The sequence below is a fragment of the Pontibacter saemangeumensis genome (assembly GCF_039541895.1).
GTDB lineage: Bacteria > Bacteroidota > Bacteroidia > Cytophagales > Hymenobacteraceae > Pontibacter > Pontibacter saemangeumensis.
The window spans coordinates 115,344-173,014 of sequence record NZ_BAABHC010000039.1 but is presented as its reverse complement, the minus strand read 5'-3'; the positions used below and the strand labels follow the sequence as shown (position 1 = coordinate 173,014).

At 55.7% G+C, this 57,671-nt stretch carries 53 protein-coding genes and 1 tRNA gene (1 of these 54 only partly in view); 22 read left to right on the top strand and 32 right to left on the bottom strand.

The window, feature by feature from the left end:
* Positions 1-312 precede the first annotated feature (312 nt).
* Positions 313-771: a peptidylprolyl isomerase gene (locus tag ABD920_RS23160; RefSeq protein ID WP_345162842.1), complete on the bottom strand. Its 459-nt coding sequence runs from the start codon at positions 769-771 to the stop codon at positions 313-315.
* A gap of 156 nt (positions 772-927) precedes the next feature.
* Between ABD920_RS23160 and ABD920_RS23155 the strand changes: the two genes are divergently transcribed.
* Positions 928-1,584: a fasciclin domain-containing protein gene (locus ABD920_RS23155; protein WP_345162840.1), complete on the top strand. Its 657-nt coding sequence runs from the start codon at positions 928-930 to the stop codon at positions 1,582-1,584.
* Between the two features lie 208 nt (positions 1,585-1,792).
* On the opposite strand, the gene ABD920_RS23150 is transcribed toward ABD920_RS23155, so the two are convergent.
* The 7 genes from ABD920_RS23150 to thpR form a co-directional block, all read right to left on the bottom strand.
* Positions 1,793-3,271 (bottom strand): sodium:solute symporter, encoded by a 1,479-nt coding sequence (locus ABD920_RS23150; RefSeq protein ID WP_345162838.1) that lies wholly within the window; start codon positions 3,269-3,271, stop codon positions 1,793-1,795.
* Positions 3,272-3,418: 147 nt separating this feature from the next.
* On the bottom strand, positions 3,419-4,438 hold the full coding sequence (locus tag ABD920_RS23145; protein WP_345162836.1) for an MBL fold metallo-hydrolase: 1,020 nt from the start codon (positions 4,436-4,438) through the stop codon (positions 3,419-3,421).
* A 340-nt stretch (positions 4,439-4,778) separates the two neighbouring features.
* Entirely contained in the window at positions 4,779-5,441 is a 663-nt protein-coding gene (locus ABD920_RS23140; RefSeq protein ID WP_345162834.1) for a hypothetical protein, read from the bottom strand.
* A gap of 112 nt (positions 5,442-5,553) precedes the next feature.
* Positions 5,554-7,380 carry a M61 family metallopeptidase gene (locus ABD920_RS23135; protein ID WP_345162832.1) on the bottom strand — a complete coding sequence of 609 codons (1,827 nt, stop codon included), beginning with the start codon at positions 7,378-7,380 and terminating at the stop codon, positions 5,554-5,556.
* 90 nt (positions 7,381-7,470) lie between these two features.
* Complete coding sequence (locus ABD920_RS23130) at positions 7,471-8,178, bottom strand: class I SAM-dependent methyltransferase (protein WP_345162830.1); 708 nt, start codon at positions 8,176-8,178, stop codon at positions 7,471-7,473.
* Positions 8,179-8,214: 36 nt separating this feature from the next.
* Positions 8,215-8,706, bottom strand: coding sequence for a CinA family protein (locus ABD920_RS23125; protein WP_345162828.1), 492 nt, complete (start codon positions 8,704-8,706; stop codon positions 8,215-8,217).
* Between the two features lie 62 nt (positions 8,707-8,768).
* Positions 8,769-9,314 (bottom strand): RNA 2',3'-cyclic phosphodiesterase, encoded by a 546-nt coding sequence (thpR, locus tag ABD920_RS23120; RefSeq protein ID WP_345162826.1) that lies wholly within the window; start codon positions 9,312-9,314, stop codon positions 8,769-8,771.
* A gap of 111 nt (positions 9,315-9,425) precedes the next feature.
* Between thpR and ABD920_RS23115 the strand changes: the two genes are divergently transcribed.
* Both ABD920_RS23115 and ABD920_RS23110 read left to right on the top strand, forming a co-directional pair.
* Positions 9,426-10,139 carry a phosphatase PAP2 family protein gene (locus ABD920_RS23115; RefSeq protein WP_345162824.1) on the top strand — a complete coding sequence of 238 codons (714 nt, stop codon included), beginning with the start codon at positions 9,426-9,428 and terminating at the stop codon, positions 10,137-10,139.
* Positions 10,140-10,261: 122 nt separating this feature from the next.
* Positions 10,262-10,343: transfer RNA gene (locus ABD920_RS23110), tRNA-Leu, on the top strand.
* A 214-nt stretch (positions 10,344-10,557) separates the two neighbouring features.
* On the opposite strand, the gene ABD920_RS23105 is transcribed toward ABD920_RS23110, so the two are convergent.
* The 5 genes from ABD920_RS23105 to ABD920_RS23085 form a co-directional block, all read right to left on the bottom strand.
* Positions 10,558-12,189: an ArnT family glycosyltransferase gene (locus tag ABD920_RS23105; RefSeq protein ID WP_345162822.1), complete on the bottom strand. Its 1,632-nt coding sequence runs from the start codon at positions 12,187-12,189 to the stop codon at positions 10,558-10,560.
* A gap of 3 nt (positions 12,190-12,192) precedes the next feature.
* Positions 12,193-12,840 carry a lipid-A-disaccharide synthase N-terminal domain-containing protein gene (locus ABD920_RS23100; protein ID WP_345162820.1) on the bottom strand — a complete coding sequence of 216 codons (648 nt, stop codon included), beginning with the start codon at positions 12,838-12,840 and terminating at the stop codon, positions 12,193-12,195.
* Entirely contained in the window at positions 12,827-13,579 is a 753-nt protein-coding gene (locus tag ABD920_RS23095; protein WP_345162818.1) for a glycosyltransferase, read from the bottom strand. Before ABD920_RS23095 ends, ABD920_RS23100 begins: the two co-directional genes overlap by 14 nt.
* 80 nt (positions 13,580-13,659) lie before the next feature.
* Positions 13,660-14,715 (bottom strand): NAD-dependent epimerase/dehydratase family protein, encoded by a 1,056-nt coding sequence (locus ABD920_RS23090; RefSeq protein ID WP_345162816.1) that lies wholly within the window; start codon positions 14,713-14,715, stop codon positions 13,660-13,662.
* Positions 14,716-14,983: 268 nt separating this feature from the next.
* Positions 14,984-15,256 carry a hypothetical protein gene (locus ABD920_RS23085; protein WP_345162814.1) on the bottom strand — a complete coding sequence of 91 codons (273 nt, stop codon included), beginning with the start codon at positions 15,254-15,256 and terminating at the stop codon, positions 14,984-14,986.
* Between the two features lie 403 nt (positions 15,257-15,659).
* On the opposite strand from ABD920_RS23085, the gene ABD920_RS23080 reads away from it, so the two are divergent.
* From ABD920_RS23080 to ABD920_RS23065, 4 genes are all read left to right on the top strand, one after another.
* Positions 15,660-16,355, top strand: a complete 696-nt coding sequence (locus ABD920_RS23080; RefSeq protein WP_345162812.1) for a phosphatase PAP2 family protein — start codon at positions 15,660-15,662, stop codon at positions 16,353-16,355.
* Positions 16,356-16,532: 177 nt separating this feature from the next.
* Complete coding sequence (locus tag ABD920_RS23075; RefSeq protein WP_345162811.1) at positions 16,533-19,418, top strand: tetratricopeptide repeat protein; 2,886 nt, start codon at positions 16,533-16,535, stop codon at positions 19,416-19,418.
* A gap of 69 nt (positions 19,419-19,487) precedes the next feature.
* Complete coding sequence (locus ABD920_RS23070) at positions 19,488-20,063, top strand: SixA phosphatase family protein (protein ID WP_345162809.1); 576 nt, start codon at positions 19,488-19,490, stop codon at positions 20,061-20,063.
* Positions 20,064-20,181: 118 nt separating this feature from the next.
* A complete protein-coding gene (locus tag ABD920_RS23065; protein WP_345162807.1) occupies positions 20,182-21,465 on the top strand; it encodes a DUF389 domain-containing protein in 1,284 nt (427 codons plus the stop codon).
* Here ABD920_RS23065 and ABD920_RS23060 read toward each other — a convergent pair.
* The 4 genes from ABD920_RS23060 to ABD920_RS23045 form a co-directional block, all read right to left on the bottom strand.
* Entirely contained in the window at positions 21,457-21,888 is a 432-nt protein-coding gene (locus ABD920_RS23060) for an RDD family protein (RefSeq protein WP_345162805.1), read from the bottom strand. The two genes, ABD920_RS23065 and ABD920_RS23060, sit on opposite strands and share 9 nt — an antisense overlap.
* A 152-nt stretch (positions 21,889-22,040) precedes the next feature.
* On the bottom strand, positions 22,041-22,535 hold the full coding sequence (locus tag ABD920_RS23055; RefSeq protein ID WP_345162804.1) for an RDD family protein: 495 nt from the start codon (positions 22,533-22,535) through the stop codon (positions 22,041-22,043).
* A gap of 73 nt (positions 22,536-22,608) precedes the next feature.
* The gene (locus tag ABD920_RS23050; protein ID WP_345162802.1) at positions 22,609-23,583 is read right to left on the bottom strand and encodes a cytochrome C; all 975 of its coding nucleotides are present in this window, start codon (positions 23,581-23,583) and stop codon (positions 22,609-22,611) included.
* Between the two features lie 617 nt (positions 23,584-24,200).
* Entirely contained in the window at positions 24,201-25,637 is a 1,437-nt protein-coding gene (locus ABD920_RS23045; protein ID WP_345162800.1) for a dicarboxylate/amino acid:cation symporter, read from the bottom strand.
* A 310-nt stretch (positions 25,638-25,947) separates the two neighbouring features.
* Between ABD920_RS23045 and ABD920_RS23040 the strand changes: the two genes are divergently transcribed.
* The 5 genes from ABD920_RS23040 to ABD920_RS23020 all read left to right on the top strand — a co-directional run bounded on the left by ABD920_RS23040 (position 25,948) and on the right by ABD920_RS23020 (position 30,264).
* Positions 25,948-26,937, top strand: a complete 990-nt coding sequence (locus tag ABD920_RS23040) for a dipeptide epimerase (RefSeq protein ID WP_345162798.1) — start codon at positions 25,948-25,950, stop codon at positions 26,935-26,937.
* Positions 26,938-27,109: 172 nt separating this feature from the next.
* On the top strand, positions 27,110-27,559 hold the full coding sequence (locus ABD920_RS23035; RefSeq protein WP_345162796.1) for a MarR family winged helix-turn-helix transcriptional regulator: 450 nt from the start codon (positions 27,110-27,112) through the stop codon (positions 27,557-27,559).
* 40 nt (positions 27,560-27,599) lie between these two features.
* Positions 27,600-28,277 carry a YceI family protein gene (locus tag ABD920_RS23030; protein WP_345162794.1) on the top strand — a complete coding sequence of 226 codons (678 nt, stop codon included), beginning with the start codon at positions 27,600-27,602 and terminating at the stop codon, positions 28,275-28,277.
* Positions 28,278-28,713: 436 nt separating this feature from the next.
* Positions 28,714-29,385 (top strand): YceI family protein, encoded by a 672-nt coding sequence (locus ABD920_RS23025; RefSeq protein ID WP_345162792.1) that lies wholly within the window; start codon positions 28,714-28,716, stop codon positions 29,383-29,385.
* A gap of 114 nt (positions 29,386-29,499) precedes the next feature.
* Complete coding sequence (locus ABD920_RS23020; RefSeq protein WP_345162790.1) at positions 29,500-30,264, top strand: DUF6503 family protein; 765 nt, start codon at positions 29,500-29,502, stop codon at positions 30,262-30,264.
* Positions 30,265-30,399: 135 nt separating this feature from the next.
* Here ABD920_RS23020 and ABD920_RS23015 read toward each other — a convergent pair whose 3' ends face one another.
* Positions 30,400-30,942: a hypothetical protein gene (locus ABD920_RS23015; protein WP_345162788.1), complete on the bottom strand. Its 543-nt coding sequence runs from the start codon at positions 30,940-30,942 to the stop codon at positions 30,400-30,402.
* Between the two features lie 490 nt (positions 30,943-31,432).
* On the opposite strand from ABD920_RS23015, the gene ABD920_RS23010 reads away from it, so the two are divergent.
* The 7 genes from ABD920_RS23010 (at position 31,433) to ABD920_RS22980 (ending at position 40,205) form a co-directional block, all read left to right on the top strand.
* Entirely contained in the window at positions 31,433-31,720 is a 288-nt protein-coding gene (locus ABD920_RS23010; RefSeq protein ID WP_345162786.1) for an ATP-dependent Clp protease adaptor ClpS, read from the top strand.
* 13 nt (positions 31,721-31,733) lie between these two features.
* Positions 31,734-32,342: a recombination mediator RecR gene (recR, locus tag ABD920_RS23005; RefSeq protein ID WP_345162784.1), complete on the top strand. Its 609-nt coding sequence runs from the start codon at positions 31,734-31,736 to the stop codon at positions 32,340-32,342.
* Between the two features lie 247 nt (positions 32,343-32,589).
* On the top strand, positions 32,590-34,551 hold the full coding sequence (locus tag ABD920_RS23000; protein ID WP_345162782.1) for a lectin-like domain-containing protein: 1,962 nt from the start codon (positions 32,590-32,592) through the stop codon (positions 34,549-34,551).
* A gap of 10 nt (positions 34,552-34,561) precedes the next feature.
* Complete coding sequence (locus tag ABD920_RS22995) at positions 34,562-35,563, top strand: PorP/SprF family type IX secretion system membrane protein (RefSeq protein WP_345162780.1); 1,002 nt, start codon at positions 34,562-34,564, stop codon at positions 35,561-35,563.
* Between the two features lie 268 nt (positions 35,564-35,831).
* Entirely contained in the window at positions 35,832-37,046 is a 1,215-nt protein-coding gene (locus ABD920_RS22990) for a pyridoxal phosphate-dependent aminotransferase (protein ID WP_345162777.1), read from the top strand.
* Positions 37,046-38,065, top strand: coding sequence for a bifunctional heptose 7-phosphate kinase/heptose 1-phosphate adenyltransferase (locus tag ABD920_RS22985; protein ID WP_345162775.1), 1,020 nt, complete (start codon positions 37,046-37,048; stop codon positions 38,063-38,065). Before ABD920_RS22990 ends, ABD920_RS22985 begins: the two co-directional genes overlap by 1 nt.
* 340 nt (positions 38,066-38,405) lie before the next feature.
* Positions 38,406-40,205, top strand: coding sequence for a TrkH family potassium uptake protein (locus tag ABD920_RS22980; protein WP_345162773.1), 1,800 nt, complete (start codon positions 38,406-38,408; stop codon positions 40,203-40,205).
* A 186-nt stretch (positions 40,206-40,391) separates the two neighbouring features.
* Here the strand turns inward: ABD920_RS22980 and hemE are convergent, their stop codons facing one another.
* The 3 genes from hemE to ABD920_RS22965 all read right to left on the bottom strand — a co-directional run bounded on the left by hemE (position 40,392) and on the right by ABD920_RS22965 (position 42,498).
* Positions 40,392-41,438 carry a uroporphyrinogen decarboxylase gene (gene hemE, locus ABD920_RS22975; protein ID WP_345162771.1) on the bottom strand — a complete coding sequence of 349 codons (1,047 nt, stop codon included), beginning with the start codon at positions 41,436-41,438 and terminating at the stop codon, positions 40,392-40,394.
* Positions 41,439-41,584: 146 nt separating this feature from the next.
* The gene (locus ABD920_RS22970) at positions 41,585-42,208 is read right to left on the bottom strand and encodes a MarC family NAAT transporter (protein ID WP_345162769.1); all 624 of its coding nucleotides are present in this window, start codon (positions 42,206-42,208) and stop codon (positions 41,585-41,587) included.
* Positions 42,209-42,249: 41 nt separating this feature from the next.
* Positions 42,250-42,498: a hypothetical protein gene (locus ABD920_RS22965; RefSeq protein ID WP_345162768.1), complete on the bottom strand. Its 249-nt coding sequence runs from the start codon at positions 42,496-42,498 to the stop codon at positions 42,250-42,252.
* Between the two features lie 148 nt (positions 42,499-42,646).
* Here ABD920_RS22965 and ABD920_RS22960 point away from each other — a divergent pair, with 148 nt between their 5' ends.
* On the top strand, positions 42,647-43,777 hold the full coding sequence (locus ABD920_RS22960; protein WP_345162766.1) for a 5-(carboxyamino)imidazole ribonucleotide synthase: 1,131 nt from the start codon (positions 42,647-42,649) through the stop codon (positions 43,775-43,777).
* A gap of 10 nt (positions 43,778-43,787) precedes the next feature.
* Positions 43,788-44,315: a 5-(carboxyamino)imidazole ribonucleotide mutase gene (gene purE / locus ABD920_RS22955; RefSeq protein ID WP_345162764.1), complete on the top strand. Its 528-nt coding sequence runs from the start codon at positions 43,788-43,790 to the stop codon at positions 44,313-44,315.
* A gap of 86 nt (positions 44,316-44,401) precedes the next feature.
* On the opposite strand, the gene ABD920_RS22950 is transcribed toward purE, so the two are convergent.
* From ABD920_RS22950 to ABD920_RS22905, 10 genes are all read right to left on the bottom strand, one after another.
* Positions 44,402-44,683: a hypothetical protein gene (locus ABD920_RS22950; protein WP_345162762.1), complete on the bottom strand. Its 282-nt coding sequence runs from the start codon at positions 44,681-44,683 to the stop codon at positions 44,402-44,404.
* Between the two features lie 268 nt (positions 44,684-44,951).
* Positions 44,952-46,022, bottom strand: a complete 1,071-nt coding sequence (locus tag ABD920_RS22945) for a glycosyltransferase (RefSeq protein ID WP_345162760.1) — start codon at positions 46,020-46,022, stop codon at positions 44,952-44,954.
* Entirely contained in the window at positions 46,013-46,924 is a 912-nt protein-coding gene (locus ABD920_RS22940) for a glycosyltransferase family 2 protein (RefSeq protein WP_345163313.1), read from the bottom strand. The genes ABD920_RS22945 and ABD920_RS22940 overlap by 10 nt, the downstream gene beginning before the upstream one ends.
* 165 nt (positions 46,925-47,089) lie before the next feature.
* A complete protein-coding gene (locus tag ABD920_RS22935; protein ID WP_345162757.1) occupies positions 47,090-48,100 on the bottom strand; it encodes a glycosyltransferase family 2 protein in 1,011 nt (336 codons plus the stop codon).
* 10 nt (positions 48,101-48,110) lie between these two features.
* Complete coding sequence (locus tag ABD920_RS22930) at positions 48,111-49,025, bottom strand: glycosyltransferase family 2 protein (protein ID WP_345162755.1); 915 nt, start codon at positions 49,023-49,025, stop codon at positions 48,111-48,113.
* Positions 49,026-49,033: 8 nt separating this feature from the next.
* Positions 49,034-50,053 (bottom strand): polysaccharide deacetylase family protein, encoded by a 1,020-nt coding sequence (locus tag ABD920_RS22925; protein WP_345162753.1) that lies wholly within the window; start codon positions 50,051-50,053, stop codon positions 49,034-49,036.
* Positions 50,050-51,675, bottom strand: a complete 1,626-nt coding sequence (locus ABD920_RS22920) for a glycosyltransferase (RefSeq protein WP_345162751.1) — start codon at positions 51,673-51,675, stop codon at positions 50,050-50,052. The genes ABD920_RS22925 and ABD920_RS22920 overlap by 4 nt, the downstream gene beginning before the upstream one ends.
* Positions 51,672-52,952 carry a glycosyltransferase family 2 protein gene (locus ABD920_RS22915; protein ID WP_345162749.1) on the bottom strand — a complete coding sequence of 427 codons (1,281 nt, stop codon included), beginning with the start codon at positions 52,950-52,952 and terminating at the stop codon, positions 51,672-51,674. Before ABD920_RS22915 ends, ABD920_RS22920 begins: the two co-directional genes overlap by 4 nt.
* A 24-nt stretch (positions 52,953-52,976) precedes the next feature.
* A complete protein-coding gene (locus ABD920_RS22910) occupies positions 52,977-54,260 on the bottom strand; it encodes an ABC transporter ATP-binding protein (RefSeq protein ID WP_345162747.1) in 1,284 nt (427 codons plus the stop codon).
* 7 nt (positions 54,261-54,267) lie between these two features.
* Complete coding sequence (locus ABD920_RS22905) at positions 54,268-55,125, bottom strand: ABC transporter permease (protein ID WP_345162745.1); 858 nt, start codon at positions 55,123-55,125, stop codon at positions 54,268-54,270.
* A 325-nt stretch (positions 55,126-55,450) separates the two neighbouring features.
* On the opposite strand from ABD920_RS22905, the gene ABD920_RS22900 reads away from it, so the two are divergent.
* Positions 55,451-56,347, top strand: a complete 897-nt coding sequence (locus ABD920_RS22900; protein WP_345162743.1) for a beta-1,6-N-acetylglucosaminyltransferase — start codon at positions 55,451-55,453, stop codon at positions 56,345-56,347.
* 142 nt (positions 56,348-56,489) lie between these two features.
* On the opposite strand, the gene dnaK is transcribed toward ABD920_RS22900, so the two are convergent.
* Positions 56,490-57,671 carry the 3' portion of a molecular chaperone DnaK gene (gene dnaK, locus ABD920_RS22895; RefSeq protein WP_345162741.1) on the bottom strand. Its footprint extends 753 nt past the window's final position, so the window shows 1,182 of its 1,935 coding nt (coding positions 754-1,935); the start codon falls outside the window, past its right edge; its stop codon occupies positions 56,490-56,492.

Genomic DNA, 57,671 nt, shown 5'->3' with positions numbered 1-57,671 from the left:
CGGTTCAGGAATCCGGCACGTCTACAAGGCAGGGCAGCCAAGGCTATAGTTCCCTGTTGCAAGTGCCGAACAGTTGTTAGCTAAATTTAGTCAAAATTAGGAGCCGAAAGCAGGTTTAGCAGCAAAGATTCAATTTAAAAGTACAAAAATCATATATGACTGAGGATTTGCACCTGGTCCTCTACGGATGCGCCCGTGTGCCGCCACAATTGCCAATGCCTTATTTACGCAGCGCCTGAAAATAACAGCAGCCGGCCTCTGTTCAGAGGTCGGCTGCTGTGGAACTGTAAGCTGCTTCAAAGGAGATAGGGTCTATTCCTCGTTCACAACGATCTTTTCGATTCTGTCATTCGCCTTGATCTGGTCAATCACCTCATCGCCTTCTATCACTTTGCCGAACACGGTATGGTTGCGGTCTAAGTGGGCGGTGTTCTTGCGGCTATGGCAGATAAAGAACTGGGACCCTCCGGTGTTGCGGCCGGCATGCGCCATGCTCAGTACACCGCGGTCGTGGTACTGGTTCTCACCTGTCAGTTCACAGTCAATCTTGTAGCCCGGACCACCGGTTCCCGGCACTCCTTTGGCGCCTTCACGCGAGTTCGGGCAGCCGCCTTGTATCACGAAGTCCGGGAGCACGCGGTGGAAGGTAAGGCCATCGTAAAAGCCTTTCTTGGCGAGGTCAATAAAGTTTTGCACAGTTTTAGGGGCATCTTTCTCGTAGAATTCTACTTTCATGACGCCTTTGCCCGTATGGATTTCTGCAGTTTTCATGGATTACGCTTTAATTCGATAAATAAGTAAAGTTGATAACAAAAGTACGGAAATTTAAGTTTAAGAGAGCAAAAGGCGGTGTTCCTTCTGCAGGTAAGCTGCGCCGGCAAGCTGCCGGGATTTAAAATATTTACAAGCACAACCTATATATACGCTATGAAGAAAACGAAAACAATGGCCTTCGCCTTCCTGATGAGTTTCAGCCTGCTGGGCTGCAACACAGGCGAAGAAAGAATGGAAAACCCGATGCAGGAAGACAGCACGGAGCCAACCGGGCGCCGGGAGGCAGACAGCCGCGGCGTTGAGCCGGGCACACACCTTGATCCGCTTTCGCCTGGGGAAGAAGGGGCTGAACTAAGCGATACAGACCCGAATATTGGCGGCCGCGAAATGATGCCTTCCCAAAATCTCGTGGAGAACATCACTTCCAATGCTGAACTGACCACGTTTGCCTCGGTTATCCGGAAGGCAGAACTTATAAACTCCCTGAACGGGACTGGGCCTTACACGGTCTTTGCGCCTACTGACGAGGCTTTCGAAAGCTTGCCTGAGAACTCGCTGGAAGACCTGATGAAAACGGAAAACAGGAAGCAACTGGTGGCCCTGCTCAACAACCACGTGGTGGCCGGGCAATTAAAAGCAGAACAGCTGCAGGACGGGTCATCCCTGAAGACCTTGGGCGGAACAGAGCTCAAAGTGACGAAGGAGGGCGACCGCCTTACCGTGAACGGCGCCGAGGTGATGGAACCAAACGCCATGAGCCAGAACGGCGTAATCCATGTCATCAACAAGGTCATGGCCGTGAAAGAATAAGCGCGCCATGCTTCAAAAGCACAAAAGGCAGGAGATAACTCTCCTGCCTTTTGTGCTTTCGGCTGTGAACGAAGTGTTCTGGCAAGTCTCCTAAACCTTCTGCCATATATGGCTTTTTCCTTTTGCTTGATAGGGGAGCGGCATTATTACTGTGGCTATGGAAGGGTGTATATGTGGTCAGGTACTGCTATATGCTTCCAGCCGCGCTTTAAGACGCCTGCTGTTCCTGTGCCAGTTCCAGCTCATCGATTTTCCCCGACGAAACCGCCATCAGCCCGGTGAAGGTCAGGAAGCCGTTTAAAATAAGCACCTCGAACCCGAACTCATATCCCCAGAACCAATCGACGGAGTTGTAGCTGATGATGTAGGTGAGGAGCGGGGCCACGACACATATAAGCGGCACAAACCGGTCGCGCACGGCGCGCCGGGTATATAAGCCAAAGCTGTACAACCCCAGCAGCGGCCCGTAGGTATAGCCGGCCACCTTGAAAACGGCCGTCACCACATTCTCACTGTTCAGCACGTCAAACGCCAGGATCACCAGCACCATCAGCACCGAAAACCCCACGTGTACGATATAGCGCAGGCGCACCCGCTCGTGCTCGCTTCGCTCCTTAAAGTTGAGGAAATCCACGCAGAAGGAGGTGGTGAGGGCGGTGAGGGCTGAGTCGGCGGAAGCGTAGGTGATGGCGATGATGCCCAGGATGAACACGAGGCCCACGATCTGGGGGAAGTAGCCCAGCGCCAGGAACGGGAACACGTCGTCGCCTTTGGCCGGCAGGTCGATGCCCTTGGTATTGGCGTATATATAAAGTAGCGCTCCCAGCGAGAGGAACAGGATGTTGACGAACACAAGGATGATACTGAACCAGAACATGTTTTTCTGGGCTTCGCCGATGTTTTTGCAGCTCAGGTTCTTCTGCATCATATCCTGGTCAAGCCCCGTCATCACGATGGCGATAAAGGCGCCGGAGAAAAACTGCTTCAGGAAGTACCTGCTGTCTTTCACGTCCCAGAAAAACACTTGCGAGTAGTCGCTTGCCTCGATGGTGCTCACCAGCCCCTGAAAGCCCATGTTCAGCTCATCGGAGATCAGCCAGATGCTGATGCCGACGGCCAGCAGCATGGCCGTGGTCTGGAAGGTGTCCGTCCAGATGATGGTTTTCATGCCGCCCCGGAAAGTATATACCCAGATCAGCGCGATGGTGATGACAACGGAAACCGCAAACGGCACGCCCAGCCCATCGAACACCGCCAGTTGCAAAACCCCGGCCACCAGGAACAACCGGATGGCGGCCCCCAGGGTGCGTGAAAGCAGGAAAAAACCCGCCCCGGTTTTGTAGGACCAGTACCCGAAGCGCTGCTCCAAGTAGGTATAGATGGAAACGAGGTTCAGGCGGTAGTAGAGCGGCATCAGCACCGTGGCGATGACGAAGTAGCCCAGCAGGTAGCCCAGCACCAGCTGCAGGTACGAGAACTGCGCCTTCTGCACCATCCCCGGAATAGAGACGAAGGTAACGCCCGAAAGCGAGGTGCCGATCATTCCGAACGCCACCACATACCACGGCGACTTCCGGTTGGCCAGGAAGAAGGTCTCGGAGTCGGTGTTCTTGCTGGTGAGGTAAGAGATGAAGATGAGAATGAAGAAGTAGGCTACAATCAGGCTAATGATAAGGGTTGGAGACATAGCTATTGCTGTTGTTCGTTAGGGCTGTTCAGCGGTTTCTAAACTTGGTGCGCCTGAGCCGCGAAAGGTCTCCCTCCAAGGCAAAATTTAAAAAGCGCCAGGCTCAGGTACACAAATATAGCAAAAGTCTGCACCAAGCCGCAGCCTTTATTGCAGCTCCTGCAGCAGCACAGGCTCCCCTATGGCAGGAATCTTCAGGCCCTGAAGCATGCCCCCGGCGGCCACCTGCCGCAGCAGGCGCACCGGCTCGCCCGGCGGCTCATCCGACAGATCGTAGGTGCCGTAATGCATCGGGATGAAGGTGCCACCGTGCAGGAGGTTGTAGGCTTTCACGGCCTCGTGCGGGTTCATATGGCTCTTGCTCATCAGGAAGGTGGGTTTATAGGCGCCAACAGGCATCAGGCACACGTCCATCGGCCCCAGCAGGTCCTCTATCGCCTCAAAGTGCGGGCCGATGGCTGAGTCGCCGGCAAAGAAAATGCTGGTGGTGGGCGTGCGAAGCACAAAGCTGCCCCACAGCACCTTGTTGATATCCGACAAGCCCCGGCGGTGCCAGTGGGCGGCAGGCATAAAGTAGACTTCCACCTCGCCGGGCACCAGGTCAAACTTCTGGTACCAGCCCGCCTCCTGGTAGGGCAGTTGCGGGTCTATGCCGCGCAGGAGGTCGCCGGCACGCAGCGGAACCAGGGCTTTCAGCTGCGGGTTGTGCGCGAACGCAGTGCGTATCGTTTTTTTATCGAGGTGGTCGCGGTGCCCGTGGGAGAGCAGCAGGAAATTGATGTTGCGCAGGTGCTCCGGCGGGCAGGGCAGGCTTACTTTGCGCGGCACCATCGGCAGGTCAAAAAAAATGGGGTCTGTCAGGAACGTGACGCCCCCCAGCCGGATGAAAAAGCTGCAGTGCCCAAGCCAGACCACCATGTCCTTGTCAGATTCGATAAACGCACTGCCAGCCTGCACCGCCGGGACAAAGTTATCCTGCTTTTTCTCGTTGCGCTGCGGGTTCCGGCTCAGTTGCCAGCGCAATACATTGCTGAACTTTGGAATGTACAGATCGTCTCCGTTGGCAAAGCGGCCGTTAATGGTTTTATTGCCCCGGTAGTCTTTCTTGATTGTTAGGAGGCGCTCATTTCTGATATGGCGGATGGCGTTGTTGTTCGGCAAAATCATGTTCTGTTTATATTCCTGTTATATAACCCCGAAACGGCGCGTAAGGTTAGCGCAATGTGGCTGTCCGCTCTTCGTGATTGGTCTCTAAACACTGAGAGGCGGTCTGAGGGGGAGCTGCTGAAATTGCGTTAACCGACACAAGAGGTCCGGTGCACCGCTTGTAAGCTATATAATTTCCCTTGCGGTATATAGTACATGCCGCACTCCATCATCCGGAAAATTATCTTGTTAGGTGAAGCTGAGACGGCCGACGCCGCATACCCTGTTCTTTGGCTGCCGTGAAGCAAAAAGCGCTTCCCTGTTTACCAGGAAAGCGCTTTTTGCTGAAGATGCTACATCGCTAATATCCGAATCCGTTGCGGTTGTAGTTGCCGAAGCCCGGGTTATAGAACGGGCTTGCATAAGGCGAAGCGCCATTGGTATAGCGCACGCCGCCCGACACGGAAAAGTTATTCGTTATTTTGTAAGTGGCCTGGAAGTCAGCGCCCATGCGGCCCGGGCTGTACAAGCCACCGTAGTTCAGATGCTGCGTGGGCATGTTAGAGAAGTCTTTCCAGATGTTACCGCTCAGGATGAGCCTGTCGCTGGCAAGGTAATCTACGCCTGCGCTGGCTATATAATGGCTGCCGCCACTGTTGCGGTACATGATGGTCGTGCCTTCCGGCGTAACAGCCGGCATGTTATAGGACGATACGTTCATATATGTCAGGCCGGCCGTGACCCGGAAGCGGCTGCTTACCTGGTAGCGCACGGAGGGCGTAATGAAGTGCGAGTTGCCGTAGCCGTTGCTGAAGCTCATGCCGGTAGAGAGGCTGTAGCTCATGCGGGGGCCGGTCCAGGCTGGCTTCTCGTCTTCAGCAGCCACTGCCTCAGCTCTGCTCACGGGCATGTCTGTTGCAACAGGGGCAGGTGCGGCGTCTAAGCTGGGCTTCACCTCCTGGGCCATCGCGTGGCTGGTCCAGAGCAGGCATGCCGCCAGTATTGTATTTCTTATGTTTTTCACGTGAACGGGTTGAGTTCCTTCTATATACTAAGTTACGGGGAAAGTAGTTCAAATCAAAGCGCCCCCGGCCTTCGCTTCAGAACGCACCGTGCTTAAGTTTGTTGTAACGCCGCTATTTTGCTTTTGAACCCAGCCAGGCCTGCCGGTACTGCTCCATTTCCGGGGTCAGCTGCTTGCCGATGCTTTCATACAGCACCACCTCCAGCGTCGGCACCTCGTCCAGCACCAGCGTGGTGCTGCGGGGCTGGCCCAGGCGGCTGAAAGTCACCGGGACGCTGTCTCCCGGTTTATGCCTGGCCAGCACCTGCTGCAGGTCTTTCTCCTTGCGGATCTTCCGGCCGTCCAAAGTCAGGATAATGTCGCCTCTCTCAAGCCCGGCTTTATAAGCGCCTGAGTTTACGAACGTGCCGTCGGGTATAACAGCACCCGCGTCCGTATATTCAAACGACACCATCGCTACCGTGGCCTCACCGGGCTTTGCCTTTCGGAGTTCCATGCCCGCCTTCGCCAGCAGCGGCGTAAGGTCCGGCAGCTTACTGCCACGGACGCTGTTGCTGAAGAACAGGTTCGCCCAGGCCTTGTCGCCGGACACCTCCGCCAGCGTCTCTTCCAGATCAGCCAGGGTGTAAGGCTTCTCCGGCTGGCCGTACTTGCGCCAGAGCGCCTGCATATAGTCATCCAGGGTCTTGCTGTAGCGCTGGCGCAGGGTCATGTCCAGGGCGAGGCCCGTCATGCTGCCGTAGGTGTAGTAGGAGATGAAAGTGTTGTGGCGGTTCACCGGGTCAACGGAGCGGGCAGCGTCTACGAAAGGGGCCTGCATGCTCATCTCAGCCAGGCTATGGTACTGCCTGCCCGGATGCAGCAGCACGTAGTTCAGGTCGCCGGCCAGGTCTGCGGCGTATTTTTTGATGTCGAAGATGCCGCTGCGGGCCATGATCATATCGCCGTAGTAACTCGTGAAGCCCTCTGCCAGCCACAGCGCCTCCGACATGTTCGCCTCCTGGAAGTTAAACGGCTCCAGGCTTTTCGGGCGGATGCGCTCCACGTTCCACGCATGGAAGAACTCATGCGACACGGTGTTCAGCTGGCTGCTCATCGCTTCGGCCAGCGGGCGCGAGCTCGTCACGATGGTGGAATTGCGGTGCTCCATGCCGTCGCCCACGGCCTGCGGCATATAGCACCCGATAAAGGTGTAGCGCCCGAAATCATACGCCGGCAGCTGCCCATATACCGCACGTTGCTCTGCCACGATCGCCTTTGTTTTCGCCACATACTCCGCAAACTGCGCCGGCGTGCCCCGGTGATGCAGCGCCACCTGTATGGTTCTGGTCTTGCCATTCCCGCCCACGGCCCACTCTGCAAAGTCGAAATCACTGAGCTCGGTCGGGCTGTCCATCAGGTACTGAAAATTGGGGGCGGAGTAGGTGGTTCCCTGCTCGTGCTTCAGCTGCGTGGCCACTTTCCAGTTCCTGCCCTCCGGCATATGGAACGTGACGTACGCCGGCGACTGCTCAAACTGCTCGGCATACAGAAGCGTGGCGGGCATGTTCAGGTGCGCGTGCGTTTCGTCGACGCCGGCGTAGGTGCCATCGGCGTGGTCCGCGAACAGGGTGTAGCTGACGGTAACGGTGCCGGTATGGCGCGGCACGCCCCACTCGTTGGTGTCTGACCGGTAGAGTGGCAGCGGCTTGCCCTGTGCATCGGTCGCCTGCACGTTGTAAACATTCTTGGCAAACTCATGAATGGCATAGCGCCCCGGCGATGTCCGCGGCATCAGCACCTTCAGGGTGTCCGATTTTATGTCTGAGAACGTGGCCTGCACTTCCGCCTCGTGGTGCACCGCGTTCGGGAACGACAGGCTGTAGGTTACTTTTTGCTGCGCCACCGCGGGCTGCAGCAGCAACGCCAGCGCCAGCAGGGTAGAGAGTCTATGATTCATTTATCCTGATGTCCAGATATATTTAGGAGGATATAAAGATAGGGTTTGTGCGGATGAGGTGCAATTTCTTCCCTGGCACGGGTACCTGAATCAGGTCCTATATAGCACCGGGTCATATCCCTTTGTAACGCAACACGCTCCACTGGCACCTCTGACAAACACCTTCGCCTGCACCATGTCCTTAAAAAAGCCCCGGCTATATACCTCCCGGAAACTCAGTGCCTCAAAATGATGGACATAATCCGGGAGCTGCCGCGCTTTCACGCCGCTTATCAACCCGAAAAAAAGGTACATTCCGCGGAGCAGCAGCCTTTGCGAGCGCGGCGGGGGCTGTTGCAGCGGCCAGAAATCAGCGAAAAGCCAGCTGCCGGCTGGTGTGAGGGCAGCGGCTAGCGCATCCATGAGCCGCTGCAGGCGGCGCGGCGGGAAAAGGTCGAGCAGGAAAGGCGTGAAGATGGTATCGAACCGCTCCTGCGGCTGCAGGGCCTGCTCGGTGCCCAGCCGGAAAGAAACAGTGCACCGGTGCGGCTGCCGGAAACCTGTATAGCGGCGCCTGGCCCGTTGCAGCATTGCGGGGGCGGCATCGATATATAAAATCTCCAGCTGCTTGCCGGTTCGCAGCAGCCGCTCCAGGAGCCAGCCGCCGCCACCCCCGATCACCAGCACGCGCCCCCGCTGCGGCACAAAAGGCAGCAAAGCCTCCTGTGCCTCCTCCAGCGCGTGGCCGTATACAAGGCGCGCCAGCCGGTCGTAGAAGGCGGCCACGCGGTCAAAGCCGCTGTCGGGGAGCCGTGGCAAGGGGAGGGGCAGTAGGTTCGGTAGCGAAGGCAGGCATCAGCGGCTGTAGTGCTCGTCGAGGATGCCCTGTATTTTCTGGAAGGTGAACTCTACCTGCTTCTGGCGGATGGCTTCGGTGTTGCCTTTGAATACTTCCCGGAACTCCTCGGCCTTACCGTCATAAAGAATGGAGATGAAGGTGCTGCCAACCGGTTTTTCAGTGGTTTCGGAGCCGCCTTCCCCCATCAGGCCTGTAATCGCGACGCTGATGCTGGCGTTCAGCTGCTTTTTCAGGCCCATCACCATTTCGTTGGTCACCTGCTGCGACTCGGCGGTATATAGGCTCAGCGTGTCTTTGTTCACGCCCAGCAATTTTTGCTTTACCTCGGGCTGATAGACCACGAGGCTCCCGAGCAGCACATCGCTGCTGCCTTTGGCTTTCACAAATTCGGCGGCCAGCAAGCCGGCTGTGCAACTCTCCGCAAATGCTACTGTCAGGCCTTTGTCTTTCAGGTCCATCATCAGCTTCGTCAGGTCAGTCTGGTTCATAGGTGGTATATAAATTGGGTTGCGGGCGCAGTGCATACATACTGCTTTTGCAGGAGGCGGGTTTAGCCTAGCCTGAAAGTTTCGAGCACACGGTACACGGGGTGCGGCGATGCCAACTCCGACTGCCACAGCGACACCGCCCGCACCTCGAGTTGCAAGGGGGCTTCTGTTCTTACGGCAGGCAAATCCATCGGGGCGGGCATGTCTTTGCGGAACCGCGCCAGCGTGACATGCGGGATGGCCTTCCGCTGTTTGGGCGGCGCTGGCGCCAGCGCCGCCGTCAAGTCGCGGCTCAGCGAGGCGAAGGCCTCCTGCTCCGCAAACCTTGCCCACATCAGCCGCGGGTGCCTCGGCTTGGGGCCGGGCTCGGTGCAGGCAAAATCGAGTGTGAAGGGCTGGTGCCGCTGCGCCACCTCTCCGACCGCCTGCCTGATGGCCGGCAGCTGTTGCAGGGGCACATTGCCGATGAAGTAAAGCGTGAGGTGCAGGTTCTGCGGGGGCACAAACCGGAGGGCCGGGTGCCGGAAGGCCTCCAACTGGTGCTGCAGTCGCTGTTTCAAGTCCTCGGGCAAGGTGGCTGCCACAAATAAGCGGATGCTGTCTTTCATGGATAACAAGATTTGGTTGTAGGGGTATATGGCCTTAACTTCTCCTGATTACGTAGGAAAGGGGGGAGTCTGACATGCGCTGCGGCGTGATTTGGAACGAAAAGCAAGAGTATGATTCAACGTGTCTTTAAGAGAATAGTGGCAGGCACCGCCCTGTTTACCGTCGAGCTGATTTTTATATGGCTGCTGTTCGTGGTCTGCATCATCGGCTTCCTGTATATAGGCGCAGAGATACTGCAGGGCGACAAGCTGAGCATCGACGCGGCTGCCTTCGGCTTTGCCAAGGACATTTCCAACCCTGGCTTAGACCAGCTGATCAAGATTGTGACATTTTTCGCCTCGAGGCAGTTCCTGACGCCGGCGGCGCTGCTGCTGGTCGCCTACTTTGTGTTCATTCGCAAACACCGGTGGTATTCGCTGAAAGTGCCGGTGGTGGCCCTGGGGAGCATTACCCTCAACATCGTGCTCAAGTTTTTCTTTGACCGGCCACGGCCCATCATGCCCCTGGTGGAGGCCTCGGGCCTGAGCTTCCCGAGCGGGCACTCCATGGTGGCGGCTTCTTTTTACGGGCTGATCATCTACCTGGTCTGGCATAACGTGCGGCCAGTCCTGTGGCGCAACGTGCTGGTGGGTTTTCTGATAATTTTTGTTTTGCTGATCGGCTTCAGCCGCATCTACCTGCGGGTGCATTACGCTTCCGATGTGCTGGCTGGTTTCTCGGCTGGTTTCCTGTGGGTTATCATCGGGATATGGGCCTTGCGAAGGCTTGAGCGGCTATCCAAAAAAGAGCTTGACCCGGTGGTGGAGGAAGAAACCGTCGCCTGACGCACAATTTTTTTTCGGGGCAGGCATTGCATATATAAATCTACCTATTACCTTTGCAATCCCAATCAACAACAAGGGTTAAGGGTTTTTGGGACGTTAATAGTAAATTTAGAGTGAGTTTCGCGCACGTGGCGAAACTGGTAGACGTGCAGGTCTCAGAAGCCTGTGCCTTCGGGTGTGGGAGTTCGAATCTCCCCGTGCGCACATCAACTCATCAAAAGCCAGTCTTCGGACTGGCTTTTGTGTTTTCCGGCCAGTAGGTTTTTTGGTTAGCAGCCGTCGTAAGGAAACCTTGCGGGATGTGCAGCTCCCGCGAGCATTTGAACTACCAATCCACAGCCTTTGCACCCCCAGGCACTGCGGAGTTTTCTGCTGTAAACGGCGAAGTTTGATATATAAGCCTGCCGGCCCGTCGCAATCAATAGTAAACCGTCCATTTCCCTGCCTGCTGCTGCTGCTTGAAATACTGAAGCATCCATGCCCGTTCCGTGGGAAGTTTGTTGCGCACCACCAGCACCGGGCGCTGCTGCAGCAGCGTTCGCAGGCGCGCCAGATCGTCCGGCTGCCTCAGGCGAAGCAGCTGCGTGCGCCACTTCGCATCCCGCTCAAATTGCGTCTCGCGCTCCAGGCTGCTGCTTTCGTCGTGCAACGAGATTATCTGCCTGTCCAGCTCGAAGGCGAGCGAAGGCAGCAGTTTATCATATACCAGTATGTTTCGCCCCTGCAGTTGGTTTGCCTTGATGATAGCTGCGACAGGGCGGCTGCCGTTCGTCAGGCTGGGGTTGCTGCCCAGCAGGTGCGTGGCATAAGGCAAAAGGGGCAGCGTGAATACAAGGCTGCTGAGCAGGAGCCTGTTGAGGTCCGGCATGCCGGAGCGCCGGAGCAGGAAGAGGCCCAGTAGCGTGAGCGCCGGGAACAGCAAAGCGGCCCAGGGCAGGGCGATGCCGACCGGCAGCACCGGGGCCAGCAGCAGGGCCACTGTGAGCGCTGCAAAGAACAAGATACTGCCCTTCGCAGCCTTCCGGGTGGCATCAGCGGGAAGGTTTACCAGAAGCCAGGATACCAGCAGCGCCAGGCCTGCAAACAGCGGCAGGATATATAGAATAAGCTTAGAGCCAGAGAAGGAGAAAAAGACAAGCGGCACCAGGAGCCAAAGAATGAACAGGCGCTTCTGCGCCGGGAGCAGCATTTTCAGCCTCCTGTAATTCACGGCAAGGATAGCAGCCCAGGGCAGGCTCATGGCAGGGGCCAGCACGAGATAGAACCACCAGGGCTTTGACCGCCCGAAGGCCTCCGGGTTGGCGTAGCGCTGCACCGTGTGCTTCAGGAAGAAGTAGTCAAAAAAGCGCGCGTCCTCGATCATCAGGTACAGATACCAGGAAGCCCCGACCAGCAGAAAAAGCCCTGCGGCAGGTACATGGTGCCACGTGCTGGGCCGACGGTCCGGGGCCGGTTTTGGCCTGTAGCCGATGGCCACCAGCACCGGGAAGATCAATCCGACCGGGCCTTTGGTGAGGAAAGCGAGCGCCAGCAGCAGGTAGAAGAAGTAAAGCCAGCCCGCGTCAGACCTGTATTTGTACCGCAGCCAGGCATATATGGCCGCCAGCTCAAAGGTGGTCAGGAAGGAGTCGGTGGTGAGGTTGCGGGCGGAGATGAGAACGGCAGGCATCGTGCTATATATAACCACGGCGATCAGCGCCTGTTTGCTGTTCCGGAAGAGCAAATTCCCGATCAGATACACCAGCAGCGCCTGCAGCACCAGCGACACCTGCAGGAAGAACCTCGCACCGAACGCATCCACCCCGAACAGCGCCATCCCGGTGGCGGAAACCATATAGGTAACCGGCGGCTTATGGAAGTGCTGAATACCCAGCAGGCGCGGGTGCAGCCAGTCGCCGCCGCGCAGCATTTCGCGGCTGATCTCGGCATAGCGGGCCTCGCTGGTCTCTATCACGCCCCAGCCGCCTGCATTGTAGAGCAACAGCAGGAACAACACGGAAAGCAGGGCATACAGCAGTTGGCTGCTGCGCAGGGAGTTGGGTTGCAGCATGGCTTAGTTGGTGGTGGAGTGTTGCCGGTGCTCGCGCAGCCCGATGATCATGTTCCGGCTATAGGCCGCTATCCCGAAGATCTGCCCCAGGAACAGCACCGGGTCGAGGCGGAGAATGGCGTAGGAGATAATCATGAGGCTGCCCGCCAGGCTGATGACCCAAAAACCGTTCGGGATGACGGACTCCTGCAGGCGCTCGGAGTAGTACCACTGGTACACAAAGCGCAGCGTGAACACCGCCTGCCCGGCCCCGCCCCAGGCAATGAGCGCGCCCGAGATCTTGCTGTGCGCCATGATATAGCTGAAGCTGTACTGGTCGCTCCAGAGCAGCCAACTGACCGCCAGGAACGGGAACGCCACGGCGCCCCAGCGCACAGGAGCCGCCAGCCCGTCCCAGATGTTCTTCAGCTTGATGTTGCGCAGGTATATAAAGTAGGAGACGAGCTGCCCGCCCACAATCACGATGTCGTTGCGGAGCGCGCCGTAGGCCATCAGCAGGATAGAGGCAACGATGCTGGTCGTCCAGAAAGAAGCCGGCGACAACACCCTGCCCGCTTTCTCCGACTTTACCCACTGGATGAGGATACGCGCTGAGAAGAGCAGCTGCGCGAGCAGCCCGGTGCCATATATCAGCACCTCAGATACGTCCATTCGTGACAGGCTGGTTCTCAAACTGCTCGGCAATCTGGTAATTTATATAGCGCTTGCGCATCCACCGGAAGGCGAACGTGTCGTTGAGCGGGCCCCACAGGCGGTTGAACAGGTGGTACTTGGAGTAGCCGGCGAAGCGCTCGAAGTGCTGCACGGGCAGTTGCTTCACCTTGCCACCCTGCAGCTGTATAAGCGCGGGCAGGAAGCGGTGCATCCCGTCAAAAAACGGCACGCGCTTGGCATAGGCGGCATCCACGATTTTGAGCGGGCAGCCGGTGTCCTGGATGCCGTCGTTGATCATATACCGCCGGAAGCCGTTGGCGATTTTGGACGACAGCCTTTTCACGAAGGTGTCCTTGCGCCTTGCCCGGATGCCGTTCACCATCTGGTACTCGGGCAAAAATCCGAAGAACAGCAGGAAATCGAGTGGCGAGGTTTGCAGGTCGGAGTCGATGTAACCGATGTAGGTGCTTTGTATATGGTCGATGCCCGCTTTGATGGCGGTGCTGAGGCCCCGGTTGCGGTCGAGGGAGAGGAAGCTGTAGCCGGGCTTGCTGTAGCAGATCGCGCGTATCTGGGCCAGGCTGCTGTCCGTGGAGCCGTCGTTCACGAAAAGCACCTGCGTTGGCATGGGGGACTGCTGCAGAAAGGCGTCCATGGCGTCGCAGAAGCGCGCCAGGCAGCCTTCTTCGTTGTAAACGGGCACAATAACCGTAAGAGAGGGGGCAGTAGGTGCCATTTTATCCAATTATGATGGTTTATATATGATTAAGCGGGTGAGGGGCAGGGGCTACAGATAGCCTTCGTCTAAAAGAGCCGTCACGCTGACGCTGCCAGATGCTCCAGTTCCTGCTTTTCGTGGTAGGCCTTGTACCAGTTCACGAATTTGCGCAGCCCTTCCTCTAAAGGAGTGTCAGGGCGGTAATCCACGGCGGCCTGCAGGTCTGTTACATCGGCAAAGGTTGCGGGCACGTCGCCGGGCTGCATGGGTTGCAGGTCGAGCACCGCCTTCCGGCCCAGCAGCCGCTCGAGCGTAGCGATGAGTTGGAGCAGGTGCTCCGGTTTGCTGTTGCCAATGTTGTAGAGTTTGTAGGGCGCTGTGGGATCGGGCTTGGGCCTCACCTCCACCAGCCTGGCGATGCTCTGCACCACATCATCTATATAGGTGAAGTCGCGGTACATTTCCCCGTGGTTGAAAACCCTGATCGGGGTGCCTGCCGCAATGGCCTTGGTGAAGCTGTAGTAAGCCATGTCGGGCCTGCCCCAGGGGCCGTACACGGTGAAGAAGCGGAGCCCCGTGACCGGCAATTGATAGAGGTGCGCATAGCTGTAGGCCATCACTTCGTTCGCCTTCTTGGTGGCGGCGTAAAACGAGATCGGCTGGTCGGTCTTCATGCTGGTTTTGAAGGGCGTCTCCTGGTTCAGGCCATATACGGAGCTGGAGGAGGCAAACAGCAGGTGCTGTATGCCGTGCCGGCGGCAGCTCTCCAGCACGTTGGCAAAACCCACCAGGTTGCTGGACACATAGGACTGCGGATGGTCCATGCTGTAGCGCACGCCGGCCTGTGCCGCCAGGTTGACCACGACGTCAAACTGCTGCGCTTCAAAAAGATGGTTCAGGGCAAGCTCGTCGGTCAGGTCGAGGTGGATGAAGCTGAGCCCTTCCCTGGTCCTGCTTGCCAGCAGCTGGTTGTAGCGGATATCCTGCTGCTCAAACCCCTGCAGTGCCAGGCGCCCGTATTTTAAAAGAGGATCGTAGTAAGAGACAATGGCATCAAGGCCAACCACTGAGCAGCCCAGCTGCTGTAAAGCGAGTGCCAGGTGGTGGCCAATAAACCCAGCGCTACCTGTTACCAGAATTTGAAGCTTCTTCATTCCCCCTTTTGATAATGTACTAGCTATATAGCTCACACTACGTGTGCGCAAAGGCCTTCGTTCTAAATTATATATTACTTATACTTTGTATAGTATAAGTTCAGTATAGGATTTTAAGCTGCTAATTAGTGTATGATTCTGTAAGGATTCTGTAGTTAAAACAAGCGCTGTATACTTTGGTTTTAAAAAGATAGCGGGTAAGCTCACTGCGGACCGCCCGGGCGGTCCTGTAAACAGGGGAGGGGGTTCGCGCAGAAGGTGGTTTTCTTCAGGCAGCATGCTGTCTGTTACTTAGCAGGCTTAAGAGCTCGGACGGGTAGAGTTCCCGCATCTGGCGGAGCAAGAACCGGAACAGAAAGTAGTCCTCCCGAGCCTTTTCCTGAGGAGTTAACCGCATTCTGTAGTCCAGCATGTACAGAAAGCACTGCGTGTTGTTATACAAAATAAATGCGTAGATATTCGTGAACAGCCTTTTGGCCTGTTTAGCGTCTAATTCATATTCCATTTCTTCGAGGACAGCCTTTGCCTTGTTGTCTTCCATTATCTTGAGGATAATCATATATATAAAATATTTATATAGTCCTAATCTGTTTTTAAAGTAAGGATTTGTATCAGACACTTACAATGACATTGGTCATGTTTGGCTATCGGTCAGCTATATAGGGCGATACAGGAAGCTCTGGCCAATAAACAAAAGCATTCGATGTAGCCTTCTGGGAAAATAACACGTAGGCATTCTATTTATAATTTTATATATAGAAGGAGATGATTTTAAAAGGCAGTGCTGATAGGATAGCCAGCAGTGGCGGCAGTTTCTCATCCCGATCAGGGTCTTACGGTACCATGGTTGGTGTCTTTGAAGTGTGGGGGTAGCCCGCTGTCGCATGCCAGGCTAACATGCTCCCGGACCGCCGCGTAAGCTATTTTATATAGGCAGTATATATATGAAGCGCATCACGCAACGACTCCTTAGCCTGCTGGCCCTTCTTTCGGTGGAAGTGGTCGTGCTGTGGGCGGTGTTCTGGGGCTGCCTGCTGCTGTTCCTGTATATGGCCAACGAGGTTTTCAGGCAGGGCGACACCGGGCTCGACGACGCCCTTTTTCGCTTTGCCGAAAGCCACACCTCTCCCCCGGTTACCCGGATGATGATCTTTGTCTCCTTCTTTGCCTCCGCCGATTACCTGATGGTGGTGCCCCCGCTGGTGGTGCTGGTGTTTTCTTTCTACAAAGGCCTGCGCTGGCTGGCCCTGAAAGTGCTGCTCATCTCCATGTCCAGCGCCGTTCTGAACCAGGTGATGAAGGGCATGTTTGAGCGGCCGCGCCCTGCGTTCGCCATGCTGGAGCAGTCGGGGCTCAGCTTTCCGAGCGGCCACGCCATGATCGGCGGCGCCTTTTATGGTCTGCTGATTTACATTGTGTGGCGTACCGTGCAGGACCGGGTGCTGCGCTGGGTGCTCACCGTGCTGCTCACCCTCCTGATACTGCTGATCGGCTACAGCCGCATCTACCTGAAAGTGCATTATGCCACCGATGTGCTGGCCGGATACGCCATGGGCTTTCTGTGGCTCCTGCTGTCGGTGTACTTTATGAGTAAGCTGGAGAAGATCTTTGTGAAGAAGGTGGAGGAGGAGCAGGCCTGAGCGGTGCTTCCCGTCTGCGGCTGGATTATATATAGCAGATTAAAGCGGGTCAGTTGGCATGGGATCGATAAAGTCTTTATTTTTAGCCTGGAAAGCCCCTGCTGTTTTTAAGGTAAATCGGGCGGGTTTTCAGCCTGTACCGGAAAGCATGAGAAAAAGAGTTTTCGCCTGATTCCCGTGTCTTTCACCTACCATACCATGCGCGCTATCCCCCATACGCTTCTGCTCTATATAGTTGCCCTGTTCGTGGCTCTCCCGGTGCTTGCCCAGCATCCCGACGATGTGGCGGCTGTGCGTGCGAAACTGCAGCAGGAGCGGCAGGAAGCGAAGCAGGAGAAACTTAGAAATGCGGCGGCCAAAGCAGGCAGGCTGCTGGAACTGGGCGAGTGGCAGGCCGCGGAAGATGTGCTCCGGAATGCCGAGCCAAGTATATCCGTTAAGCTGGCCCGGGCAAAGCTGGCGATGCTGCAGAACGAATTCAGGCATGCCGATGGCCTCGTGCAGGAGGTATTGCAGCAAAGCCCGAGGCAACGGGAGGCGCTGTTGCTACAAGGCAGACTGCAGGTACAGGCTTGGGAACTGAACAAAGCGATGGCTACCGCACAGCAGTTGCTGCAGGCAGATGCAGCAGACGAAGAAGCGGCGCTGGCTGCCGGGCGCATCCTGATGCTGCAGAAAAAGTATGGGGAGGCGCTGGCGTGGGCGCAGAAAGTGCAGGCACGGAACCCGAAGAACGCCGCAGCTTACCTGCTGGAGTCGGATGTGCATTTCTGGAACCAGGAACCGGAGCTTGCCGAGAAGCCGCTCATCACCAGCCTCACCCTCGACCCCTTCAATGCCGATGCGCGCTTTAACTACGGCTATGCCATCTGGCGCCGCGTGGACGCCACGCAGCTGAACGACATGGCGGCCCAGTGGGAACTGGCGCTGGAACTGAACCCGCTGCACTACGTCACGCACTGGCACTGGGGCAACGGCCACACTAACCTTACCTATGCCGATTATGCCCGCCCGGAGGATGAGACGGTGCGGGAGGCGTTGAAGGAGGCAGATAAACTGATCTCCGGAAACAAGCTGCAGGAGGCGCTGGCGGCGGCAGAGCAGGTGCAGCAAAAGTACCCGGCGTCGGTGCTGCCCGCCATGCTGCGCGGCTCCGTGTACTATATGGCCTTCTGCCTGGACCGCCAAACCCGCCTCGACTCCGCCCAATCCATTTTCCTGCGAGTTCTGCAGCGGAAAAAGCATTACGGCCCGGCGCACAACGCCCTGGCAGCGGTCATCAAGCAGAAACAACTAACTTTCCTGCACAACTACGACTCGCTGCAGCAGGTGGTGGCGCAGACAGACATTCAGGACCCGGTGAATTTCGCACAGGTGTTCCCGGACGTGAGCTATTACCCTGGCAGGGAGGTGCAGCAGATGGTATGGTCGCAACTGTACGAGAGCATCGTATATTTCCCGTTCCTGTCGCGGCAGGGGGAGAAGTTCGTGATACCGCCCCTGCATACCGACCTGGCCACCGCCATGAACTCGCCCTATTTCCGGCAGGCGACCACCTTCGACAACCGGCAGTGGATGGATATTCGGGGCGTGGGCAGCGGCGCGGCGGCGATTGAGTACGTGGTGCGGGGGGCTTACCTGGAGCGGAACGTGGTGCTGCACGAGTATGTGCACCTGTTCCACCAAAGCGTGTTCACTGACGCGGAGACAAGAGCCGTGCGCCGCCTTTACCACCAGGCCATGGCAGAGGGACGCACCCTGGATTATTATTCCGCCAACAACGAGCACGAGTACCTGGCCCAGACGTACCCCGCCTACTTCGAGCCGGTGAAAGTGCATCCGCTCAACCATAAATCCATCAACACCACCGCCGACCTGCGCGCGAAAGACCCGGCGCTTTACAGGTTTCTGGATGAGTTGGTGCAGCGGCAGCGGGCTTACCTCTCGGGAGACCGGGAGGCAATGGCCAGCAACTGGGCGCAGGTTTACATGAACCTGGCACAGCAGGAGACGAATTTAACGGAAGCGGCTGCCTTCCTCGACACCGCGCTCCTGTATGATGCGCAATACCAGCCTGCCTTGCTGGCCTATGCCGGCATCAGGCAGAGACAGAAGCAGTACGCCGCTGCAATAGACTGGCTGCAGCGGGCAAAAAACAGCAGGCCGGATTATGCCCCCATCTACATTGCGGAGGCAGAGCTGTTGGAAACGCAGCGGCGGGACGGGAGGCTGAACCCGCAGGAGGCGCTGGGTGGGCAGGTTGCCCTGTATCGCAAGGCGCTGGAACTGGAAGACGACCTGCTCTTGCGCGCCTACACCAACCAGTATTTCCGGGAGCTGTATGAGAACTATGCCCTGGTACCGGAAGCCGTGGCCACGGCCGAGAGTTATATAGCAGATGCGCCCACCATCTCTACTTACCTCCGCGACCGGCGCGACGAGGCCGTTGCCTATGCCAGCTGGCTTAAAGGAACAAGCCGCCCGAACCCGGAGGCGGCGCAGGAACTTGCAAAGTTAGTGGCGCTGAAGCCGCAGAATTATATGCTCCGCAGGCAATACGCCGAGGTGCTGGCCGCGCACGGCGACGTGACGCAGGCATATAACACGCTGGAAGAGGCGCAGCGCATATTGGCGGCCTCCGGCGCAGCCCGCCCAGACTATATGGTGCGGATGGCTGCCTGGCAGTTACAACTCGGAAACAAGGCCGCCGCCGAAGAACTCATCAAACCGATCCTTAGCCACCAGGTGAAGTTGAGTGGGGAGCAGTCGCTTTTAGCCGGCACACTCGCTGATATAGGGTATATAGCGCAGGCAGCGGCGGTTTTGGCGCAACAGCCAGCCCCGGAAACCGCACTGGAAACCGCCCTCCGCCACTATGCCACCGGGCGCCTGCTGGAGGCAAAGCACAAAAACAGGAAAGCCGCCCGGTCATATGAAGCGGCTTTGCAGGCCAATCCCTACAAAGCGGAGGTGCGCCAGCGGCTGGTGCAGTTGCTGGAGCGGCAGGGGAAACAAAAGCGGGCGGCACAGGTCCGGGCTGCGGGGCAAGAAATGATGTTGTAGCAAGCTGCATTCCTTGGTATATAGCACACCCATTATCACTTTATATATAAACCATATATACTCCTGCTTATGAAATTACATATCCTGTTCAAGCTGTGGGGCGCGCTCCTGCTGTGCTGTACCGCCGCCTGCCAGGGCAACTCCGGCGAAAGAGCCCTCGATGCCTCCGCCAGCAACACCGGAACAACCCCCACGGTCATTTACGTGGTGCGGCACGCTGAGAAAGACACCTCAGATGCCAGAAACGAGGACCCCGCCCTGACGCCCGCCGGGGAGGCACGGGCAGAAGCGCTTCGTGCGCTGCTGGAGGGGCAGGAGGTGGATGCCTTGTTCACGACCAAATACATCCGCAATAAAAATACGCTGAAGCCGCTGGCAGAGGCAAAGCAGCTGGAGATGCAGGAGTATGAGGCGCACGACTTCAGTAACCTGAAAGAACAGATCCTGCAACACCACCAGGGGGAGACGGTGGTGGTGGTCGGGCACTCGAATACAGTGCTACCTATCATCGAGGAGTTCGGAGCGGCAAAACCTGTAGCAGCAATTCCGGACAGCGAATACACTTACCTGTTCAAGCTGACAGTGACGCCCGACGGCGCTGCTACTGTGGAGACAGACCGGTTCGGGGCCAGCAGCACGGAGTAAAGCCTGCCGCAGCCGTGCCTCTTTCAGCCCCTTGCAGTTCTGTCTGAAGGGGCTGAGCTTTTTGTGCCAACACCCTCGGCGTCTGTCACCGTAGTATGGAAGGAGAAAGAGAAGAACTATGCGCAGATTAACAGTAAAAGTAAAGGCAGGAGAGGGAGAGGAGATAAAGAAAATAGCCAAGGAACACGAGGGTAAGAACCTGGCGGTGCAGTCGCTGAAAGACGGCGAACTGGTGACGGTGCACCTGAACAACGAGGCAGTGAGCAGCTTTGTAGAGCGCATCAGTGCGTATGAGGAGGCGGAGATCGTCCTGATCCCGCGCGGCGTCATCGCGCTTTACCCGCCGCAGGGAGAAGCACCTGACCAGGTGGCTGATGTGTCGTTCCGCAGCCCCCTCGAGATATTTCTGGGAGGGGTGCAAAGCGTCGGCTCCAAAAAAGGCTTGTTTATATATTCGGTGGCCGGGGGCATACTGGTCTGGGTTGGCCTGTACACGGGCACGATCTACCTGCTGGTGGCGGCTATGCTGGTGTCGCCGTTTGCAGGGCCGGCCATGAATGCCGCGCTTGCCGCCGCCGCAGGCAAAATGGGCTTGCTCAGGCAAAGCCTCCTGCGCTATTTTATGGCGATCGGCACGGCTATCATCGTTACCTACCTGCTTTCGCTTTTCGTGAACCAGCAGCATGCCACTCCTTTGATGGTTTCTGTGAGCCAGATTTCGCAAATGGCGGTGCTCCTGCCCCTTGTGGCCGGGGTGGCCGGGGGGGTAAACCTCATCTCCTCAGAGCGTGACAGCCTGGTGCCCGGGGCTGCCGTGGGCGTGCTGGTGGCGGCCTCGCTGGCCCCGCCCACCGGCCTCATCGGGATGGCGCTTAACTTCGGGAACTGGCAGCTGGTCCGGAGCGGTTTGTTTCTGCTGATCCTGCAACTGGCTGCCATCCAGCTGTCTGCTGCGCTGGTTTTCCGTTTCATGGGCAAGGTCACCAAAGAAGGCGCACGGTTTGCAGACGGCAAAGAGTATGTATTCAGGCTATCAATGGCGGCGTCGGTGCTGGTGGTGGCGGGGCTGTTGTACTGGCAGTTCTACAGCCAGCCGGGACTGCAGAAGTCGAGCCTGAGCACCCAGGTGACGGAGGTGATGCACACGGCGCTCGGCGAGCTGGAAGACGTGGAGACAATAGAGGTAAATGCCCGGTTCACGCGCGGCACGCTGCCCAACCTGAACCCGGTTATCTGCGAACTGTACCTCTACAACCGCAGCGCCACCCTGACAGATGCAGAGGTGAAGAAAGTCGTGAGCAACCTGCTGTACAAGCGCATTAAAGCGGAGAATCTGAATGCCGACCCGATGTTCAATATCACCGTGCTGGACTACCAGGGAAACCCGGCGACCTTACCTTAAAACCACCTTGGTTTTTGCCACCCTGTCGTGGAAAGTGCTGCGGGGGGTGTAGGAGGCGTCGGTCAGGAACCGCATCACCATCATAATCAAAGTGAGGGGTTTGGCAAAATAGCGGATGCTTGCTGCCCTGAAGCTGATGCGCCCGCCCGTAGCAGCGGTTACGCGCAGGTGCATGAGGTATTTGCCCAAAGTAGCCTGGCAGGGGCAGGTCTCGCTGCCCGCGAAATAGAGCCAGCCCAGCAACAGGTGCAGCAGGCGCTCCGGTTTCAGCAGCATCGCTTCATCGTCGCTGCTGAACGTGAGGTAATCGGCGATACCCACCAAAGTCAGCACAAGCAGCACATCGAGGGAGAAAGCCACGAGCCGCGTTCCAAAGCTGGCCAGTTCTTCCTTGCTTTCGGATGTGGTATAAAACGCTTGCATAAGTATAATTAAATCCGGAGGATGTGTTATACTTCGTTGTGATAACTAAGTTGCAGGCTCAATGCGGTTTGCCCACAGCCAAATTGTATAAAGTGGCATTGTTGTACTTACAGAGGCTTTCTGGAACAGGATATAAGCGCAATATGTGCCCGCTAACGGGGTAACTTCAGCACTAAGGTGCCGGCCAGCAGGTCGTGCAGGGCTTGGCGCCTGGGCGTAAAGGCTGCCATGATGTACCCGAGGAGCAGGATGAGCCCCGACAGCAGCTTACCGAAAAACCGCCCGGTGGCACGTGCAAAGGGGATAGGGTAGCCTTCCAGGTCCGTTACAAAGATGCCCATGGCCTGCTTGCCGGGAGTCGCCTGGTACGGGGAACTCTCGAATCCGGCATAATAAAGCCACCCGACCACCACCCCGATCATGTTCATCTTCAGGCGGGATTCAAGGTCCGCGATATCCGCAACAAGGGGCAGGCCCAGCACCAGCAGCGCCAGCGCCACCAATGCCGAGGTAAAGAGGCTGTCGATGAGCAAGGCCACGAAGCGAATCCAAAAATTCGCGTAGGTCAGTTGTACGGGTATTTTGTCTTCCTCCTGCTGATAGAGCTCCATTTGCTGCAGTTCTCCTTTTTGCAGGCTATAATACAACTTCTAAGGCTTTTGTACAAAAAAAGCTACCCGGCACAAGCCGGGTAGCCCCCTATGCCTAGACATCCTGCCTTCAGGATTTTACAGGCGGTGTAAAGCGCTCCATTTTGTTGTTTATAGGTTCTACAGACATCAGGTACCTGTATATGGCGCGCAGGTCCTCCTCCTCCATGCCTGCATACATACTCCAGGGCATAATCGTGTTCGGGCCGCCGGGCGCTACCGCCGCAGGGTGCTGCTGCATTTTAAAGCGCTGCACAAAGGCCTCCTCCGTCCAGGTTCCGATGCCGGTCTCCTTGTCCGGGGTTATGTTGGCCGCGCGCAGGATGCCGCCATCCGGCGTAGGGAATTCGGCGCCCCCTGCCAGGTGCATGCCCTCAATCGGGGTGTTCTTGTCGCGCGGGGTATGGCAGTCGCCGCAGGAGGCGATGGTAAGCAGGTATTTGCCTTTCGCCACCGTGCCATCCAGCGCTGTCTTCTCCAGGGCAGGCGCCTCATCAGAGGGCATCGTGCGCAGGATCAGGTTCATCGGGAAATCCGGGTCAGACTCCGGCACTTCGTTCCGGATGGGGGCGAGGGTGCGGATATAGGCGATGATGGCGTAGGCATCCTCTGTTCTCATCTGGTTAAAGGCTTTGTAGGGCATTACCGGGAAGAGCGGGGTGCCGTCCTTGCTCACGCCCTTGGTCATGGCCCTGTAAATCTCCCCGTCCGTCCAGGTACCAATGCCGGTTTCTTTGTCGGAGGTGATGTTTTTGGCGTAGAACGTGCCCGGGAAACCCAGCGCGTGATCGAATTTGTCGCCGCCTTTGCCCTCGGTGCCCGGCTGCAGCGGGCCTGAGAAGCGCGAGAAGTCACGGGTGGAGTGGCAGTCGATGCATACGGCCACATGGTTAGCCAGGTACTCGCCGCGCTCCACCAGGGCAGGGGTTTTCTCAATCGAGATCACGGGGGCGGCATCCACGTTCGGGAAGGCGTACTGCAGGTATATAAAACCTGCGGCAAGGGCAGCCACGACCACGGCCACTACGTATCCGGTAATTTTCAATGCTTTTTTCATACAGATCGTCCAGTTCTGCTTAAGTAGGTGAAATGAGGATGGGAGATACTGATTGTTAAATATCAATATTATATATGATTATTTGATAATAGATATGGCATAAATTCTATATAATTTTAGTGTATATATACTGCAGACAGGTGGACATATTGAAATCAACAGCAAACAGTAGGGGATAGGCTGTGCTGGAAGTATTAGGTGTTGACAGAGAGGTTGCTACAGGAGGAGAGGCAGGTGCAGCCAAAGTTTTTACTTTCGAGCTATCGGGTTATTATTTCTATGAATAGGTATGCAAGGTACCCGATGGCAGCGGAGCGAATGAACAGACTGAACGGAGAAATCTTGATCTATCCTGCTAATTCCAAATGATATAAACTGCGTACGAAGCTGTTCTTCTGAACCCACCCCTGCCCCTCCCAGGAGGGGATTCTGCAGACACGTAAACTGCAATGCGCAAAAACCGACTTGGTATAAAACTGCAAAACCCGCCACCTTGCCTTCTGGCAGCAGGAGCGGGTTTTGTCATGCTATATAGCTGCCTAAACGGCATCGGACGTCCGGGGAGAGGATACTCGGTTTATATAGGCTTCATATTTCTTTCCCTACTACACCAGTTCCCTTTCCCTGTCCTCTTCCGGCTGGCTTTGGGCCAGTTCCGGGATGGTTGTGTCCACCAGGCCTGTCTCTGGTTCCGGGTTGAACTCGCCTTCCCAGCGGGCCACTACGGCGGTGGCGAGGCAGTTGCCGGTCACGTTGATGGAGGTGCGGGCCATGTCCATCAGCTCGTCGATGCCGAGGATGGCGAACACCGGCCACACCGGCAGGTTGAAGGAGGCAACAGTGCCCAGCAAAATCACCAGGGAGGCGCGCGGCACGCCGGCCACGCCCTTGCTTGTCAGCATCAGCGTAAATACCATCACCAGTTGCTGCTGCCAGCTGAGCGGGATGCCGGCGGCCTGCGCCACAAACACCGAGGCAAGCGCCAGGTACAGCGTGGTGCCGTCGAGGTTAAAACTGTAGCCGGTCGGCATGACGAAAGCCACGATCTTACGCGGCACACCCATCTTCTCCATCTCTTCCATGGCCCGCGGCAACGCGGCCTCCGAGCTGGTGGTGGCAAACGCGATCGACACCGGACCCGAGACAGCCTGCAGGAACCGCCTGATGGGGATGCGGGCAATCAGGGCCACCGGCAGCAGCACCAGCAGCACAAAAGCGAAGAGCGCCACATACAGCGTGGCCAGCAACTGGAACAGGTTCAGCAGAATGCCGAAACCCATATGGCCGACTGTGTAGGCGATGGCGGCGCCCACCCCGATCGGGGCAAAATACATGATGATGTTGGTGAACTTGAACATGGTCTCGGAGAGGCTCTCGCAGAAGTCGAGCATGGGCTTGCGCTTTTTCTCCGTCACCATGGCCAGGCCGATGGCAAAGAGCACGCTGAACACCACGATCTGCAGCACCTGCCCCTCCACCACCGACTTGGCGATGTTCTCCGGGAACACGTGCAGGACAATGTCGGAGGTGCTTTGCGGCGGCACGGCGGCTATTTCCTCCTGGCTCTGGGCCAGCCCCGCGTCAATGCCCTCCCCGGCCTTGCTGATGTTGATGGCCGCCAGGCCGATGAAGAGCGCCAGCGTCGTCACGACCTCGAAGTACAGGATGGCTTTCCAGCCCATGCTGCCCACCTGCTTCAGGTTGGAGTGGCCGGCAATGCCCACCACCAGCGTGGCAAAAATGAGCGGCGCGATAATCGTTTTAATGAGCTTGAGGAAAATCTTGCTCAGCACGTTAAGGTTGGTGGCGAAAGCCGGGAAGTCGTAGCCGATCTCAGCGCCCACCACCATGCTCACGAGAATCCAAGTGGTGAGGGAGCGCTTCTGCAGGCCGTAGAGGAGAAGCACCGCGATGCCTGCCCAGCGCACTGCCAGCAGCGCCTCCGGCGGCAACGAAACAAAGCCGTATTGCTGCAGCACCGTAAGAATGGCCGCGACGGTGATACACACCAGCGTGGCCAGGGGTAAGAAAGGTTTTTTCATCAAAAGAAATAAAGTAGAAAAGCAGCCGGCAACGCGTGGCAGCCACCCGAAAAGCTTTTGTAGGAAATGCGTCTGTAAAGCCTTTTTTCTAAGCGATTGCCGACAGGGCACAGCTACATTAGCTTAGCAAATATAGGAGCAAAAAACACATCTGCAAACAGGCTCTCTACGTTTTCAAGTCAATAAAAACGGCGGCAGAGCTGCCCGGAGGCAAAATTTGCCTCTATGTGCTCTTGCGAAGCGCCTGAATAGCTTTTTAAGTGAAAAAGGTGCAATTTATGCTGACCAACCACATGCTATAACCTTACTTATGCTGACATGGCGCATCGAGGCCTTGCACCTCAAACTGAAGTACACCTGGAAAATCGCCCGGAACGCCAGCGACGAGAAGCTCAACTTCCTGGTGCAGGTAACGGACGGTACCTTTAGCGGCTTCGGTGAGGCCGCCCCGAATATCCGGTACGGCGAAACGCCTGAGTTGCTGCTGCAGCAGTACCAGGTGTTGCTGATGGCGGGCCTCGCCGGGATGAAGAGCATGGAGGATCTGCTGCAGCTGCTGCAGGAGCACCCGCCGGTGAACGCGCTGCGCTTTGCCGTGGAGTCGGCTTACCTGCATTACTTTTGCCAGCACAAGAATATCGCCGTGCACCAGCTGCTGGGCCAGCGGCCGCCGGGGCAGCAGGCCACCTGTTACTCGCTGCCCATGATGGAGGCCGGGCAGGTGCAGGAGTTTATACAGGCCAACAACCTGAACCGCTTCCAGAGCCTGAAGCTGAAAGTGAACCAGGAGAACGGGCTGGACCTGGTGCAGGAGGCGCTGAAGGCCACGCACCGCAAAATAGTGATCGACGGCAATGAGAGCTGGCAGAACCCCGACGAGCTGATGACCTTCCTCACCGCGCTGGACCCGGCGCAGGTGCTGTTTGTGGAGCAGCCCATGCCTGCCTCGCATGCCGCGGCCTATGCCCACCTGAAGGAAACCACTCCCATTCCGCTGGTAGCCGACGAGTCGGTGACGGATACAGCCGACTTCGAGCTGCTGCGCACCGAGTTTCACGGGGTGAACATCAAGCTGATGAAGGCGGGCGGCTACCTGAACGCGGTGCGCCTGCTGAAGGAGGCCCGCAAGCACGGCATGATGGCGATGATCGGCTGCATGGTCGAGACGTCGCTGGGCATCTGGTCGGCCATGCAGCTGAGCAGCGCTTTCGACTTCGCCGACCTCGACGGCTTCCTGATCATCGAGGAGGAGCCCTTCCAGTTAGTGCGGGAGCAGGACGGCGTTCTTTTCCTGAAATAACGCTCGCTTCCGGCGCGCTGCGCTGCCAATGCATCAGGGAGTTAACTTTTACTGCGTTCAGTTTGTTTACCAAAGAAATAGAACGGACCAGAAAATAAATCTGCATGAATTGTTTGTACATTAAATGTATGTACATATATTTGCATACGATTCAGGCGCAGCAGTTTTTAAGATGAAGATAGAAGAAGAAATCAGACAGAGTGCATTCAAGAGCGAGCACCAGAAAGCGCATATCAACCTGATCTATACATCCGGGTGGGTGCAGCAGGCGCAGGCGGCCCTGTTCAAGCCCTACGGCGTCACGCTGCCGCAGTACAACGTGCTGCGTATCCTGCGGGGGCAGCACCCCAAGCCGGCCACCATCAGCCTGCTGATCGAGCGCATGCTGGACAAAACCTCCAACGCCTCCCGCATTGTGGACAAGCTGGAGGCAAAGCAGCTGGTGACGCGCAAGCAGTGCCCGGCCGACCGCCGCACCGTGGACGTGCTGATCACGGACAAGGGCCTGGCTTTGCTGAAGGAGATGGATGTCCTGGAGAGCGGGGAGGGAACGGGGATCACCCATCTGACTACGCAGGAGGCAGAGCAGCTGAACGTGCTGCTCGATAAAATCAGAGGATAAACAAAACCATACCCTATATAGCATCTATAATTAACAAAAAATGAAAAAGATCACAGTCCTTGCCTCCCTTGTGGGCGCCCTTATGTTTACAGCCAATGCCGGGAATACCTGCAACGGCAATATTGCTGCCACTACCGAAGCGGCCGCACCTGCGAAAGCGAGTGCCTACCAAGTAGACGTAGCGAAGAGCGACGTAAAGTGGCATGCCAAGAAAGTAACCGGCGAGCATTTCGGCACCATCGACCTGAACAGCGGCCAGATGGACGTGCAGGGCAGCAAAGTGGTGGGCGGCACCTTCACCTTCGATATGGGCTCCATTGCGGTGACCGACATCAAAGACCCGGAGTATAACCAGAAGCTGGTGGGCCACCTGAAGTCGGATGATTTCTTCAGCGCTGACAAGAACCCAACGGCGACTTTCAAGATAACGAGCGTGAAGCCGGTGGCTAAAGCGGCTGCGGGCCAGGCAAACGCCACTGTAACCGGCGACCTGACCATCAAAGGCATCACCAAGCCCGTTACTTTCCCGGCCACTATTACGGTGAAAGACGGCGTGGCCAGCGCGAAAGCCGATGTAACCATAGACCGCTCCAAGTTCGACATCCGCTACGGGTCCAAGAGCTTTTTCGATAACCTGGGCGACAAAGCCATATATGATGAGTTTGTGGTGACGCTTGATGTAACCGCGCGCCGCTCTACCGCGACAGCGCAGCGGTAAACTATATTTAACCGGCCTTTCCTGAAGCCGCTCCAAGCCTTGTAGCTATGGGGCGGTTTCTTTTTCAGGCAGAGGCAAACCGTGGAAGCCTGTATAGCCGCCAGAACATACGGCAGCATTGTGTGTTTATGGTTGCGAAAGGCATTGTTTTCCGCAGAATTGCCTGGCAGCGGGTGAACAGCCAAGCACAAGGCCTGTCTATATATAGGCTCTACCCAGGCCCATGATACCCGTACAAAAGGCCGCTTATATGTTTCCAGAAAGCACTGGTAATCTTGTTCAGGCATCTCTAACTCCTTAATCGGAAGGGGAATGAACTAAAATATTGTTAAATTGTTTGTACATTAAATGTATATACATATATTTGTGCCGGAACCGGGCATACGCTTCGGGGCAGGATACAGAATTAAATTAAGAATCAGTTAAAAACACAATCATGAAAAGAACAGCCATTTATGCTTCATTTGCTGCAGCCCTTTTGTTTACAGCTTGCAGCAGCGAGACAACCGAAACAGCTGAGACCACTGAAACGGTAGCGACCACCGACGCAGCCACAACAACTGCCGAGGGCGAAATCTATGAAGTGGTGGCGCAGGAAAGCAAAGTGAACTGGAACGGCAAGAAAGTAACCGGGGAGCACTCCGGTACCATTGCCCTGCAGGACGGGGAGTTGAAAGTAGCCGGCGACCAGCTGACTGGCGGCACGTTGGTGATCGACATGACCTCGCTTGCCAACACCGACCTGACTAACCCTGAGGACAACGGCAAGCTGGTGGGGCACCTGAAGTCGGATGATTTCTTTGGCGTGGAGAAGCACCCAACGGCTACGTTCGAAATCACCAACGCATCCCCGATTGCCGGAGCAGCCGCAGGCCAGCCGAACTACAACGTAGAGGGAAACCTGACGATCAAAGACAAGACGAACCCTGTTACCTTCCCGGCCACCGTTAACGTGACCGGCGACGTGGTGACAGCGCAGGCTGACGTACAAGTAGACCGTACGAAATATGACATCCGCTATGGCTCTAACAGCTTCTTCGACGACCTGGGCGACAAGGCAATCAACGATGAGTTTACCGTTAGCTTCGACCTGACGGCTCAGAAATAAATAACACCTGTTTTCATTTCGATTTCCGCCCCGCGCTCCCGAAGTGCCGGGGCGGTTTTCGTTTGGGCAGCTTTCAGGGTTAATCCTTATATTTGGACACACAAATTGCTACATATGACGAACCCGATGCAACGCCTATATATACTGCTGGCGCTCCTGCTCTTTATGGCGAATGGCTGCACCCAGGAAGAAACATCAGAGGCGCAGGAAATTGTGGATGCTGCCATCGCCGCGCACGGCGGCGAGTTGTTAGACAAACGCGTGGTCACTTTCAAGCTGCGCGACATCCAGTACCGGGCCCTGCGCGACGAGGGTGCCTACGTCTACAGCCGCACCTTCACCCACGACTCCACCGGGCAGCGCATCCACGACGTGCTGCGCAACAGCGGCTTTGAGCGGACCGCGGACGAAGCGGTGGTGGACTTGCCGCAGGAAAGGCAGGAGGCTTTCAGCGCCTCCGTGAATTCAGTTATATACTTCGCCTTGCTGCCTTACTTCCTCAACGATGCCGCCGTGCAGAAAAAGTACTTGGGTAAGGCCACGGTGAAAGGCGAGCCATACGATAAAGTGCAGGTAACGTTTGAAGCCACGGGTGGGGGGGAAGACCACGAGGATGTGTACGTGTACTGGTTTCATCGGGGGCGCCACACCATGGACTACCTCGCCTACAGCTTCGAAGAGGAGGACGGGTCAGAGGGCACCCGCTTCCGGGAGGCCGTGAACCCGCGCGAGGTCGGCGGCGTGCGCTTCCAGGACTATATAAACTATACCTCCAAAGAGCAGTTCCCGCTCGAAAACTATGACCGCGCTTTTGAAACGGGCAAGCTGGAGAAAGTGTCCGAGATCAACCTGGAGGACGTGAAAGTGAGCGGAATTTAATCTTGGTTGTGTGAATCTTGATTTTGAATGAGGAACGGGGTGAATGAGCTTTGAAATTGACTGCTACAGCGGTTGTCTCTTCCATCATATATAGCTCCTTTAACTTTTCAGAAGTCAGTTACTCATAATTAGAACTCATGCTACCTCAAACGCATGGGGCAGGGCTACAGGCACCGGCTTGTCCCGGTTGTGGATCTGCTGCAGCAAGTTGTCCAGTTCCTGCTTGTACTCCAAGTGGTAATCTTCGTGCAGGTTTTTGCGGATAAGCTGCATGGTGCGGAGCAGCAGGCGGGCAGTAGCGGTGTAAAAGCCTTTGTAGTAGCTGTCGAACTGACCGGTGAAGTTGCTGAAGATGAGGCGCAGCGTGTACAGGTTAAGGTCTACCTCGCCCTTCGGGTTTTTGGTGATGCGCTTAAACCGGGCCACTTCCTTCAATGACTTGCGGAGGGCTTTGGTGAGCGCCTTTGCCAGGCTGCGGCCACTTGCGTTTAGCAGCAGCTCGTGTATTTTATCTGTCGTCTGCTCAGTCAGTTCTTCCAGCGTGAGTTCCTCCAGCTCAAACGAGAGCAGGTCGTACAGTTCGGCATCGCGGCGGGCCGCTTTTAAAATGATGGCTTCTTTTTCCTTGTCGCTCAGCTGCTTTACTGCCTGACGAAAAGCCGGGGAGATGGCTGGCATATATACTCTCGTATCGTTTGAAAAATAGTACTAACTCAGCTAAGGTTTTTCTACGGGTGCTGCCCCGTTGCAATACGCGCAAACGAAGCATCCCGGAAATAGTTGAGAACCCCGCCATTAATTTATGTGCTGCCGGCCGGGCTAACGTGGTCTTTTTAGCGCCGGTTGTATAGCCTACGTAAAAACATTGGATTTATATATATGCTACCGAAGCAGCAGCCCTACGCAAATGTAGCTTTTTTTAAGTTTTTCATCAACGGCAAGGCTGTGCGGAATTTATCTTCTTTTAGTGAAAATGCGGGTCGTTTAAGGGTTTTCTCACTAAGCCGCACGAAGTGAAAAGTAAGCAGGCAAAAGGGGGGTAGCCGGAATCAAAAAGCGCGTAAACTTGTTGAAATGAACGCGCTAAACCAAAAACACAGGCGAAAGAAAAGGCCGCATCCATGGCCCGCGGCTTCGTTAAGTGCTTAATAATTCGTATTTTTGCATTATGAATTGGGAGACAGAAATTTTACACAAAGAACAGGTTGAGGTAGAGCTGCTGGAAGAGAGTACCGATCTCCGCAACCTGGTGGTATATAACGACGACGTGAACACGTTCGACCATGTAATCGAGACGCTCATTAAGGTGTGCCGCCACACGGCTGAGCAGGCGGAGCAGTGCACCATGCTGATCCATTACAAGGGTAAGTGTACCGTTAAAGTAGGGTCTTACGAGGAGCTGGTGGGCATGTGCACCGCCCTGCACGACAAAGACCTGTCGGCGGATATAGAGTAGAAGGGGAGACTGAATGAATTTTCCGTCGAAGTTGATTGAGAATGCCGTGGAGGAGCTGGCAAAGCTGCCCGGCATCGGGAGGAAAACCGCGTTGCGCCTGGCGCTGCACCTGCTGAAGGAAGAGTCGGAAGACACCTTCTCACTGGCCGAGTCGCTGGTGAAGATGCGTACAGACGTAAAGCACTGCAAACAATGCCATAACATATCGGACTCGGAGGTTTGCAGCATCTGCGCCAACCCGCTGCGCGACAAAAGCGTGCTGTGCGTGGTGAGTGATATCCGGGATGTGATCGCCATCGAGAACACCTCGCAGTACAAGGGCCTGTACCATGTGCTGGGTGGGGTGATTTCGCCCCTGGAAGGCGTGGGCCCATCGGACCTGCAGATAGAATCGCTGCTGGAGCGCCTGCCGCAGTCGGAGGTAAAGGAACTGCTGCTGGCCATCAGCCCCACCATGGAGGGCGACACCACGGCGTTTTACCTGACCCGCAAGCTCCGCGACCAGAACCTGCGCATCACCACCATTGCGCGCGGCGTGCCGGTGGGCGGAGAACTGGAGTATACTGATGAGGTTACCCTGGGCCGCAGCATCGTGGAGCGCACGGCTTATGGCAAAGTGTAAAACAGCTATATATAAACCCCCTTTAAACCGGAGCGGCCACCCCATAAGGGTGGCCGCTCCGGTTTAAAGGGGGTTTCCTGTTAAATGATACTAAACAAGGAAACCGCTCTTCCATGGCGTGCACGATGGAGGCATTGGCAACAGAGATTATAAAATAATCTTTTTATTTATATCTTTTTATCGTTAGCATCAGGGTATGAACGCGCTGACCCTGCCTTGCATCAAAATAGCAAATCCAACACAAAGGATGCTTCTTACAGTCTGGGGCTGCTTCTTGATGGCCCTGTTCACGCCCATTGCCTCCAAAGCGCAATTCGTAACCCGGGGCGACGCCGTGAAGCTGTCAAACCAATGCTACAAAATAACCGAGGATCGGCTGGAACGGTACGGGTCCATCTGGTCAGAGACCAAGTTAGACCTGTCGAAGCCGGTGGAGCTGGAGTTTATAATTTATATGGGGACCAAGGACAGGGAAGGGGCGGACGGCATCGCTTTTCTGATGCACAACGACCCTAGGGGGCTGGCAGCCACGGGAGCCACGGGGGGAGGCCTGGGCTATGGCGACCCGAATGCCATACGCCCGTCTGTCGCAATAGAATTCGATACCTGGCACAACATGGACGACCCGGCCGACATTGCCTCGGACCATACGGCCGTGGTCTACAACGGCAACATCCGGAATCCTGTGGTTCCCGCCTTGCCGATAGACCCCGGCAGCCCCGATATCGAGAACAACCAGTGCCACACCTACAGAATCTCCTGGAACCCGGAAACCAGGGAGTTGCAACTGTACTTCGACGGCAAGCGCCGCATCAGCCACACCGACGATATTGTGAAGAATGTGTTCAGGGGCACAACAGAAGTGTACTATGGCTTTACCGGCTCCACCGGGGGGAACTCCAACGAGCAAACCATATGTGTGTTAGGTGACACGGGAGAGCCGGTTGCAAACGATGATGCGGTGGAGGCAGAGCCGGGCAAGCCGATAGAAGTAGCCGTGCTGGCCAACGACGCCCACACAGGAGGCGCTGGCCTCACCCTTACGCGCATCGTCAGCCAGTCAGGGAAAGGTGTGGCAGAGATCGTGGGCGACAAGCTTATATATACCCCGGATGCCTGGGTTTCGGAAGCCGACGATGTGGTGACATATGAGATCAGTGACGCAGGCTCGGGGCAGTGCTATGCTAAAACCGCAACCGCAAACCTAAGAATCAGGGTGAGGTGCAGGCTGCCACTTGCCCCTGTCGAAATAACCACTGAAGGCGCTACTTCTTTTTGCGAAGGACAAAGTGTGCGGCTGTCGGTGCCGGGGATAGCCGGCCCTCGGTATATATGGAAACGAAACGGCGTGCAGATCGGGGAAAACAGCCCTGTGTTTGTGGCGTCCGCATCGGGTAATTATACAGTGGAGGTTTCCACAGTGTGCGGCACCGTAACAGCAAAACCGGTGACGGTTACAGCCAATCCCACGCCGGCACAACCTGGCGTGGCAGAGGCGGAACGGTGCGGACCCGGCGTGCTTACGCTGACAGCAACGGGCGGCAACAAGGGAGAGTACCGATGGTACACCACGGCTACAGGTGCGACACCGGTAGCCGTGGCAAGCGAAAGCCGGTATACAACACCCGCGCTTACCGCCACGGCTACTTATTATGTAGCTGTGGTGCGGAACGGTTGTGAAAGCAGCCGTGCGCCGGTGCGGGCCATGATTCACCCTGTGCCGGAAGTCGCCCCAACTGCGGAAGTGATCGTGGACGAAGGGGATGGAGTAACACTACAAAGCGCTGCAGGCGGGGCAACCTATAGATGGTCGCCGGCTACAGGTCTGAGCGATCCCTCCGTTGCCAACCCGGAGGCCCGGCCTGCCCAAACCACTACCTATACCGTGACAGTCACAACCGCCGAAGGCTGTCAGGCAACAGGCCAGACGAAAGTGATCGTGCGGAAGGAGCTGGTGATCCCCAACGCTTTCTCACCCAACGGCGATGGCGTGAATGAAACCTGGGAGATCGCGGCCCTGGAAGGGTACCCCGGTGCCCGGGTGGAGATCTTTGACCGTTGGGGCAGCAGGTTCTATGACAAAACAGACTATGTGAAGGAGTGGGACGGAACCCTGCATGGCAAGGCCCTGCCGCAGAGCACTTACTTCTATGTGATTACCTTAAAAGAAGGCCGCAAACTTACCGGATCTGTCAGCATTGTGCATTAACCCGACCTTCATGCTAAAAGCGATACTTCTTGCTTCTTTCATCGCCGCCCCGTTGTTTGGGTTTGCGCAGCAGAAGCCGCAGTATAGCCAGTACATGATCAACAACTTCCTGCTCAACCCGGCTATCGCAGGCATTGAGGACTATACAGACATCAAACTGAGCGCGCGCAACCAGTGGGTGGGTGTGGAAGGGGCTCCCACCACGTTCTACCTCAGCGCGCACACGCGGCTGGCGAAGAAAAACATTGCCGCAAGCCCCGGTTCGGTGGAAACCAGGACCCCCGGCTTTGCAGCAGAACGGGAAAAGCGCAGCATCTACCGCAACGAACGCTATAAACCCCGTCACGGCGCAGGCCTCACCCTGTTGCACGACAAACTGGGGCCTTTTGAGCGGAAGGAGGCTACTTTCACCTATGCCTACCACACGCCCCTCACCGGAAACTTGAAGGGGGCGGCGGGGGTGTCTGCCGGGCTTACACAGATGAAAGTGGCAGGCAGCTCTTTGTCTTTTGTGGACCCGAATGATGCCGCCGGAACTGACAGAAGCACGTGGCGGCCCAACCTGTCGGGAGGGCTGTGGCTGTATTCGAGTACTTTTTATGCAGGTGTTTCTGCTTCCGAGGTGCTGGGCAATGCCGTTGCCTTCAGCGGCGACGCGGGGGAGGCCGGGGAAGCCCGCAGCCACTATTTTTTTACGGGAGCCTACAAAGTCGCCGCCTCAGAACGGCTGGCGTTTATTCCTTCGGTGATGGTGAAATGGCTGCGCCCGCTGCCGGCATCTGTGGATTACAACCTCCGGGCGCTGTACAACAACCGCATATGGGCTGGGGTATCCTACCGGCAGCACGACAGCGTCGCCTTTCTGGCGGGACTCACCCTGAATCATATATATGAGCTGGGGTACGCATACGACACCGGCGTGAGTTCGATGGGCGCATCCAGCTATGAGGTGGTGCTGGGGGTGCGGTTATACAACAAACGCAGAATCCTCAGTCCCTCCAATTTGTGGTAAGGAGTTTATATATAATCCGTTGCCTGTGAGGTGGTAGCTCCTGCCACAGCCGGGAAAAACTAAAGGCAGCGTTCCTGCCTCGCAACTATATATAAAGCAGCGCCGCGCCGGTGTCTTTATTTTATTTGTGACTGATATACAGTGCCGTGCTTTTTATTTTCAGCAGTTATCCCCAACTTGAACGCCAAGAACAAAAGCAAATGCCACGGCTGCAACGTTGCATAGTCTGTGGCTTTATTAGTAAATTGCCAGCTTAACCTGAAAAGAAATGCAAAACACAGAGGAAGTAAGATCAGCACTGTCAGACAGAATCTTAGCCTTGTCTGAGTCACAAACCATAGCCATGGCCAAAAAAGCGCGCGAACTGGCTGCGCAGGGGTATGATGTCATCAACCTGAGCTTTGGCGAGCCCGATTTCCAGACACCGCAGTATATAAAGGACGCCGCCAAGCAGGCCATCGACGATGGGTTTACCTTTTACACACCCGTACCCGGCTACCCGGAACTGCGGCAGGAGATCGTGAACAAGTTTAAGCGCGACAACAACCTGGACTACAAGCCCGAGAACATCGTGGTGTCTACGGGTGCGAAGCAGAGCATTGCCAACGCGGTGTTGTGCCTCACCAATCCCGGCGACGAGGTGATCATCTTTTCGCCTTACTGGGTGTCTTATGAGGAGATTGTGAAGCTGGCAGAGGGCGTGCCGGTTCCGGTGATGGGCCGCCTGGAGAACGATTTTAAGGTAACGGCGGAGCAACTGGAGCAAGCCATCACCTCCGACACCAAACTCATCATGTACTCCTCGCCGAGCAACCCCACCGGTGCCGTATGGGACGAGGACGAACTGCGCGCCATCGCGAAGGTGATAGAGAAGCACCCGCAGGTGTATGTGATCGCGGATGAGATATATGAGTACATCAACTTCGAGGGCAAGCACTTCAGCCTGGCCAGCGTGGATGCGATCAAAGACCGCGTGGTGACGGTGAACGGCTTCTCGAAGGGCTATGCCATGACGGGCTGGCGCGTGGGCTATATGGCCGCCAACAAGGAGATTGCCTCTGCCTGCGACAAACTGCAAAGCCAGATCACGTCCGGCACCTGCTCTATCTCGCAGAAGGCGGCCGCGGGTGCCCTCAAGGGTGGCAACGCATCTTCGCTGGAAATGACGGAGGCCTACCGCCGCCGCCGCGACCTCGTGCTGGACATCATGAACGACATCGAGGGCTTCAAGACGTATCTGCCGAAAGGCGCATTCTATATCTTCCCTGACGTGAGCCACTACTTTGGCAAGCGCTTCGAAGGCAAAACGATAGAGAACTCCGAAGACCTGAGCATGTTCCTGCTCGCTGATGCGCATGTGGCGACAGTAGGCGGCGAGGCGTTCGGGGCACCGCAGTGTATCCGCTTCTCTTTTGCCGCATCCGACGAACAACTGACGGAGGCGCTGCGCCGCATTAAGAGCAGCCTTGCAAAATTGCAGTAATGACTCAAATTTCAAGTTTAGAGGGCCTCTTTGAGGCCTTCAACAACCTTGCTGTGCTTGTGGTGGGAGATGTGATGATTGATTCGTACCTCTGGGGGAAATCAACGCGCATCTCTCCCGAGGCACCTGTACCCATTGTGAATGTAGTAAGGCGCGAGAAACGCCTGGGCGGGGCCGCCAACGTGGCCCTGAATGTGGAGGCGATGGGGGCAACGGCGCTGCTTTGCTCCGTCATCGGCAACGACCCGGACGGGAACGACTACCTGCGCCTGATGGAAGAAAACGGCCTGTCCACCGAGGGCATCCTGCAAAGCCCGGAGCGGGTCACCACCATCAAGCACCGCATCCTTGCCGGGGCGCAGCAGCTGCTGCGCGTCGACTCCGAAATAGAGCACAACCTGACGGAGCAGGAGGAACGCCTCCTCGAGGAACGTTACCTCAAACTGCTGGAGAAGGCAGATGTGGTGATTTTCGAGGACTATGACAAAGGTGTTTTCTCGGGGCAGAACATCGGCCGCTTCCTGCAACTGGCCAACGCGCGCGGCATTCCGAGCGTAGTGGACCCCAAAAAGAAAAACTTCCTCAGTTACCGTGGCTGCACCCTGTTCAAGCCGAACCTGAAAGAGCTGAAAGAGGGCCTGAAGGTCGAGTTCAGTGATGAGAACCTGCCTGCTTTCGAGGGCGCCGTGGCCGACCTGCAGGAGCGGTTGCAGGTGCAGCAGGTGCTGGTTACCTTGTCGGAGCGGGGCGTATTTGTGGCCGAAGGAAAAGACAAGGCCTATATAGGGGCGCACCGCCGCGCCATTTCCGACGTGTCGGGGGCCGGCGACACCGTAATTAGTATTGCGGCGCTGTGCATGGCCCTGCGCACCTCCAAAGAATTGATGGCTGGCCTCAGCAATTTAGGTGGCGGGCTGGTGTGCGAGCAGGTGGGGGTGGTGCCTGTAAACAAAGAGCGGCTGTTTGAGGAGGCCCGGCAGGTAAGGTTGTTCCAATCGGATGAATACGGCATCGCTTAAATGCTTTCTTTATAGGAGCAAGCTGTGGGCCTATGCCCTCCTGCTGCGCTCCGCCTATATCCCACCTGTTTTTGCCGTGGGGCTGGTAATATATGCCCTTTGGGTGGGGCAGCACCCAGTGATGCTGAACAGGCTGTACCCGGCCCATGCTGAACTTTTTCCGTCTTTTCGGTTATATGCTTCCGGCGCACCTCCTCTGCTTTTGAGCGGGTAGCGTTTCCGGGCGCGCCTGGCCTGAGAGGGCCGATGGCGCTTGGCTTGAAAGTTTGAACAAGTACGTTTACTTTACTAAAAGCGGAATCGCCTCCGTAGGGACGCCACGGAAAGGCCTTTGATAAACATGAACACCGAATCGCTTAACAGACTTTTATACGGCAGTAAGTTAACGGCATATACCATTATGCGCCGCACTACCTACGTGCTGACGCTGATTGCCATCAGCTTGCTGGTATATGCGCATGGGGTAGTGGAAAATCCGGTGCGCCTGCGGCTGCTGTTCCACGCCATTGATGGCATTCTTGTTATATTCGTAATCATATACTTCCTGCGCATCCTATATGCCTTTGAGCGGGTTAAGTTTCTGAGGCGCACCTGGTTTGAGGGGATTCTGATGGGGATTATTTTCTTCAATGAGTTCTTTACCTATATCGTGGGCTTCCCGCTCATCTATAACTTCTTTGAAGGGATCGGCATTCCGCTGTCGGTGGAGTTCTACCGGGTGATGGTGTCGCTGTACATGCTGGTGCTGCTGACCGTGGAGCTGCTGGAGACGCGGGTGCACCTGAAGACGATGCAGCTGAAGCCCTCGATCACGTTCCTGTTCAGCTTTATTTTCCTGATCCTGGTGGGCACGGGCCTCTTCATGTTGCCAAAGCTGTCGAACGCACCGGAAGGCATCCGCTTTATCGACGCGCTCTTTATGGCCACCAGTGCCTCCTGCGTAACGGGCCTGGCGGTGGTGGACCCCGGCACCTACTTTACCTTCTCGGGGCAGGTGGTGCTGCTGCTGCTCATCCAGTTGGGCGGTTTGGGGATTCTGACCTTTGCCACGTTCTTTGCTTCGCTGATCCGGCAGGGGGTGGGCATTAAGCAGCACGTGGCCATGCACGAACTAATGGACAGCGAGTCGCTCTTCTCCACCAAAAACCTCCTTAGCAAACTGATCTTGCTGACGCTGACGATTGAAAGCATCGGGGCCGTGGCCGTTTTCATGACGTGGGGCACGGACGTGCAGTTTGCCAGCCTGGGAAGCAAGATATTTTTCTCCGTGTTCCATGCGGTGTCTGCTTTCTGCAACGCGGGCTTCTCGCTGTACCCGCAGGGCCTGTACACCGAGCCGATCCGGTTCGCCTACGTCATGCACCTGGTGGTGGCCCTGTTGATTATTTTCGGGGGCCTTGGCTTCCCGACCATTCTGGATGTTTTCTCCCCTATGAACATGCGCGCCCGGATGCAGAAACCCTGGAAGAACTGGAAAATGCTTTCCCGTGTGACGATCTATACCTCCGCCTTCCTGACAGCTGTGGGCATGATCGGCTTTTTCCTGTTGGAGTACTTCAATACCCTTTCCAGCCTGGGTTTTGCGGAGGCGCTGATTGCCTCTTTCTTCCAATCCGTGACTACCCGCACGGCCGGGTTCAACACGGTCGATATCTCTGCCCTCACGGTGCCCACGCTGTTGCTCTTTACCTTCCTGATGTTTATCGGGGCGTCGCCGGGCTCAACGGGGGGCGGTATCAAAACGACCACGTTCACGGTCATCCTGTTTGCCGTGGCCACCACCATCCGGAACAAGCGCAACATGGAGATAGGCCACCGCACCATCCCGCACTCTGTGGCCTACAAGGCGTTCTCGGTATTTACCTTCGCCGCTATCATCAACATCACCTTTATTTTTATCCTCTCCATCAGCGATGCCCAGTTCGACATCATAAAGCTGGCGTTTGAGCAGGTATCGGCCTTTGCCACCGTGGGGCTGAGCACCGGTATTACGGCGGGGCTTTCTGATGTGGGGAAAGCCGTCATCATCATGTCGATGTACCTGGGCAGGGTAGGTACCCTGACGCTGGCACTTGCCCTGAGCACCCGTGCCTCCTCAACAGCCTACCGGTACCCGGAAACGCAACTGGCAGTGGGCTAAGGGAGTTTTGGAGTTTGTGAGTCAGAAACGGCGAAAGATCAGGATAGATTGCGCCATTGCTGAGTAAGATTTCAGTACACGCTGCTACACAGCTATATATAAACAGGGAAGGCCCGCTTATACAGCGGGCCTTCCCTGTTTATATATAGCCGGTAGGTTTTCTAACTCTTCAACTCCCCAACTCTCTCAGCCCTCAGACTTTACAGCTTCTCCATATTCTTTCACTGTCTGCACAAAACACTTCACTTTCTCCGGGTCAGTGTCGGGGTACACGCCGTGGCCCAGGTTGGCGATATGCCGGTGCGGGCCAAACTCCCGCAGCATTTTGATGGTCTCGCGCTGTATCGTGTCGAAGGAACTGTAGAGCAGGCAGGGGTCCATGTTGCCTTGCAGCGTTTTATCCGGCCCCACCTGCTGGCGGGCGGTTTTCACCTCCATGTTCCAGTCCAGGCCGATGGTTTCGCAGTTCAACTCGCTGAAATCCTCCAGCGCGAAGAAAGCGCCTTTGGCGAACACCGTTACCGGCACGTTGCGGATAGCGTTGCAGATCTCGGCTATATAGGGCAGTGCGAATTCGCGGTAGTGCGCCGGCGAAAGGATGCCCGCCCAGGAGTCGAACACCTGGATCAGGTTGGCGCCCGCCTCTACCTGCGCCTGCAGGTAAGCGATGGTCGTGTCGGTGATCATGCGGAGCAACTGGTGGGCCAGCCTCGGGTTGGTGTAGAGCATGCCCCGCGCGTGCGAGAACGTTTTGGAGCCGCTGCCCTCTACCATATAGGCCAGGATTGTCCAGGGCGCGCCGGCAAAGCCGATGAGCGGCACGCGTCCGTTCAGTCCCCGCTTCGTTACCCTGATGGCATCCAGCACATAGTGCAGGTGCTCGTAGGGGTCCGCCACGCGCAGTCGTTTCAGGTCATCCTCGGTGCGGATCGTCTTCGGGAACACAGGCCCCTTGCTCTCCAGCATCTCGTAGGTGCAGCCCATCGCCTCGGGCACCACCAGGATATCTGAGAAAATAATGGCGGCATCCACATCCAGTATATCCACCGGCTGAATCGTAACCTCGGCGGCCAGTTCCGGTGTTTCCACCAGCTCCTTAAAGCCGCTCAGGCTGTTGCGCACCGCGCGGTACTCCGGTAAAATACGCCCCGCCTGGCGCATGAGCCACACCGGCGTGCGCTCCACTTGCTCGCCTCGGGCAGCCCTTAATAGCAGATCGTTCTTCAGTTGCATGGCGCAAAGATACTATAAAGTTGTTGATTGTCGGTTGTTGATTGCTAAAAGGCTGCCTCGTTGCATGGCTATATATGCGGCAGGTGCAGCTTTATCAAACCTTTAACAGTTTAGGCATATAACAATGCGGCACCGGCATTCAAAAATCACCTTTCGGTAAAGAACAGGGCCGTAAGGGCGGACACGATAAAGTTTACGCCGATGGACAGCACAATAAAGCCCATGATGCGGGAGAGCGCCGCAAGGCCTGACTTGCCCATATAGCGGGTGAGTTGGTGGGAAGAGCGCAGGATGAGGTACGACACCGCTGCCAGCAGGATAATGCCTATCAGGATGAGCAGCATATCAATGACAGAAAGGGTGGTGGTGAAAAGGCCGATGCTGATCGCGATGGAGCCGGGGCCGGACAGCATGGGCATGGCCAGCGGCGTGAAGGATATATCGTCTTTTTGCTGGCCTTCTTCCACCACCTCCGGCGAGATTTTCTTCTTGTTGGCGCCCGGCGTCAGCAGGTCAAAGCCCGCCCGCATGATCATGAGGCCGCCGGCGATGCGCAGGTCGTGTATCCGGATGCCGAAGAAGTTGAGGATATACTGCCCCGTTAAAAAGAACACGGCCAGGATGCCTACCATATATAAGCAGGCCTTCAGGGCCTGCTGGTTACGCTGGGCGGGGGTGTCGTCCTGCGTCAGCGTCAGGAACACGGGCATGGCCCCAAAGGGATTTACAACGGAGAACAAGGCGGAAAAAGTAGCCAGTATGATTTCCATAGGGAAGCGTAGGGTTACAAAAAGCCGCAAGCTACTCAGATTTATCTTAAAATGTACCAGTACAGCACCAGGTCATATACCAGCAGCACCAGCAGCGTGGGGTAATACTCGTCACGGGAACTGTCGCCAAACACTAGGTAACCGGCCAGCGCCAGGCTGATGAGCTGAAAGGGCACCAGCAGCAGGCCATGGCCTGCCGGACTGCTCCCATGCCAGATAATCCTCAATACAATTAAAAATAAAGGAACATGGAATAATACCATCATGCTGCGCACCAACTTCTCTGACATATCGTTTAACCTTAGTTATCTACAATATAGAGGTAGTTATATGAAAATCAAAATCTTTTGCCGCAACGGCAGCAATATGCAGGAGCAACAGGGGTGGTTCGCGTATAATCCTTATTTTTGGGGAACGATCAATTAATCAGGACGCGACATGAAAGGAGAAGTAAAGCTTGGCATACTGGGCGGCGGGCAATTGGGCCGCATGCTGCTGCAGGCCGGGCTCGATTTTAATTTATATACGCTGGTGCTTGACCCGGATGAGCACGCCCCCTGCAAGGCCATCTGCCATGAGTTTTTTGTGGGCAGCTTCCGCGACTTTGACACCGTGTATGCCTTCGGCAAAAAATGCGACATCCTCACCATCGAGATCGAGCACGTGAACGCCGATGCGCTGGAGAAACTGGAGCAGGAAGGGGTAAAGGTGTACCCGGACGCACAAACTGTTCGTACCATCCAGGACAAAGGGCTGCAGAAGGAGTTTTACCGGAAGCACAGCATCCCCACCTCTGATTTTATATTAGTGCGGGAGAAGGAGGAACTGCTGGAAAACCTTGGTTTTCTGCCGGCTTTCCAGAAGCTGCGCCGCGAGGGTTACGATGGCCGTGGCGTTACGCGCCTGGCGAGCGAGGGTGATCTGGAGAAGGCCTTTGCAGCGCCGTCGGTGCTGGAGAAACTCGTGGACTTTGAGAAGGAGATCTCCGTGATCGTGGCCCGCAACGCCAGCGGCGAGGTGACGGCTTTCCCGGTGGTGGAGCTGAGTTTTCACCCGGAGCACAACCTGGTGGACTCACTATTCGCGCCTGCCAATGTGCCTTACAAACTGCAGCGGCTTGCCATCGAGATTGCCACCCGCGTGATCGAGGCGTTTGGGATGGTGGGTATCCTGGCCGTGGAGATGTTCCTGACAAAAGATGGGCAGATCCTGGTGAACGAGGTGGCCCCGCGCCCGCACAACAGCGGGCACCACACCATCAAAGCCAACTATACCTCGCAGTACGAGCAGCACCTGCGCGCCATCCTGGACCTGCCACTGGGCGCCACCGACATTCAGAGCGCCGCCGTAATGCTGAACCTGCTGGGCGAGTCGGGCTATGACGGCGAGGCGGCCTACGAGGGGCTGCAGGAGGCGCTGGCGGTGCCGGGTGTATATATTCATTTATACGGCAAAAAGTACACGCGGCCCGCGCGCAAGATGGGCCACATCACGGTGCTGGGCCAGACGATAGAGGAGGCGCAGCAGCGCGCGGCGTCCATCAGAAATGTAATCAAAGTAAAAGCATAGTTATTTATATATGGCCGAAGATACCACGACCACACAACCATTGGTAGGCATTATCATGGGCAGCCAGTCTGACCTGAAGGTAATGGATGCCGCTGCCGAGATACTAGAGATCCTGCACGTACCGTTCGAACTGACGATCGTGTCGGCGCACCGCACCCCGCACCGCATGATCGAATACGCCGAGAATGCCCGCAAAAGAGGCCTGAAGGTGATCATCGCCGGCGCCGGCGGGGCCGCGCACCTACCCGGCATGGTGGCGTCGCTCACTACTTTGCCTGTGATCGGCGTGCCGGTGAAGTCCAGCAACTCCATCGACGGCTGGGACTCGGTGCTGTCTATCCTGCAGATGCCGGGCGGCATACCAGTGGCCACCGTGGCCCTGAACGGGGCCCTGAATGCCGGTATCCTGGCTGCTCAGATCCTGGGCACCACCAATGCTGCCGTTGCCGACCGGCTGGAGAAGTACAAGACAAGCCTGAAAGACAAAGTGATGCGCTCCGTGGATGAACTGAAAAGAGGAGGACGGGATGAGGATTGAGGGAGCTTTCCTATATATACTGGAGTCGCTTCGATTTGCCTAAGAGAGTTTCTCAGCATCTGTCATAAAACCATCAGCCGGTGCGGCTATTGATGGTGAGAACCAAATGTTTTGTACACTGCTGGGTGGCGCGCAGCTTTTCTGGGCGCCCGAGGAAAGGCCTCCGAAACAGCCTGCCAGCGATGCATGTGTGCCGTCATGGCCAGCAACAGGAAAGAAAAGGCTGCAAACGCCAGTTCAGCGGCATATAGGCTTGGCAGGCTAAACGCGGCAAAAAGTAAGATAGCCCACGCACCTGTGCGGATTCGGCTCCACTTGTCTTCCTCCACGAATATCAGCCGCATAAATAGCATCAGCGTCGTCAGCATACAGAACAGTTTGAGGGCCTTTCCGGGGAACATGCCCGGACCTGTCTCCCAGACCTGTTACATGCAGTATATGGGCAACCCAGGTTCCTGACAGCGCCAACAGGTTTAGCATCAGCATAAGACCTAGGCACCAGCGTAGTTGAGAAGGCGAGAGGCGGATATGAATCAACAGCATGTTCATATAGAACCAGGAAATAAGGAGATGTCGCCTTGATATCGCCTATAATCTGGCTTGATGTTTACAGTAGAAATGTCGGGCGTGCGGCCTTTACTGCATCTTTATTCTCGCCTTTCTTTCAGGCACGAACGTTGTCTCGCACCGCGTGAGCGTGATGAGCTTCTCGTGCTTGAACTGCAGTATCCTGGCAAAATTCTCCCGCATGGCGCGGTGCCGGCTAAAGCTCCAGAGTCTGGCCTTCACGCTTTTGATTTTTAAGGCGTTTACCTTGGCTGCGTCCGAGCCGGCAGGAAGCCTGAACTTGTTCAGGATTAGCGGGTACAGTTGCTTTATGCTGGACAAAAAGAGGCGTAGCAGCCGCAGGTAAAAGGAGGAAACGCTTTCTATCCCGGCGTTTATAACGAACTGGTAAGGCACCAACACCTCAAAACACTTCGCTCGCTCTTTAAAGAATCGCTCGTAATATTTCCATTCCATCCGCTCTTTGGGCATGAAGTGTTTAAACCGTAGCCTGTCGTCGTACCAGATGTCATAGCCGGTTAGAGCGAGCGCATAACAAAACTCATAGTCGCCACCGGAACTCAGGTTGGTGCCCATCCTGTCTGTGAGCATCGGCTCGAATCCCATCCTGCACACCGCACCATAGGCCGGTTTCCGAATAACGCACCCTGCGCCATATACTGTGTTGCGGTAGACTTTACCGGATGATTTTGCCTGGCGCCCGTTCGCGAACAGGGGCAGGGCAGCAACCCAGGCGGGAGGGGGCGTTTCATATTCTAATTCACCGTGCCCGCCCAATACCCCAATGGAGGGATGCCGCTGCATGATTTCATGCGCCAGGTTCACATAGTCCGGTGCCAGCCAGTTGTCATCGTCACAAAAGACGATAAAGGGGTAGCGGGCCTTTTCAAGGGCCAGCTCCCGCGCATAGGTAAGCCCTGGTCTCGGCTGGTGCAAAAGAGAAAAAGTTGCCGTGCTCCCGGTCTTAGCCCACTCCGTTTCCACCACTTCTAAGGTATTGTCTGTAGAAGCATTGTCCACCACTATCACTTCCCAGGGGATATGCGGCAATACCCGCTGCTGTGCGATATGCGCAAGCGTTTCAGGAAGCAGGCTGGCACCGTTGTAGGTGCAAATAACAATTGTTACACCTATCGCCATACTGTGTATAAGAAAATTTTAAAGTAAACCTGTGCGATCTTCAGGTAGAGCCGTGGGGCCTGGTGCAGGAGCAGGGCCTGCTTTACCTGCGCCTGCACGACCTGCCTGCTGCGCAGCCGCAGCCAAAGCTGCTCGGCTACCTTTACGCCATAGTACGCATAATACTTTTTAGACCGCTTTAGTGTTGTTTCCCGCTGCGTAGGAGGCAGGTGGTTCTGGATAAGCTTCATTGCCTGTGCCAGGTCTTTTATATGTTGCCCGTTTAGATACTTCAGCCCTGATATAGAACCAGGGTGCTTCCGGTAGTCGGCTAAAATCTCCGGCGTGTAAGCCACAGGGTAGTGCCGCGCGATCCTTGTCCACATTTCCCAGTCCTCCCCATACGTTAAGGCATAAAAGCCGCCTAATTTCTCAAAGACCTCGCGCCGTACAGTAATCGATGCATACTGGATGCGCTGACGCTCCGCTATTTTCAGAAGCCAGTCCTGTAAAATGCCGGCCTGGGGCATTTCCGGGCGTTGCTTATAGAGCATCTGGCCATTTTCATCAATACAACCGTACCTGCAGAAAGCCGCCCCCGCCTCGGGATAAGCCTGAAACAGCCGGCTCATGGTAGCGTAATAGCCTTTCCGCACCTTGTCATCACCATGCAGCAGATGGACCAGTTTGCCTTGTGCCCGGTTGAGGCAGGTTTCAAAGTTGCGCAGGCTACCTACATTCTCAGGCTGCCTGAAGTACTTTACCCTGCCTTTGCCAATCCGTTGTACCAATGCCGCCACATCTGTGTCGGTGCTGGCGTCGTCCACCACCTCCACCTGCATTTCCTGCTCCGGCATAGCCTGCGCCAAAATACTATCTAAACACTCGGGCAAATACTGGGCGCAGTTATATACCGGTATCATCACAGACCATAGCGGCCTCGCCTCCTTTGCAGGAAGTGATGGGATTTGTGGGGCTGTGGCAGGTATTCGGAGCATATAAGAGCAATGTCAGGTAAATTAACGAATTTGGCGTTAGCTGCCTTATTATACTCCTTGATTATGTGAAAATAATTATACGAATATTTTTCATAAAAGTATATTTATTTTTTTATATATAAAAGATTTTATATAATGTCGGACGTAACCGGATTTAAGAAGCAGCCATATACTCTGAGGCAACGGAAGGTGCTTCAGGTAATAAATAAAAATATACCGGCGCTTGTACCGTGCCGCCTTGCTGATGGCGGCGGCGTTGCGGTTGATGTTGTCTTTTGCCAGAATGTGTTGCGTAAGCGCGTCTAACTCCTGCAGGCAGGCCAAGACTTTAGCCGGGCTCTTGGTAGCGAGCAGCGGCTGGAAGTTGTGCTGGAAGCACTCGATGAATTCCAGCGGAAGCGTGTAGCTGCTGCCGGCATAGTAGCGGAAATTACGCAGCAATTGCTGCTGTTGCGCCATCTCGTACTCCTGTTTCTTCAGTACCTGGTGCAGGCTCTGATCAGTCATCCTGTATTCCAGCAGCACCTCAGGCAGGTTGTACAGCTTGTGCTGGCGGGACAGCTGCCAGAACAGCTCAAAGTCCTCTGCATAGGCCGCTGTATACATGCCTGCCGCTTTTACCGCCGCGGTTCGGTACATCACGGTGGAATGGTATATCCAGCAGATGAACGTGAGGTTATAGTAGAAAAACTCACTTTTAAAGCTGTCCTGGCGGATAAACTGCCCGTCCTCTGCAATCACCCGCACCAGCGACGATACCATGGCGCAGTCAGGGTGGGCTTGAAGGTAGCAATACTGCTTCTCCAGCCGCTCCGGGTAGCTGATGTCGTCGGCGTCCATCCGCGCGATGCATTCCGCAGTGGCCAGTTCTATTCCCCGGTTCAGAGTAGGGGAGATGCCCAGGTTCACCTCATTCTGATACAGGCGGATGCGCGGATCTGTATAGGACTCCACTATAGCCACACTGCCGTCGGTGGAGCCGTCGTCGATGATCAGGAACTCAAAGTCGGTAAAAGTCTGGGAGAGGATACTGTCCATCGCCTCCCGCAAAAACCGCTCAGCGTTAAAGACAGGCATCAGTACAGTTAACTTTGGCTTCATGTGCTGCTGCTTATTTCATCCTTTTCTTAATGCTGCGTTTTACCTTGCCCGGAAGCGTGCATGTTAAAAAGTGCAGCCTGGGGTAATGGTACGGCTGCAGTGCTTTTTTCAGTAGAAGCAGGGTGTTTCTGTCATTTATTTGCCGTAGCCGCAGGTACGCCTGAAACCACTCCAGGAAGTGGCGCCGCACCGCATGGTACTGCCCATCCGCATGCACCCATTGCACAATGGAGCCTGCGCGCTGCCGGTACAGGTTGTTACATGCTGAAGAGATATAGACGTTCTCCTGCAAGTAAACCTTGTTCAGGAAAGCCTGGTCTTCATAGAGTTGGTACTCCTTCGTGAAAGATTCCTCAAAGCCACCCACGCGTTCGATAGCCTCCTTCGTTAGCAGCAGGCCCGACGGGCAGGGGGCCGCACCTTCGCCCAGCGGATAGAGGTGGCTCATGAGTTGGAGTGGGGGGTATACCCGATCCTGCGGCGCCCCCACCTGGATCGTGATGTCTTTTTTCTGCGGGTCGTTCCAGCTGTGCCAGTAGGCAGATGCCTCCGCCACCATGGCGATGTGGGGGTGTCGCAAAAAAATCTGCACCTGGTTTGAGAGCTTTTTCGGGAGCCAGACATCGTCAGCATCCAGAAAAGCGACCAACGTTCCCGCAGCCTGCTGAATACCACGGTTTCTGCTGGCGCTAAGGCCTTTGTTGACATGCCCTTCGTGTTCGATGTAGTAGATGCGGCCGGGCAGCTGCTTTGCATACTGTTTTGCTATATGTGTGCTGCCGTCGGTGGAGCCATCGTCGACCAAAAGCAACTCCCAGTGAGTATATTCCTGTTGAAGCACGCTTTCTATTGCCTCTCCCAAGAACTTTTCTTCGTTCAGGAAGGCAACCACAACGGAGACCAGGTGAGTAGGGGCTTGCGTCATATACGATGTTACGGTTTACGCTGCCACTGTTGCAGCTGTGCGGCGAAGGCTTGGCCTGACATATTTTTCACCTGCACCCTGCCCAACCTATATGCCCCGGATCTCCTTGTCACCGCTTTTTCCTCTGTGGTGACAGCCGCCGCGAAGCCCGTGTTCGCCGCTGCTTCCAAAGTCCAGTTGTTGTAGTTGCCATAGGGGTAAGCCAGCAACGGGATGTCGGCCCCGGTTAGCGCTGACAGGAACTGCCTGCTATCCAGCAACTCTTTTTGCTGAACCGCGAGGTTGTGCATTCCCAGGGCTGCGTGGGACACCGTATGTGCGCCAACATCGAACAGCTTGTGCTGGCTCAGTTCCTGCAACTGCGTGGGTGCCATGCATATATAACCTGGCCTTGCTGACACGGGTACGCCAGCCCATTCCCGGATGATTTGCATCTGCGTTTCTTGTTCCGGTTGTGGCAGCGGTTTGAGCTGTTGCCAGAGCAAAAAGAAAAGCCGGGCCCGCAGGGTGGGAGGGGCATCGTTGCTGGCATCCCAACGGCGGTGATGCTGTTGTAGCTCCTCAGTGAGCGATGCCTCTGCCTGCAGGTCGAATGTAAAAGGACTGTCACTCAACTTGGCCATGAAAATTTGCGGAAGCTGTGGCGCGAACAGGAGAATATGCTCCAGTTCATCCCACCAAAACTCTTCCTCCTTGCCGATGTTCCCGGAGGTGATAAAGAAAGTGGCAGGTAACTGGTACTTCTCCAGCAGCGGCCTGGCAACTGTGAAATTATCTGTGTAACCATCATCAAACGTTATGGCGATACTGTTCCTGCGTACTTTCCCCTGCTTCACGTCTTTTACCAAATCCCGCAGAGGTACCACGTTCCCTCTGTTGCGGAGGAGTTTCAGATGCTGTTCAAAATTCTCCGGGCTCACGGCTATTCCCCATATATCCGCCGCAGGAGTCGCGATGCGGTGATACATCAGCACCAGGGCCTTTGGGTCCAAGAGCCTGTTGAGGATATGTAGCAGACCTTTTCTCAAGAGGCGGATCCCTTTACAGCTTTTACAGTCACGATCACCTGGTAATGGGGGTCGTTGAAATCAAGCTTCGCCCTGGGCACCTCCGGCAGGCCCATCCCATACAGAAAAGCGGTGGCGGCGAAAACGTTCCCAAAACATTGCACGTCTGCGTGGCCGGCTGGAAACGTCTCCTCCATCAGCCGACGCATGGCTTTGTCGGTAAACGACCAGTACCACGTTTTTTTCCATTCACCGTGATCAATGGGCGTGATGCCCGGGACCGTCAGCAGGAGCGAACCGCCTGGTTTCAAAACGCGGTGGCAGGTGCGGAGGGCGCCCTTGAAATCATATATGAGGTGGAGCGTCTGGGTCAGCACGATGCAGTCGAAGGTGTTGTCGGGGAGATGCGGTGCGTCGCTGATGTCTCCCACGAAGGTGGCCTTCGGGTTGCTGGCGTCAACGTGCAGTATATCGCTCTTCGTCACGCGCCCCTGCCCGAATTGCATGGTGTACCCGTTATCGCCTATCTCCAGCACCCGGCCATAGATGCTTCCGGCCTCCTGCTGCAGGAAATTCTCTATATAATAGCGATCTATGGGGCCTCCCCTGTTATATCCAAAATTCTTGCTCAGGGGCTGCGTTCTGTCGAAATCACCCAGATAAGCCTTGCCCACTGCCGGTACGTGCTTTTTGTGCAGGCCTATTTTATGGAGCCACCTCAACCCGAAGGCAGGCGCGTTTTTCTTTATACTGGCTTTTAGTGCGGAGGTATTGGGTGATAGCATATAGCGTAAGATTAGTGATGGCCTGTGTTGCAGAATGGTATAAACTGCCTCTTTGGTAACGGGGGCTTTCTTTGCCTGTATCCTGTAACACAACTCTTTACAGTAGTAGTTCTTCCAAATGCGTTGCCCGCGCTGGTACGCTTTTCTTTCGGCAGGCGTCTCCAGCTGACTTTGCTGCCGCGCCAGTACCCGAAGCGTTGTTGCCAACATATCCGGTATGTTCGCCGACATGTTGGTGGTATGAAGGCGGTAAGCGGCAATTTTTTGACAGTGATGGAAAACCGGGTGCTTTCTGGCAATTTTCAGGTAAAGGTCATAGTCTTCGCATCTTTTAAGGGTCGTGTCATATTGTATTTCATCAAAGATTCGCCGTCTGTACATGACGGTGGCATGCATCCCAATATAATTGCCCTGCAGCAAGTGCAGGTAGTGGTTCGCTTTCACCTCGGTCAGGTCTTCTTTGGTGACGCCTTCTTCCACAAACACCTTGTCATGGCCGCCCGACACAAATGCCAGCCGCTCATCCTTTTGTAGATAATGTGCGTTTGTCCGGAGTGCATCCGGCAATAGCCAGTCGTCTGCGTCCAGGAACACCAGGAACTCGCCGTGGCTGTGGCTGATGCCGGTGTTGCGGGCAGCCGAAAGCCCCTGGTTGGCCTGGTATATATAACGTACGCCCGCGCATTTTGCTGCCACCTCCCGGGTATCGTCTGTCGAGCCGTCGTCCACCACGATCACCTCAATGGCCGGATAGTTTTGCTTCCGGATGCTCTCCACCGCCTCCTGCAAATACTGGCCGTGGTTGTAGCAGGGGATAATGACCGACACCAAAGGCTCGGGTGCGTGCTGTTGCCTCATGCCTGAGCGGGGTGTTTGGTGTAGGCCGGTCTGCGCCTGTGCTGTATATAGAACAAAATACCTGACAGGATTCCCCTGATTTCGGAGCCGAGCGTCTTAAACCGGAACCTGTATCCCGGGAAGCCGCTGTACAGCAACTTGCCGTAATAGCGCGGCATGTCCAGGAACAAGCGCCGCTTATACCCGGCCTGCTGGTATTGGCTTTGCTGGATGAGCGCCGCCGCCGCAAAGCCGCGCATGTAACTGTACAACTGGCTGTGCAGCGCCTTTATGTCCTGGCGGTGGCGGTGGAAAGCGATGGCCCTTGGGTTATACAGGATAGTGTGCCGTTTCAGCAGAATCCGGTACCACATTTCGGAGTCTTCACTGCACCCGGAAGCACCAGCCCCCAGCCGCTCATCAAAAAGGCCGACCTCCTCAAAAATCCCCTTTCGGAAAGCCATGTTCGCACCCGCCCCGATCCGCCACACCGGCGGCCCCTTCGAGAGGTGTTTTTTGAAATAGGCAGCGTTATAGATAGTGTCTGTGTATCCCCTGTTAAAACTCCAGTGCTTTTCGAAAATCAGCTGTGTCTCTGCCTGAAGCTCGGAGGCAATCACCAACCCGGTCATCGCGGCCACCTCACTGCCTGCGAACGTTTCCCAAACCCTGTAGATCCAATCCTGGTGCACCAGCACATCGTCATCGGTATATGCTATGATCGGGGAGGATGCTTTCCGCAGGCCCGTGTTTCTGGCGTAGGATAGGCCGGGCGTAGGCTCATCTATATATAAAATGCCGTCGTAAGTACCGACCAGACTCTCTGTCGCATCATTCTCCCGCGCATTATCCACCACAATGATCTCAGCGGGCTGGCATGCCATCCTTTTGATAGAATCCAGACAATGCTTTAGGGCGCCTGCCCGGTTGCGGGTGCATATCACCACAGTTACTGGTACGCTTCCCGGCATGTCAGCAGCGATCCAGGGCGCCATTACAGCATCCAGGAAGAAAGCCCAGCGGGAGAGGTCGTTCTGTAGCGCCCATTCCTGCCACTGCCCGTTTTGCGGCTGCTCCTTCGCGTAGAAAGCAACTGCGGGTGCAACCGCCTCCACCAGCCTGTGATACAACTCCTCTTCCGGGAGCGGTCTGCCCGGCTTCAGGAAGAGATGCCCCAACACGATCTCTTTCCACCAGAGCACGAGGTAGTGGCCCTGCCGGTTAAAATCCAGCTCGGGCAGTGCCTGCTGTTTGTCCAGGTATATAGGCGTAATCTGGTAAGGGTGGTGTGGGTTCATAGGCGTGGCGCGTGGGGTGGTAAGCTATTGCTGCAGAGCCATTTCTGTCTGCTCGAAGCGGAATGGCAGTTTGGGGCGCACTGCCCCCCACCATTTTCCGTACCATTTCATGTTTTCGCGGTAGTCCTCCATGTCGAAGGAAAGGCACTCCTCCAGGTAAAAAAGAGAAACCGAGGTGTCTTTCACAAATATCAGGGATATATAATAAGAGCCGTCGTTGAGGAAGTTACCCGGGATGGTGCACTCGCCTTTCACCAGTCCCTTGTCGCAGGTCCTGACAGGAGAAGGCACATCAAAGATACACTCGCCTCCATAGGTGAACAGGTGCAGACCTGCGCCCAATGCGATACCATCCGTCATGTTCCATAACTCAAACTTAACGGTGAGCGGCGTCCGGATATCCAGCGGGGCCTCCGGGTGAAGGAGATGTGGGACCAGCTCAACCGACTTCATGCGCACCCACTCGTTGCCGGGGGCTTCTTCGGGGGTGTCCCAGCTTTGCTTCAGTTTGAGTTTCTGCACACCGGTTATATATTTGTTTACCACACCCGATACCTCTCCTATCGCCTTCATCCTGCCTTTGTCGAGCCACAAAGCCTTGTCACATAAGTTTTTGATGGCCTGCATGCTATGGCTCACAAAGAGGATGGTTCTTCCGTCAGCCTGTGTTACCTCGCGCATTTTGCCGAGGCATTTCTTCTGGAAATCAGCGTCGCCAACGGCCAGCACCTCGTCCACGATCAGAATGTCCGGCTCCAGGTGCGCGGCCACAGCGAAGGCCAGGCGCACATACATGCCGGATGAATAGCGCTTCACAGGCGTGTCGATGAATTTCTCGATGCCGGAGAAGTCGACAATCTGGTCGAACTTGCTGCGGATCTCGCTTTTGCTCATGCCCAGGATGTAGCCGCTCACATAGATGTTCTCCCTGCCGGTCAGTTCCTGGTTGAATCCGGTACCTACCTCCAACAGGCTGCTTATTTTCCCGTTTCCCCTTACTACGCCGTCCGTGGGCCGCACAATGCGGGATATGATCTTGAGTAAGGTAGACTTGCCGGAGCCGTTGCTGCCGATAATGCCGAGTGCCTCTCCGCGGTTTACCTCAAAGCTGACATCCCGTAGCGCCCAAATGGCCCGGTTGCCGCCCGCGCCGGGTTCCTCTTCTCCCAACTGGAAGAAAGGGTCTTCTTTTCTGAGCACGCTCGTTGTCCACCAGTGCTGCAGGTCCTGCCTGAACGAGCCTGTGCCAATGGTACCCAGGCGGTACATTTTAGACAACTGCTCAACTTCTATCACTACTTCTCCCATAGCGCCGCTAAACCACATCCATCAACTTGGTGCCTTGCTTGTTAAACAGCAGCAATGCGCCTGACAAAACAATCACCATAAACAACGCGCTGTACAGCAGTTGCCACGGCGTAACATACCCCTCGCCCAGCAACGACAGCCGGAAAAGCTCAAAGAGCGGGCTCAGGGGGTTTATTTTTACGATCCACTGCACATTGTCTGGCACCAGGCTGAGCGGGAAAATAACGGGCGTCACGAACATCAGCAGCCGGATGCCCAGGCTCACCAGGTTAGACATGTCACGGTACTTTGCCGTCAGGACAGAGAAGAAAAGCCCGAGCCCCAGGCCAATGCTCCCTGCCAGCACAACTGCCAGCGGAAAAGCCGCCAGCCATGTGTTGAGGGAGGGGCGAAGGCCCTTGAAAAACCAGAAATAGGCGATAAACAGCAGCAGCATCACCAACTGCATCAGGAAGCGGATGAAGTGCGTGGAGATAGCGGCTAACGGCATGATAAGACGCGGGAAATAGACTTTGCTGAACAGGTGGGCATTGTCGCGGAAGGTGTTGGCAGTGCCCGAAAAACTGTCGCTGAAGAAGTTCCAGAGTACAATGCCCGAGAAATAAAACAGCACCGGAGGCAAGGTGCCTGTCGGGATGCCGACCATTTTATCGAATACGACCACATAAGTGACCAGCGTCATGATAGGCTGGAAAAGTATCCAGACGGGTCCCAATACGGTTTGCTGGTAATTCAGTATGAAATGTCGCCTTACCAGGCTGGCCAGCAGGTGGCGAAACGACCAAAGCTCCCGCAGGCTTTCCCCCCAGTAACTTGTTTTATTATTTATCTCCCACTCCCACCGTTTCTTTTCTACTGCTAACATGCCTTAGCCTTCAGTTATATATCAAAAGTTAATTACTACTATTTTACGAAATAGTTTGTATATAACTAAAAAATATTAAAAAAGTATTATGTATGCGTGGCTGAGGCTGATTTTGAAAATTATGGGGCTGCATACAGCCATGCCAGCAGGTCCAAATCCTTGACCTTAGGTGGGTTTCTGTGCTTGGAACAGCAGGTTGGGGGTATTTTTAGGCAAATCCCTGTGGACCAGGCACCTTGTGTGGCGTGGCAGTGAAGCAACATAAATTGCACAGCTCCTGCGCTTGGCGAAGACATTTTCTTGTTATTAACAATTACTTTTTAAGATGAAGCAGGCCATCCTGGTCACGGCATATAAAAACTTTGGGCATCTGGAGCGCATTATCCGGCGCTTCGACGATGACTTTGTCTTTTATATACACATCGACAAAAAAAGCCTCCTGTCAAGAGGGGAGCTAGACAAATTTCTTGGAGATGAGCGGGTGCTTTTTCTGTCGCGGAAGTACAAGGTGAACTGGGGCGGGTTCAATCACTTGCAGAGCATTCTGCTGTTATGCAGCGAAGCCGTCAGAAATGAGGAGGTAGGGTATATGCACCTTATCAGCGGCCTTGACTTCCCGATTAAAAGCTGCGCCTATTTTAAGGAGTATATCAGCCGTAACAGGGGAAAGGAGTTTTTAGAGCACTTTGAGATGCCCGTCGATTTCTGGCCATATGGCGGCATGGACCGGCTCACGAATTATAACTTTTATGACCTGTTTAACGGGAAGACCGATAAGGGCTTGAAGCGGATTTACCAGTTAATTGAACTCCAGCGGAGGCTTCGCATCAGCAGAGGCATCCCTGCGAATTTTCCAAAGCTGTATGGCGGTTCCACGTGGTGGACACTGAGTGCAGCATGTCTTAAATACGTGGTAGGTTATATACAAGGGCACCCTTCTTACCTCAGCAGGTTCCGGTTTACATTTTGTGCGGAAGAGACTTTCTTTCAAACCATTCTCCTGAACTCGCCTTATAAAGAAAGCATATGCAACGACAACCTGCGGTATGTGCTGTGGGAGGAGAAGAACGGAAACTATCCGGCCAACCTGGACGAGACAGATTTTGCGGCGATACAGCAATCATCCGGCCTGTTTGCCCGCAAGTTTGAGTACCCTGTGTCTGAGGGTTTGCTGGAGAAGATTTCTGATGCACTACATAACGGTCAGATGACGCAACGCTGATTATATAGCAGGGGAGAAGCCAGACTGCTGTTAAACTCAATGAATAGCTATGCCACATCTGGAATATACTTTATATATACCCTTCTATAACAAAAAAAGCCCCCGCTGATTCAGCGGGGGCTTTTCTATATCATCTGATCCATTATTGCTTGCTGCCGTCTACTTCTTCGTAGTCGACGTCGGTCACACCGCCATCGGCCGGAGCACCTTGCGGGCCGCCTGCCTGGCCGTTACCGCCGTCAGCGCCTGGGGCACCGCCCGGCTGACCTTGCGTCGCAGCATACATCTCCTGAGAGGCAGCGCTCCACGCGTTGTTCAGATTCTCCAGCGCTTTGTCGATTCCGGCTACGTCTTTAGAACCGTGCGCCGTTCTCAATTCTGTCAGCGCGTTCTCGATGTTAGACTTGTTGCCGGCAGAGAGCTTATCACCATACTCCTTTAGCTGCTTTTCGGTCTGGAAGATCATAGAGTCGGCAGCATTCAGCTTCTCGATCTCTTCTTTCGCCTTCTTGTCAGATTCAGCGTTGGCTTCGGCTTCCTGGCGCATGCGCTCAATTTCCTGCTCACTCAGGCCAGAGGAAGCCTCGATTCGGATCTTCTGTTCTTTGCCTGTCGCTTTGTCTTTCGCGGTTACATGCAGGATACCGTTTGCATCAATATCAAACGTTACCTCGATCTGCGGCACGCCGCGTGGCGCTGGTGGGATGTCCGCCAGGTGGAAACGGCCGATGGTGCGGTTGTCGCGGGCCATGGGGCGCTCACCCTGCAGCACGTGGATCTCCACTGATGGCTGGTTATCGGAAGCCGTTGAGAAAGTCTCTGACTTCTTCGTTGGGATAGTCGTATTCGACTCAATCAACTTCGTCATCACACCACCCATTGTTTCGATACCCAGTGAAAGTGGTGTTACGTCCAGCAGGAGCACGTCTTTTACCTCACCTGTCAATACACCACCCTGGATCGCGGCACCAATGGCAACCACCTCATCCGGGTTCACTCCTTTGGAAGGCTTCTTGCCGAAGAACTTCTCTACTTCTTCCACCACTCTCGGAATACGCGTAGAACCACCTACCAGTATCACCTCGTCAATATCAGAGGTAGAAAGGCCGGCGTCCTTCAACGCCTGCTTGCAAGGGTCCATTGAGCGACGGATCAGGTCATCCGTTAACTGCTCGAACTTAGCGCGGGACAGTTTGCGCACCAGGTGTTTTGGCACACCGTCTACCGGCATGATATAGGGCAGGTTGATCTCCGTTTCGTTTGAGCTTGAAAGCTCAATCTTTGCTTTCTCAGCAGCCTCCTTCAGACGCTGGAGGGCCATCGG

Coding starts and splice junctions, on each gene's coding strand:
- purE (WP_345162764.1), top strand. CDS start 43,788: ATGGCCGAAGATACCACGACCACACAACCATTGGTAGGCATTATCATG.
- ABD920_RS22905 (WP_345162745.1), bottom strand. CDS start 55,125: ATGTTAGCAGTAGAAAAGAAACGGTGGGAGTGGGAGATAAATAATAAA.
- ABD920_RS23080 (WP_345162812.1), top strand. CDS start 15,660: ATGAAGCGCATCACGCAACGACTCCTTAGCCTGCTGGCCCTTCTTTCG.
- ABD920_RS23125 (WP_345162828.1), bottom strand. CDS start 8,706: ATGAACCAGACTGACCTGACGAAGCTGATGATGGACCTGAAAGACAAA.
- ABD920_RS23045 (WP_345162800.1), bottom strand. CDS start 25,637: ATGAAAAAACCTTTCTTACCCCTGGCCACGCTGGTGTGTATCACCGTC.
- ABD920_RS23090 (WP_345162816.1), bottom strand. CDS start 14,715: ATGAAGAAGCTTCAAATTCTGGTAACAGGTAGCGCTGGGTTTATTGGC.
- ABD920_RS22950 (WP_345162762.1), bottom strand. CDS start 44,683: ATGCTGACGACGCTGATGCTATTTATGCGGCTGATATTCGTGGAGGAA.
- ABD920_RS23025 (WP_345162792.1), top strand. CDS start 28,714: ATGAAAAGAACAGCCATTTATGCTTCATTTGCTGCAGCCCTTTTGTTT.
- ABD920_RS23040 (WP_345162798.1), top strand. CDS start 25,948: ATGCTGACATGGCGCATCGAGGCCTTGCACCTCAAACTGAAGTACACC.
- ABD920_RS23160 (WP_345162842.1), bottom strand. CDS start 771: ATGAAAACTGCAGAAATCCATACGGGCAAAGGCGTCATGAAAGTAGAA.
- thpR (WP_345162826.1), bottom strand. CDS start 9,314: ATGAAAGACAGCATCCGCTTATTTGTGGCAGCCACCTTGCCCGAGGAC.
- ABD920_RS23135 (WP_345162832.1), bottom strand. CDS start 7,380: ATGAATCATAGACTCTCTACCCTGCTGGCGCTGGCGTTGCTGCTGCAG.
- ABD920_RS22990 (WP_345162777.1), top strand. CDS start 35,832: ATGCAAAACACAGAGGAAGTAAGATCAGCACTGTCAGACAGAATCTTA.
- ABD920_RS22900 (WP_345162743.1), top strand. CDS start 55,451: ATGAAGCAGGCCATCCTGGTCACGGCATATAAAAACTTTGGGCATCTG.
- recR (WP_345162784.1), top strand. CDS start 31,734: ATGAATTTTCCGTCGAAGTTGATTGAGAATGCCGTGGAGGAGCTGGCA.
- ABD920_RS23155 (WP_345162840.1), top strand. CDS start 928: ATGAAGAAAACGAAAACAATGGCCTTCGCCTTCCTGATGAGTTTCAGC.
- ABD920_RS22985 (WP_345162775.1), top strand. CDS start 37,046: ATGACTCAAATTTCAAGTTTAGAGGGCCTCTTTGAGGCCTTCAACAAC.
- ABD920_RS22930 (WP_345162755.1), bottom strand. CDS start 49,025: ATGACGCAAGCCCCTACTCACCTGGTCTCCGTTGTGGTTGCCTTCCTG.
- ABD920_RS23020 (WP_345162790.1), top strand. CDS start 29,500: ATGACGAACCCGATGCAACGCCTATATATACTGCTGGCGCTCCTGCTC.
- ABD920_RS23145 (WP_345162836.1), bottom strand. CDS start 4,438: ATGATTTTGCCGAACAACAACGCCATCCGCCATATCAGAAATGAGCGC.
- ABD920_RS22995 (WP_345162780.1), top strand. CDS start 34,562: ATGCTAAAAGCGATACTTCTTGCTTCTTTCATCGCCGCCCCGTTGTTT.
- ABD920_RS23030 (WP_345162794.1), top strand. CDS start 27,600: ATGAAAAAGATCACAGTCCTTGCCTCCCTTGTGGGCGCCCTTATGTTT.
- hemE (WP_345162771.1), bottom strand. CDS start 41,438: ATGCAACTGAAGAACGATCTGCTATTAAGGGCTGCCCGAGGCGAGCAA.
- ABD920_RS23010 (WP_345162786.1), top strand. CDS start 31,433: ATGAATTGGGAGACAGAAATTTTACACAAAGAACAGGTTGAGGTAGAG.
- ABD920_RS23065 (WP_345162807.1), top strand. CDS start 20,182: ATGCGCAGATTAACAGTAAAAGTAAAGGCAGGAGAGGGAGAGGAGATA.
- ABD920_RS23100 (WP_345162820.1), bottom strand. CDS start 12,840: ATGGACGTATCTGAGGTGCTGATATATGGCACCGGGCTGCTCGCGCAG.
- ABD920_RS23115 (WP_345162824.1), top strand. CDS start 9,426: ATGATTCAACGTGTCTTTAAGAGAATAGTGGCAGGCACCGCCCTGTTT.
- ABD920_RS23085 (WP_345162814.1), bottom strand. CDS start 15,256: ATGGAAGACAACAAGGCAAAGGCTGTCCTCGAAGAAATGGAATATGAA.
- ABD920_RS22915 (WP_345162749.1), bottom strand. CDS start 52,952: ATGAACCCACACCACCCTTACCAGATTACGCCTATATACCTGGACAAA.
- ABD920_RS23105 (WP_345162822.1), bottom strand. CDS start 12,189: ATGCTGCAACCCAACTCCCTGCGCAGCAGCCAACTGCTGTATGCCCTG.
- ABD920_RS23015 (WP_345162788.1), bottom strand. CDS start 30,942: ATGCCAGCCATCTCCCCGGCTTTTCGTCAGGCAGTAAAGCAGCTGAGC.
- ABD920_RS23150 (WP_345162838.1), bottom strand. CDS start 3,271: ATGTCTCCAACCCTTATCATTAGCCTGATTGTAGCCTACTTCTTCATT.
- ABD920_RS22910 (WP_345162747.1), bottom strand. CDS start 54,260: ATGGGAGAAGTAGTGATAGAAGTTGAGCAGTTGTCTAAAATGTACCGC.
- ABD920_RS23095 (WP_345162818.1), bottom strand. CDS start 13,579: ATGGCACCTACTGCCCCCTCTCTTACGGTTATTGTGCCCGTTTACAAC.
- ABD920_RS22935 (WP_345162757.1), bottom strand. CDS start 48,100: ATGAAGCCAAAGTTAACTGTACTGATGCCTGTCTTTAACGCTGAGCGG.
- ABD920_RS23035 (WP_345162796.1), top strand. CDS start 27,110: ATGAAGATAGAAGAAGAAATCAGACAGAGTGCATTCAAGAGCGAGCAC.
- ABD920_RS22960 (WP_345162766.1), top strand. CDS start 42,647: ATGAAAGGAGAAGTAAAGCTTGGCATACTGGGCGGCGGGCAATTGGGC.
- ABD920_RS23070 (WP_345162809.1), top strand. CDS start 19,488: ATGAAATTACATATCCTGTTCAAGCTGTGGGGCGCGCTCCTGCTGTGC.
- ABD920_RS22980 (WP_345162773.1), top strand. CDS start 38,406: ATGAACACCGAATCGCTTAACAGACTTTTATACGGCAGTAAGTTAACG.
- ABD920_RS23000 (WP_345162782.1), top strand. CDS start 32,590: ATGCTTCTTACAGTCTGGGGCTGCTTCTTGATGGCCCTGTTCACGCCC.
- ABD920_RS22920 (WP_345162751.1), bottom strand. CDS start 51,675: ATGAGGCAACAGCACGCACCCGAGCCTTTGGTGTCGGTCATTATCCCC.
- ABD920_RS23060 (WP_345162805.1), bottom strand. CDS start 21,888: ATGCAAGCGTTTTATACCACATCCGAAAGCAAGGAAGAACTGGCCAGC.
- ABD920_RS22965 (WP_345162768.1), bottom strand. CDS start 42,498: ATGTCAGAGAAGTTGGTGCGCAGCATGATGGTATTATTCCATGTTCCT.
- ABD920_RS22970 (WP_345162769.1), bottom strand. CDS start 42,208: ATGGAAATCATACTGGCTACTTTTTCCGCCTTGTTCTCCGTTGTAAAT.
- ABD920_RS22945 (WP_345162760.1), bottom strand. CDS start 46,022: ATGGCGATAGGTGTAACAATTGTTATTTGCACCTACAACGGTGCCAGC.
- ABD920_RS22940 (WP_345163313.1), bottom strand. CDS start 46,924: ATGATACCGGTATATAACTGCGCCCAGTATTTGCCCGAGTGTTTAGAT.